The organism is Methylopila henanensis, assembly GCF_042681025.1.
In the GTDB taxonomy this organism is placed as follows: domain Bacteria; phylum Pseudomonadota; class Alphaproteobacteria; order Rhizobiales; family Methylopilaceae; genus Methylopila; species Methylopila henanensis.
Genome location: NZ_JBHUER010000001.1, coordinates 514,366 through 555,921 on the forward strand (window position 1 = coordinate 514,366; position 41,556 = coordinate 555,921).

Below are 41,556 nucleotides of genomic sequence, written 5' to 3' on the forward strand. Positions count from 1 at the left end.
TCACGTTCAGGACGCTTGCGCGTCGCTGGATCAGAAGTCGCGCTGAACGCGGAGACGGCCGACGAAGGCGTCGTCGTCGCGGAGGTTGTACACCGCCGACTTGTCTTCGACCTTCACGTAGTTCAGCTCGGCGCCGATGTCGAGCTTCTTGACCGGCGTCCAGATGATGTTGGTCGTGATGCCGTAGCCCGAGAAGTCGTTGTCCTGGCCGACAGTCTTCACGTCAGCCTTGACGTAGGTGCCCTGCAGGGCCGAACGCCACTTCGGGCTCCAATAGTGGAGGACGCCGAGGTTGAAGGCGTAGGCTTCGGTCTTGCGGATGTTGCCGCCCGGCCCGACTTCGAAGTCGACGAGGCGGTTGGCGTTCAGGATGTTCTGGGTGCCGGAGACGACGAAGGCGTAGTCGCCCGAGCCGTTGCCGAGGCCGAGGTAGGACAGCGCGCCCGAGGAGTAGGCGGCCGAGGCCCAGAGGAAGTCGCCCTTGCCGAGCGTCGGCAGGTCGATCTTGGCGCCGAGCTGGACGCCGTAGCCCCAGTCGGTGTCGCGGCCGATCTCTTCGGTCGTGATGTGGTGCGCGAAGCCCGAGAGCTGCGCCTCACCCCAGCCCTGCTTCACGCGCAGGTTGCCGACGACGTCCGGGTACTTCTGCTCGCGGTAGTCCGCGAAGTTGGCCGAGCCGAAGCCGCCGGTCGAGGTGGTGCGGCGAGCGGTGCCGTCTTCGATGCCGAGGCTGGCCGAGAAGCCGTTGCCGAAGTCGGCGGTGTAGGTCAGCACGGCGAGCGTGCGGTCCGAGATGAACGGGTTGGTGAAGGTCGGGTAGGGCTTGAAGTCCCAGAAGGAGTCCGTGAGACCCGCGGTCAGGCCCGCGAACTGCACGAAGGCCTTGTCGAACACCGAGTCGTCGCCGCCGACCGCGGTCTGCGCGGTGGAGCCGCTCTGGTTGCCCGAGTCACGCTGGAACTGAGCGCGGATGTAGGTGCGGACGGTGCCGTACTCGGTCTCGGTGCGGGCGTCGAACCACAGGCGGGCGCGAGCGCGGAAGCCGGTGTTGTTCGCCGGCTTGGACGAGCCGCCGCCGATGGTGCGAACCACTTCGCCGACCGAGTAGTCGCCGCGGACGAGGCCGCCGATGAGCAGGCAGGTGTCCGTGCCCGGAATGTAGAAGAAGCCAGCGCCGTAAGCGTCGCAGACCTTGACGTATTCGACAGGCTCGGCGCCCGGGAGATCGGCCGCCTGAGCGCCGGTCATCCCTACGAAGGCGGCGGCGGAGCCGAGAACCAGGCTCTTGACCAATTTCATCACGTTTCTCCAACCCCAATAACAGGCTCTCGAACGAGACGGCCGCAGAATGAGCCTGCGCCCACGGCGTCGATCGCCCCCCGAGAGTCGCCGTCAGGTCCGACGGCATGGCGCCGGGGCGCCCCCCCGACGTCGCAGTTCGACCATATTCGGGGCCGGGTGGCATGCAAGCGAGAACACGTATGTGACGGTTCTGTGCAGGACCTTTGGAGGGGGCTGTGGCGTGAAGAACACGAAATCGGACCGTTGAAGCCTTGGATTGGCTTGCGCTCGCGCCCGCTGGCCGCCGTCCGACTCCGCGTCAGCCCCGCTGAAGCCGGTGCGACTCGGCGTAGAGCCCGCCTTGCGCCAGCAGCGCGAGGTGCCCGCCCTGCTCCACGATTCGGCCGCGCTCGACCACGCAGATCAGGTCGGCCGCGACCACGGTGGCGAGCCGGTGCGCGATGATCAGCGTGGTTCGATTCTTTCGCATTGCGAGCACATTCGCCTGCACTCGCGCCTCAATCGCGCCATCAAGCGCCGAGGTCGCCTCGTCGAGCATCAGGATGGGGGCGTCGCGAAGCAGAGCGCGGGCGATCGCGACGCGCTGCCGCTGGCCGCCCGAAAGCCTGGAGCCGCGCGGGCCGACGCGGAAGTCGTAGCCGCCGTCGAGGGCTTCGATGAAGACGTCCGCCGCCGCGGCGCGCGCGGCCGCCGCCACCTCCTCGTCGGTCGCGTCGGGGCGGCCGTAGGCGATGTTGTCCCGGACGCTCGCGTCGAACAGCAGCACGTCCTGGCTCACGAGCGCGATCGAATCCCTCAGGCTCGCGAGGCTCACGCCCGCGATGTCCTGCCCTCCGATCGACACCGCGCCCGCCGACGGCTCATAGAGCCGCGCCACCAGATTGAGCACCGTCGTCTTGCCCGAACCGGACGCGCCGACGAAGGCGACGGATGCGCCGGCGGGAATCGTCACGTCGAAGCCATCGAGGACGGGGGCCGCGTCCGCGGCGTAGGCGAAGCGCACGCCGCGGAAGACGATATCGCCGCCGGGCTGGGCGAGCGGCGCCGCCTCGGGCGCGTCCACGATCCGCGGGCTGCGGTCCAGGATCTCGTAGACGCGCGCGATCGAGACGCCACAGATCTGGAGCTGGGCGTTGACCTGAAGCAGGCGCCGCAGCGGCTCGTACAGCAGCATCAGCGCGCTGACGAAGGCCATCAACTCGCCGGCGTCGCTCTGGCCCTCGATCACCTGCGCGCCGCCGACGAGCAGCACCGCGACGAGTGCGAGCGCCGTGACGAGATCGACCACCGGCGACAGCGCGGCGCGGGTGCGGGCGATCTTGAGGCCGACCTTGCGGCGGCCGATGATCGTCTCCCGGAGCCGCCGGCGCTCCACGTCCTCGAGGTTCTCGGCCTTGATGCCGCGAATGCCGTGCAGCCCTTCCTCGAACGCCTGCAGGATCTCGCCGCCAAGCGCCTGACCGCGCCGCATGAGAGCGCGCAGCTTGCGGTTCGCGATCACCACCGGCACCGCGATAAGCGGGGCGCCGGCGAGCGCGAGCGCGAACCACTGGGGACTCGCCCACAGCACGTAGCCGACCAGCCCGACGAAGGTGATGAGATCGCGGCCGAGCGTCACCACGATGTTGCTGGAGGCGTTGTTCAGCACGTTCACGTCGTCGGTCGCGCGCGTGATGATCTGGCCGACGCTGTTCTTCTGGAAGAAGACGAGATCGAGCCTCAGCAGGTGGCTCGCGATGCGGTTCTGCAGCTCCGTCGTCACCTTGTTGGAGACGCGGGACAGCATGAACTGCTGGAGATAGCCGGCCGCGGCCCGCACGCTGAAGATGCCGAGCACGACGAAGACGATCTCATGCAGCGCCTCGGCGTCGCGGCGCACGAGGATGTCGTTCACAAGCGACTTGAACAGCCACGGCAGCGCGACGACGGTGCCGGCGAAGGCCGCCATGGCGAGGACCGCGACGAGCAGGCTCGGCCAGTGCGGCAGGATGAACGCGACCGCGAAACGCTTCAGCCGCCGCAGCCGGAGCGACAACGGCTCGTCGAGCCGCATCTCCCGGCGGGGCAGATCGCTGATCCGATCGGGATCGATCGGCTCCGGCGTCGTGGGTTCGGGCGACATGAAGGTTCCGGATCGGGATGTCCGACCGCCTGTACCGACCTGAACCGCCCGGGGCAAGGCGGGGCGACGACGCAGGCGCCGCTACTCCGCAGGCGCGGCCAATGGCGCGACGCCGGGTTCGGCCGCCTTGCGCTGCCCGATCAGACTGTAGACGACGGGCACCACGAACAGCGTCAGAAGCGTGCCGAAGGTCATGCCGCCGACGATGACCCAACCGATCTGCTGGCGGCTTTCCGCGCCCGCCCCGGTCGCGAGCGCGAGCGGCACGGTGCCGAACACCATCGCGCCGGTCGTCATCAGGATGGGACGCAGCCTGAGCGCCGCCGCCTCGATCACGGCCGAGGCGCGGTCCCTGCCCTGCTCCTGAAGCTGGTTCGCGAATTCCACGATCAGGATGCCGTGTTTGGTGATCAGTCCGATCAGCGTGACGAGCCCGATCTGGGAGTAGACGTTCAGCGTGCCCCCGGTCAGCCACAGCGCGGCGAGCGCGCCGGTCATCGACAGCGGCACGGTCAGGAGAATGATCAGCGGGTCGACGAAGCTCTCGAACTGCGCCGCGAGCACCAAATAGATGAACAGGATCGCCAGTCCGAAGATCAGCCCGAGGCTCTGGTTGGACGCCAGATACTCCCGGCTCTGGCCGTTGACGTCGGTCTGGACCGTGTCCGGCAGCGTCTCCCGCGCGACGCGGTCGAGATAGGCCAGCGCCTCGCCCATGGCGTAGCCGTCGGCGAGGTTCATCTCGATGGTCGCCGAACGAAGCTGGTTGAAGCGTCGGAGCTCGCGCGGCGCGACCGAGTCCGTCACCGTGACGAGATTCGAGAGCTGCACCATTGGCCCGGGACCGCCGCCCCGGTTCGGCGCGCGGACGTAGATGGTGGAGAGCGTCTCGGGCGTCGCGCGGTCGGCGTCCGCGAGCTGCACAATGACGTCGTACTGCTCGCCGTCGCGTTCGAAACGTGTGACCTGACGGGAGCCAAGCAGTGTTTCGAGCGTGCGTCCGACGGTCGCGACGTCGAGGCCGAGGTCGGCGATCTTGGAGCGGTCGAGCTCGACCCTCAGCTCCGGCGCGTTGAGCTCGAGGTCGCTCTCGATGTTGAGCAGCCGCGGATTGTCCGCCGAGATCCGCGCCACGAACGCCTGCGCGATCTGGTCCAGCTCCTCGTAAGGTCCGGAGGTCTGGAGGACGAACTGCACCGGGCGCGAACCGCCGCGCTGGCCGAGCGCCGGCGGGTTGGTCGTGAACAGCGCGAGGCCGGCGACGTCCCGAAACTTCTTGGCGAGCTCCGCCATGATCTGCTGCTGCGAGCGGTCGCGCTCGCTCCAGTCCTTGAGGGGCGCGCGTCCGATGACGTTGGTGATCAGGGGGTGGCCGACGATGGTGAGGTAGCCGTCGACCTCCGGAACGCCGCGCAGGATGTCCTCGAGCTGCTGGGTGTAGCGCGTGCCGTAGGCGATGGTGGAGCCCTCGGGCGCCTGGCCGCGGATCTGCAGGATGCCGCGGTCCTCGACCGGCGACAGCTCCGACGTGAGGTGCGTGAACAGGAAGGCCGCCCCGCCGGCCACGACGAGCGCCGACATGACGACAGGCGCGCGGAAGCCCAGAGTGGCCGCGACGAGACACCTGTAGCCGCGCTCCATGGCCCGGAACCAGCGCTCCATGGCGAGGAAGACGCGGCCGGGGTTCGGCTGATGCTTCAGCATGCGCGAGCACATCATCGGCGTCAGCGTCAGCGCGACGAAGCCCGAGACGATGACGGCGCCGGCGAGCGTCAGCGCGAACTCCGTGAACAGCCGGCCCGTCCGGCCCGGCGAGAACGCGACCGGCGCGTAGACGGCGGCGAGCGTGACCGTCATTGCGATCACCGCGAAGCCGATCTCGCGGGAGCCTTTGATCGCCGCCTCGACGGGCTTCATCCCCTCCTCGACGTGCCGGTAGATATTCTCCAGCACGACGATGGCGTCGTCGACCACGAGGCCGATCGCCAACACGAGCGCAAGCAGCGTCAGCGTGTTCACGGTGAAGTCGAACGCCAGCATCATCGCGAAGGTGGCGATCAGCGACACCGGGATCGTCACGACGGGGATCAACGAGGCCCGGACGGTCCGCAGGAAGAAGAAGATCACCAGCACGACCAGCACGATCGCCTCGGCGACCGTGTGCCAAACCGCCTCGATCGAACGGTCGATGAAGACCGCCTGATCGTAGTTCAGCAGCACCGTCACGCCGTCCGGCAGCGTCGCCTGGATCTCGGGCAGCGCTGTCCTCACGCCCTGCGAGACTTCGAGCGGATTGGCGGTCGCCTGCTTGATGACGCCGATCGCCACCGCCGGCCCGGAGTCGTAGCGCGATGCCTTGCGGTAGTCGGCGGCGCCCAGCTCGACCTTCGCGACGTCGCGCATGCGCACCAGCGCGCCGTCCGCGACCTTGACGACGATGTCCTCGAACTGCTGCGGCGTCTCCAGCCCCGTGCGCGACAGCACGGAGAACTCGCGGTCGGCGCTCTCGATGCGGCCGGACGGAATCTCGACGTTCTGCTGTGACAGCGCGGTCTCCACATCCTGCACGGTCAGCCCGTAAGCCGCGAGCCGGATGCGGTCGACGTAGATCCGCATGGCGTAGCGCCGCTCGCCGAAGATCTGGATGTCGGCGACGCCGGGCAGAATCTTGAGGCGGTCGAGCACGTAGCGGCTGACATAGTCCGTCAGATCCAGCTGGCTCATTTTGTCGGAACGGAAGGCGAGGTACATCACCGGCTGGGCGTCGGCCTCGACCTTCGCGATCACCGGCTCGTCGATCTCGTCCGGCAGGCGCGACCTGACCCGCGCCACCCGGTCGCGCACGTCGCTCGCCGCCACGTCCGGATCGACGTTCAGGTTGAAGCGCACGGTGATCCGGCTCGACTCCTGCCGGCTCTGGCTTTCGATGACGTCGATGCCCTCGATGCCGGAGATCGAATCCTCCAGCACCTGCGTCACCTGGCTCTCGATGATGCGGGCCGCCGCGCCGGGATAGGTGGTGGTGACGGAGACCGTCGGCTCGTCGACGTTCGGGTATTCGCGAACCGCGAGCCGCTGGTAGGCGACGAGTCCGATCAGCACGATCGCGAGGCTCAGCACCGTCGCGAAGACCGGCCGGCGAACGCAAGTTTCAGCGATCTTCACCGCGTGTTACCCGCCACGATCAGGGCGCCGGCGCGGCTGACGCCTGCCGCGCGGCGTCCACCACCCGCACCGCGGCGCCGTCCTTCAGCCGCGTCTGGCCTGCGGTCACGACCATCTCGTCTCCGGTCAGGCCGGAGACGATCTCGACCTGCCCGGCGCGCCGCTCGCCGAGCTTCACCGGCGTGTCGATCGCGCGGCCCTCGCGAACCCGGAACACATGGTTCTCGGACCCGCGCGGCATCAGCGCGCTCTCGGGGATCACGACGACCTGCCGGGATTCGTCCGCCTGGACCTCGACGCGGGCGAACAGTCCCGGACGCAGCAGGCCGTCGGCGTTGTCGAGCCGCGCGCGCACTTTCAGGGCGCGGCCGTTGACGTCGACCAGCGGGTCGATCGCCTCGATCTTCCCGTGGAACGTCCGGTTCGGATAGGCGTCCACCATGACGCCCACGTCGAGGCCGGGCCGGACGTCGGCAAGCCGGGTCTCCGGCACGCGGAAGTCAACCTTCAGCGTATCGATGCTCTCGAGATTGACGATCGGCTGTCCCGCCTGGACATAGGCGCCGACGGAGGCGAGGCGGAACCCCACGACGCCCTCGAACGGCGCGCGAATCTCGGTCTTGCCGAGCCGCACCTTGGCGAGCTCCACCGCCGCCTGCGCCGTGGCGCGGTCCGCGATCGCCTGGTCCCGCGCCGAGTCGGTGGCGTATCCGGATTTCGAGAGCGACTGGGCGCGCTTGAAGTTGGCCTCCGCGAGCGCGAGCCGCGCCTCGAGGTCCTTGAGCTCCGCCATCAGCAGGGTGTCGTCGAACTTCAGCACCGGCGCATTGGCCTCGACCCGATCGCCTTCCCGGAACCGGATCGCGACCAGCCGGCCGGGCTGTTCGGAGGCGAGCTGGACCGATTCGTCCGACACCAGCGTGCCGACCGAGGCGAAACGCGCGGCCACGGTTTCCGGCCGGGCGGCGGCCGCCTCGACGACGATCGCGGCCGGCGCCTCGGTCGCCGGTTTCGCGGCGGCCGCGACGGGCCGCCCCGCCGCTTCGACGGCGCGGTCGAAGGCGCCCTGGGCGAAGCCCGGCAACATGTCGTTCATTCCGGCGTAAGCGCCGGTTCCGATTGCGGCCAGCGCCGCAAGGGCGATGAACGACGTGCGCATGCGATCTCCAAGGCGTCGAACCTACTGCAACTGGGGCGCCGGCGCCATCGCGGCGCGCCATCGGCTTCTCTTACGCTCAAGCCTCAGCCGCCTTGCGCCCGTTCACGGGATCGGGAACGAGCCCGCTGCAATCCGGCAAGGCGCGCATGCCGATCCGCGCCTTGACCCGCCACCCGCGGGCGGACCACCCTGACGCGCGCCGTTCGCGCCGCCGAAAAACACTGGACAGCCCATGCCCCCGAGCTCCGCCGCCGCGCTTCAGCCTGCGCCGACCAACAATCTCGACGCGTTCTGGATGCCGTTCACGGCGAACCGCCAGTTCAAGAACGCCCCGCGCCTGCTCGTCGGCGCCAAGGACATGCACTACACGACGGCGGACGGACGGCAGGTGCTGGACGGCACGGCTGGGCTCTGGTGCGTCAACGCCGGCCACGCCCGCCCGAAGATCGTAGAGGCGGTGCAGCGGCAGGTCGCCGAACTCGACTACGCGCCAGCCTTCCAGATGGGCCACCCCAAGGCCTTCGAGTTCGCCGCGCGGCTGACCGCGCTAGCGCCGAAGGGCCTCGACCACGTGTTCTTCACCAACTCGGGCTCCGAGGCGGTCGACACCGCGCTCAAGATCGCCCTCGCCTACCAGAAGGCGCGCGGAGAAGGCGGCCGCTTCCGGCTGATCGGGCGCGAGCGCGGCTATCACGGCGTGGGCTTCGGCGGCATCTCGGTCGGCGGCATCGTCACCAATCGCAAGACCTTCGGTCCCGGCCTGCCCGGAACCGACCACCTGCGCCACACCTACGACCGCGAGCGCAACGCCTGGTCGCGCGGGATCCCGGAGCACGGCGCCGAGCTCGCCGACGACCTCGAACGCCTCGTCGCGCTCCACGACGCCTCGACCATCGCCGCCGTCATCGTGGAGCCGGTCGCAGGATCGACCGGCGTGGTGCTGCCGCCGAAGGGCTATCTCGAGCGGCTTCGGGCGCTCTGCGACAAGCACGGCCTGCTGCTGATCTTCGACGAGGTCATCACCGGCTTCGGCCGTCTCGGCGCGCCGTTCGCGGCCGACTGGTTCGGCGTGACGCCGGACATCATGGTCACCGCCAAGGGCATCACCAACGGCGTGGTGCCGATGGGCGCGGCGTTCGTGTCCTCGAAGATCTACGACGTCTTCATGAACGGCCCCGAGCACATCATCGAGCTGTTCCACGGCTACACCTACTCGGCGCATCCGCTCGCCTGCGCCGCAGGCCTCGCGACCCTCGACACCTACGCGGAGGAAGGCCTGCTGACCCGCGCCAGCGAGGTCGGCGAGCGCTTCGCCGACGCCCTGCACGCGCTCAAGGGCCTGCCGCACGTCATCGACATCCGCAACATCGGCCTCGTGGGCGCGGTGGAGCTGGAGCCGATCGAGGGCCAGCCGACCAAGCGCGCCTTCTCCGCGTTCCTGAAAGCCTACGAGAAAGGGATCATGATCCGCACCACCGGCGACATCATCGCCATGTCGCCGCCGCTGATCATCTCGGAGGCGCAGATCGACGAGCTCGTCGGGACGCTCGCCGACGTGCTGCGCGAGATCGACTGACATGGCCATGCCCCCGGCGCGTCCTGCGGAAGCCAAGCCTTCGCCGAACGAAGGCCCGATCCGCAGGGACGAGGACCGCCCCCTGAGCCGCGCCGCCTTCTTCGGCTGGGGCCTCGGCTTCATCGCGCTGATCGCCCTGTCCGTGGTCGGTCTCGGCCACAGCCCCCAGATCCGCGGCGCCGCCAATCCGCAGTATTGGGCGGTGGTGGCGCTCATCGGCGCGGCGGTCGCGGCCGCCGTGATCATGCTCGCGAGGTCCGCGGCCGCGACCCGCGTCGGCGACGCGCTGCGCCGGGTCGGCGTGGTTCTCGGCGCGATCGGGCTCGTCCTGTTCCTGTGGGAAGCGCTCGCCGTCGGCCGGGGCCTCTCGCCCTCGCCGGTCGGCGTCGCCGCGACCCTGCTCGGCTACTGATACGAAGGCTCTTCTCATGGCAGCGCCCGCGACCCACAACCTCGCCGTCGACGGTCGGCGGCTCTGGGAGACGATCCACGAGACCGCAGCCTTCGGCGGCACGCCTAAGGGCGGCGTGCGCCGGCTGACGCTGACGGACGAGGACCGGCAGGTGCGCGACTGGTTCCGCGCGGCCTGCGAGGCGCTCGGCTGCACTGTGACGATCGACGACATGGGCAACATGTTCGCCCGCCGGTCCGGCCGTCGCGACGACGTCGCGCCGATCGCCTTCGGCTCGCATCTCGACACCCAGCCGACCGGCGGCAAGTTCGACGGCGTCCTCGGCGTCCTGGCCGGACTGGAGGTTCTGCGCACCCTGCACGACGCCGGCTACGAGACCAGCGCGCCGCTGGAGCTCGTGAACTGGACCAACGAGGAAGGCTCACGATTCGCGCCCGCCATGCTCGCCTCCGGCGTTTTCGCCGGCGCGATCGCGAAGGAGACGGCGCTCGCCCAGACGGACCGCGAGGGCGCGACCTTCGGGGCCGAGCTCGACCGCATCGGCTATCGCGGCGAGGAGCCGTGCGGAGCGCGGAAATTCTCTTCCTTCTTCGAACTGCATATCGAGCAGGGCCCTATCCTCCAGGACGAGGACAAGATGATCGGCGTCGTCGAGGCGGTTCAGGGCATCCGCTGGTACGAGCTGACGCTTGTCGGCCAGGACGCCCATTCCGGCGCGACGCCGATGCGGCTTCGCCGGGACGCGCTGGTGGGGGCGGCGCGCGTCGTCGCCGCCGTCGACCGCATCGGCCGTGCGCGGCCGGACTGCGTCGGCACGGTCGGCCTGATGGAGGTGCGGCCCAACTCCCGCAACGTGTCGCCGGGCGAGGTCTTCCTCACCGTCGACTTCCGGTCGCCAGACGACGCAAACGTGGCCGCGATGGAAAGCGATCTCATGGCGGCGGTCGCCGAGATCGTCTCGGACCTCGGCCTCGAAGGCGCGCCGGTCCGCATCTGGGACCAGCCGGCGACGATCTTCGACGCGGAATGCGTGGCCGCGGTTGAGGCGGCCGCAGAAGCCTTTGGTCAGGGCTCCCGACGGATGGTCTCCGGCGCCGGACATGACGCCGCCTATGTCGCCCGCGTTGCGCCGACCGCCATGATCTTCGTGCCCTGCAAGGACGGGATCAGCCACAACGAGGCCGAAAGCTCCACGCTGGAGCAATGCGCCGCCGGCGCGCAGGTGCTGCTCGACGCCGTCCTTCGCTACGACCGGCGGTTCGGCTGAAACGGCGCGCGTCCGGAGGAAGCCACCCTACGAACGGCCGCCGCGCTTTCCGTTGTCGCGCTCTCCGCCGTCTGCTACGCGTCAGGTGTTCGCTTCGGCTCCTTCGGGACCAGAGGGAATCCGGTGGGGAGCGTTATGGGCTCCGAATCCGGAGCTGCCCCCGCAACTGTGAGCGGTGAGCGGCGCGCCAGTTCCGCCACTGGACGTCTCGTCCGGGAAGGCCGGCGCGTCGCTGCGACCCGCAAGCCAGGAGACCTGCCGCGGCGCCCACGCCAACGCCCTCGGTGGGAGGGCACGAAAAGGCTTGAACCCATGTCGCACGCCGATCTCCGTTCGTCCGCCGCCCCCGCCGCGCGCGTCTCATCGCGCGCGTTCCCGATCGTCGCCGCCTTCCTGTTCGGCGTGATCATCATCGGCGGAACGGGCTTCGCCCAGATGGCCGTGGCGCACAACGCGGCCCACGACCACCGGCACTCGATCGGTTTCCCCTGCCACTAAGGCCGGAGCCGACATCGTGAACCTTTTCCGCACCATCGTTCTGGTGGCGGCGCTGGTTGGGCTCGGCTCCGGCCTGGTGCTGACCCTTGTGCAGCATTTCAGCGTCCAGCCGCTCATCGTTCAGGCCGAAGCGTTCGAGTCCCGGCGCGAGGAGGCCTCGGCCCCCAAGCCGCACGACCACGAAGCCTCCGGCGAGCACGACCATCTGGCCGCCGCTAAAGCCGACCTCGCCGCGCAGGAAGCGCATGAGGCCCACGCCCACGATCCCGACGCCTGGGAGCCCGCCGACGGCGCCGAGCGCTTCGGCTGGACCGTCGCAGCCAACGTGCTGAGCGCGGTCGGCTTCGCGCTGCTGCTCGTCTCCGCGAGCGAGCTCAAGGGCGGCCTGACCTCGTGGCGCGAAGGCCTGTTCTGGGGCCTCGCCGGCTTCGCCGCCTTCACGCTGGCCCCCTCAATCGGCCTGCCGCCGGAGGCGCCTGGCGTCGCCGGCGCGACGCTGGAGGCCCGGCAGCTGTGGTGGATCGGCACGGTGGCCGCCACCGCGCTCGGTCTGGCGCTGCTCGCCTTCGGCCGTTCGCCCGTGTTGGCCATCCTGGCCGTCGTCCTGATCGCCGCGCCCCACGTCATCGGCGCGCCCCAGGCCGACGAGGCGCCGGCGATCCCGCGTAAGCTGGAGCACGACTTCGTGGTGGCGGTGATCGTGACCGGCTTCGTGTTCTGGGCCGCGCTCGGGACGCTGGCGGGCGCGCTGCGTCCGCGCTTCGGCGGAGCGTGACCGTCCGGCTGTCGCTCGTCCTCGGCGGCGCGCGCTCGGGCAAGAGCCGCTTCGCCGAGGGCCTCGCCGCCGTTCACGGTCTCGATCTCGTCTATGTGGCGACGGCCGAGGCTTACGACGACGAGATGCGCGACCGCATCGCCCGGCACCGGGCCGACCGCGCCGACCGCGACTGGCGCACCGTGGACGCGCCGCTCGCTCTCGCCGAGGCTGTCGCGGCCGAAGCCGGCCCGGACCGCGTCGTGCTGGTGGACTGCCTCACGCTCTGGCTCAGCAACATGATGCTGGCCGATCTTGATGTGGAGCATGAGGCCGGCCGGCTGCTTTCGGCGCTCGCCGCGGCGCGCGGCCCCGTCGTTCTGGTGTCCAACGAAGTGGGCTACGGCGTCGTGCCCGAAAACGCGCTGGCCCGCGCGTTCCGCGATCATCAGGGCCGGCTGAACCAGCGCGTGGCGGCGATCGCCGATCGCGTGACGCTGGTGGCGGCTGGCCTGCCTCTCGATCTCAAGCTCCCGAAGGAGCCCCTATGACCGCCCCGCAGAAGATACCCGCCACCGTCGTCACCGGTTTTCTCGGCGCCGGCAAGACCACGCTGATCCGCCACCTGCTGCAGAACGCCGGCGGCCGGAAGATCGCCCTGATCGTCAATGAGTTCGGCGACGTCGGCATCGACGGCGAGGTACTGAAGGCCTGCGGAAGCGACGCCTGCCGGGAGGAGGACATCGTCGAGCTCGCCAACGGCTGCATCTGCTGCACGGTGGCCGACGACTTCGTCCCCACCATGGAAAAAATCCTCGCAAGGCCCGAAGCGCCCGACCACATCGTGATCGAGACCTCCGGCCTCGCGTTGCCCCAGCCGCTGGTGCGCGCCTTCCGCTGGCCGGAGATCGCGACCCGGGTCACCGTCGACGGCGTCGTCACCGTGGTCGACGGCCCCGCCGTGCGCGACGGGCGCTTCGCCCATGACGAGGAGGCGGTGGCCGCCCAGCGCGCCGCCGATCCCAATCTCGATCACGAGGACCCCATCGAAGAGCTTTTCGAGGATCAGGTGCGCGCCGCCGATCTGATCGTGCTGCACAAGGCCGATCTGCTCGCCGGCGACGACGCGGACGCCGTGAAGGCGCAGGTTCTGGAGCATGCGAGCGCAGGCGTGCGGGTGGTCTCCGCTGCGAACGGCGAGATTTCCGCCGACGTGCTGCTGGGCATCGCCTCCGGCGTCGAGGACAAGATCGACGGCCGCCCGACCACCCACGAGATGGAGGGCGAGGTCCAGCACGACCACGACGACTTCGTGAGCTTCATCGCCGAGACGCCGGAAGCCGCCGACGTCGCCGAAATGGAGGCGCGTGTGCGCAAAGTGCTCGACGCCCACGACGTGTTGCGGATCAAGGGATTCGTGCCGGTGGCGGCCAAGGCCGCGCGCCTCGTGGTGCAGGCGGTCGGAACCCGCGTCGACAGCTATTTCGACCGCCCGTGGAAGGACGGCGAAGCTCGCCGCGGCCGGCTAGTGGTGATCGCCGAGAAGGGCGTCGACCAAGCAGCGATCGAGGCCGCGCTGGCGGGATGACGCCCGCTTCGGCGAAGGTGACCGAATGCATCTCCTGAAGGCCCAGGGACAGCCGATCGGCGACGGAACGGAGGCGGTCGATCTCGACCTGTCGCCGGCCGACGTGGTGATCGTGTCCGCCGCCGACACGGAGATCGCAGGCCTCGCCCGCGCCCATGCGGCGCTGGGCGGAACTGGGCCGACGCTCCGTCTGGCGAGCCTTCTGAAGCTGCGCCACAACATGTCGGTCGACCTGTTTCTGGAGAAGACGATCGCCCGCTCGAAGCTCGTGGTGCTGCGGCTGCTGGGCGGCGCGGCCTACTGGCCCTATGGCGTCGACGAAACCGTGCGGGTGGCGAAGCGTCATGGCGTGAAGCTCGCGGTCATGCCCGGCTGCCACAACGCCGATCCGGAGCTGATCGCGCGCTCCACCGTGCCGCCCGCCGAGGCGGAGACGCTGTGGCGCCTGCTGTCGGAAGGCGGTCCGGACAATCTGGCCGCCGCGCTCCAGACCTGCGCCCGCTGGCTCGACGGAGCGCCTGCGGACGCCGCGCCGATCCCAACGCCCCCGGCCGGGCTCTACTATCCCGGCCTCGCCGCGCCCGATCTTGACGCCGTCCGCGCCTGCTGGCCGGAGAGCGCCGATGCGGCGCCGATCGTGTTCTATCGCGCGCAGTATCAGGCCGGAGACGTGGCGGCCATCGACGCGCTGGTTGAAGCGCTCGCCGCGCGCGGACTCGGCCCGCTGCCGATCTTCGTATCATCGTTGAAAGAAGCCGCGGCCGCCGCCTTCGTGCGCGAGACTTTCGCCGCGGCGCGGCCCGTGGTGGTGCTGAACGCCACCGCCTTCGCAGTGTCGAAGCCGGGCGCGGCCTGGGCGGGCTCGCCGCTCGATTCCGCCGACACAGCCGTGCTGCAGGTCGCGCTCGCCGGCATGGACCGGCCGACGTGGGAGGCCTCGCCTCGGGGGCTGGGCGCGCGCGACCTCGCCATGACGGTCGCGTTGCCGGAGATCGACGGCCGCATCTTCACCCGCGCCATCGGCTTCAAGACCGCCGGCCGGTTCGATCCCGCCACCGAGACCGAGATCGTGGCCTTCGAGGCGGCGGAGGACCGCGTCGCCTTCGTGGCCGATCTCGCCGCCAACTGGGCCGCCTTGCGGGCGACGCCGCGGGAGAAGCGCAAGGTGGCGCTGATTCTCGCCAATTACCCGACCGGAACCGCCCGCCTCGCCAACGGCGTCGGCCTGGACACGCCCGAAAGCGCCGCCGTCCTGCTCGGCGCGTTGCGGGACGCGGGTTACGCGGCCGACGGCGCGCCGGACAGCGGCGCGGCGGTGGTGGCCGAGATGACCGCGGCGCTACAGGCCTCGATCGCGCCGGACGCCGCGTCGACCTCTCCCGGCCGGGGAGAGGTGCGCGACGGAGACGTCGAGCTTCTCCCCCTCGCCGCCTACTCCCGCTTTCTCGCCGCCCTGCCCGCCGCCGCGCGTGAGAAGATCATCGCGCGCTGGGGCGCGCCCGAGGCCGATCCGAGCTTCGACGCGCAGGCGGGCGGCTTCCGGCTGGCGATGCGGGCTTACGGAAACATCATGCTCGGCGTGCAGCCGTCGCGAGGCTTCGATCTCGACCCCAAGGCCGCGCATCACGATCCCGACCTGCCGCCGCCCCACGGGCATCTGGCGTTCTACGTCTGGCTCAGGGAGACCTTCGGCGTTCAGGCGGTCGTGCATGTGGGCAAGCACGGCAACCTGGAATGGCTGCCGGGCAAGGCGCTGGCGCTGTCGGCGGCCTGCGGGCCGGAGGTGGCGCTCGGCCCCCTGCCCCATGTCTACCCCTTCATCGTCAACGATCCCGGCGAGGGCGCCGCCGCCAAGCGCCGAGCCTCGGCCGTCATCGTCGACCACCTGACACCGCCGCTCGCCCGCGCGGAAGGGACCGCGGGTTTGCGCGAGGTGGAGACGCTGGTGGACGAGTACGCCGAGGCGCAGGGGCTGGACCCGCGCCGGGCGGCGACGCTGGGGAAGGAGATCCTCGCCCGCGCCGCGAGCCTCGGGCTCGACCGCGACTGCGGCTTCTCCATCGCCGACGATCCCGACGACGCCCTGACCAAGCTCGACGCCTTCCTGTGCGAGGTGAAGGAGCTGCAAGTCCGCAACGGGCTGCACGTGTTCGGCCGCTCGCCTGTGGGCGCGAAGCGATCGGAGCTGCTGGCGGCTCTGGTGCGGGCGCCTCGCGGCCCACGACCCGAAGACGCCTCGCTGACGCGGGCGCTGGCCGTCGATCTTGGGCTCGACGGATTCGACCCGCTCAGCGCCGACCTCGCCGCGCGCTGGGACGGCCCGCGCCCCGCCGCGTTGGTCGAGGTCTCGACCGACCCGTGGCGCACCGCCGGCGACACGCTGGAGCGGCTGGAGCTTCTGGCGCTAAGGCTGGTAGAGGCGAGCGCGGGGATCCCTCCTCACGCCGAAGGCGTGAGGAGGGTGGCGCCGCAGCAGGCGGCGTCGGGCGGGGCCGCGGGCGTAGAGCGCCGTCCCGACGCCCTCCCCACCCGGCCCGGCTTCGCCGGGCCACCCTCCCCTGTCCCAGGGGAGGGATCGCGCGCCGTCCTCCAGGAACTCGCGACCGTCGTCGCGCCCCGCGTCGACGTCTCAGGCGCGGCCGAGATCGACGGACTGCTGCGCGCGCTGGACGGCCGCTTCGTGGCGCCCGGCCCCTCCGGCGCGCCGACCCGCGCCCGGCTCGACGCGCTGCCCACGGGCCGCAACTTCTTCGCGCTCGATCCGCGCTCGGCCCCCACGGAGGCCGCGTGGCGGCTGGGCCGCGCTGCGGCCGACACCTTGTGCCGCCGGCACTATCAGGACCACGGCGAATGGCCGAAGCGGCTGGCGCTCTCCGCCTGGGGCACCGCCAACATGCGCACCGGCGGCGACGACATCGCTCAGGCGCTCGCGCTGCTCGGCGTCGCGCCGCAGTGGGAGGCGGGCTCATCGCGGGTCGTGGGGCTGGTCCCTTTGACGCTTGCCGAACTGAAGCGCCCGCGGGTGGACGTGCTGTTCCGCATCTCCGGCTTCTTCCGCGACGCCTTCCCGTTCCAGATCGACCTGATCGACGAGGCGGTGCGCCTCGTGGGCGCCTTGCCCGAGGACGAAGAGTCGAACCCCGTCGCGGCGCGGCTGAAGGCGGAGACGGACGCCGGTCGCGCCGGCCACAGCGTGTTCGGCGCACGGCCCGGCGCCTATGGTACCGGGCTTGCGCCGTTGCTGGATCAGGGCGCGTGGGAGACCCGCGAAGATCTCGGCCGCGCCTATCTCGCCGCAAGCGGCTTCGCCTATGCGCAAGGCGTGGAGGGCGCGCCGGACCGCGCCGCGCTGGAGGCCATGGCCCGCGACGTGGACGGCGTGGTGCAGAGCCAGGACGCGCGCGAATTCGACCTGCTCGATTCGGACGACGTGCACGAGTTCGCCGGCGGCCTTTCGGCCGCGATCGAAGCGCTCAGGGGTTCGGCCCCCGCGCTTTATCACCTCGACAGCTCGCGCATGGCGACGCCGGTCGTCCGCACCCTGAAGGACGAGATCGCGCTGGTGATGCGCGCCCGCGCGACGAACCCCAAATGGATCGCCGCCATGCGCGAGCACGGCCACAAGGGCGCGGCCGAGATGCTGGCGACGGTGACCAATCTTTCGGGCTTCGCCGCCACCACCGATACGGTCGGCAGCCACCAATTCGACGCGCTCTACGACGCTTATGTCGCCGACGAGGCCACCAGAGGCTTCATCGCGGAGGCGAACCCGGCCGCGCTCGCCGCCATGGCGCGCGCCTTCCTCGACGCCGAGCGCCGGGGCTTCTGGCGCCCCACGCGCAACAGCGCTCACAACCACCTTCTGAGCCTGACGACGGAGCCGATCCCATGACCGAAGACGCCGCCCGCCATGCGGAGAAGATGAAGAAGCGCAAGGAGCATCAGGACAAGATCGTCTCCGAGCGTCAGGTGGAGAAGGGCCTGTTGATCGTCCACACCGGCAAGGGCAAGGGCAAATCCACCGCCGCCTTCGGCATGGCCATGCGCGCCATCGCCCACGGGCAGAAGGTGGGCGTGGTGCAGTTCATCAAGGGCCCGTGGGAAAGCGGCGAGCGCGACCTGCTGCGCAAGTTCCCCGATCAGGTGGAGGTCCACGCCATGGGCGAGGGCTTCACCTGGGAGACGCAGGATCGGGAGCGCGACATCCGCGCCGCCCGCGAGGCCTGGGACATGTCGAAGCGCTTCATCGCCGATCCCGAGGTCAAGCTAGTGATCCTCGACGAGCTCAACATCGTGCTGCGCTACGACTATCTCGACCTCGCCGAGGTGCTGTCGGCCATCGCCGCCCGGCCGGAGGGGACCCACGTCGTCGTCACCGGCCGCAACGCCAAGGACGAGCTGATCGAACAGGCTGACCTCGTCACCGAAATGACCCAGGTGAAGCACCCGTTCCGCGACGGCGTGAAGGCGCAGGCGGGCATCGAGTTCTGAGCCGCGGACGATACCCATGCCGCCCGTTCCCGCGCTCATGTTCCAAGGCACCGGCTCCAACGTCGGCAAGTCGCTGATCGTGGCGGGGCTTTGCCGGCTGTTCGCGCGGCGGGGGCTGAAGGTCGCGCCTTTCAAGCCGCAGAACATGTCGAACAACGCCGCCGTCACCGCCGACGGCGGCGAGATCGGCCGGGCGCAGGCGTTACAGGCCCGCGCCTGCGGGCTGGAACCCTCCGTCCACATGAACCCAGTGCTGCTGAAGCCGGAGAGCGAAACCGGCTCGCAAGTGGTGGTGCAGGGCAAGCGGCTCGGCTCCTATCGCGGCCAAGCCTACTGGAAGCTGAAGCCCGAGCTGATGCCGGCGGTGCTGGACAGTTTCGCGCGCGTGTCGGCGGGGGCCGACCTGGTGCTGGTGGAAGGCGCCGGCAGCGCGGCGGAGGCGAACCTGCGCGCCGGCGACATCGCCAATATGGGTTTTGCGAACGCCGCGCGGGTTCCCGTGGCGCTGATCGGCGACATCGACCGCGGCGGCGTGATCGCGACCTTGGTGGGGACGAAAACGCTGTTGTCGGACGATGACAACCGCCTGATCAAGGCCTTTGTGATCAATCGCTTCCGTGGCGATCCTCGCCTGTTCGATGAAGGCCTGCGCATCATCTCCGACCGCACAGGCTGGCCTTCGCTTGGCGTCGCGCCATGGTTCGCGGACGCGGCCAAGCTGCCGGCGGAGGATTCCGAAGACCTCGCCTCCCGCGCCGGCCAACGCGACGGCGTGGTGCGGATCGCCGTTCCCGTGCTGCCGCGCATCGCCAATTTCGACGATCTCGATCCGCTCCGGCTCGAGCCTTCGGTCTCGCTCACGCTGCTTCAGCATGGCGCGCCGCTGCCGCCGGAGACCGATCTGGTGCTGATCCCCGGCTCCAAGGCCACCATTGCGGACCTCGCCGCCTTGCGCGACTTCGGGTGGGACGCGGACATCCGCGCCCATGCGCGTCGCGGCGGGCGGGTGCTGGGCCTGTGCGGCGGATACCAGATGCTCGGCCGCGTCATCTCGGATCCGGACGGCGTTGAAGGCCCGCCCGCGCAGGCTGAGGGCCTTGGCCTGCTCGACGTGGAGACCGTGCTGGGCGCGCAGAAGCGCCTCGCCCGGGTGTCGGGAGCGCACCGCGCAAGCGGCGAGCCGGTGGAGGCCTACGAGATCCACATGGGCCGCACGGACGGGCCGGACACGGCCCGCGCGCCGTTCGTGGTGGAGGGTCGGCCGGAAGGCGCCGCGTCGCCGGACGGCCGCGTCGTCGGCGCCTATCTCCACGGAGTGTTCGCGGCGGATGGCTTCCGCCGCGCATTCCTTGGCGGTTTCGGCGCGGCCGACGCCGGCTTCCGCTACGAGGCGACGGTGGACGCCACGCTCGACGCCCTCGCCGACCATCTAGCGGCGCATCTCGACGTGGAGCGCATGCTGGCGATCGCCCGCGCGGGCGTCTGACGCGCCGGCCTTCAGGAGGCGAACAGCATCCATACAGCGGCGACTGCGACCGCGCCCAGCAGGCAGGCGGCGCGGAACAGACTGAGCGCGCGGGAGATGTCCTCCATCCGCGCCGCCCCCCCGCCCGCGTTCATGTAGGGGTCGTCCACCGTCACGCCCGAATAGACCCGGGGCCCGGCGAGCGCGAGGCCGAGCGCCCCGCCCATGGCGGCTTCCGGCCAGCCGGCGTTGGGCGAGGCGTGACGCGGCGCGTCCCGCAGCATGGCCCGCCAGGCGTCCAGCCACGGACGCCCCGTGAGCAGGGAGGCCGCGACGATCAGCGCGCCCGAAAGCCGCGCGGGCGCGAGATTCACCCAGTCGTCGAACCGGGCGGAGGCCCAGCCGAAGGCCCGGTGCCGCTCGGACTTGTGCCCGATCATGCTGTCGGCGGTGTTGATGGCCTTGTAGGCGATCAGGCCGGGCAGACCGAGCGCCACGCCCCAGACCACGGGGGCCACCACGCCGTCGGCGAAGTTTTCGGCGCAGGATTCGATCGCCGCGCGGGCGACGCCGGCTTCGTCGAGCCGCTTGGGGTCGCGCCCCACGATCAGGGACACCGCCGCCCGCGCCGCGTCCAGCCCCCCTGCGCGCCACGCCGTCAGAACGGCGGCCACATGCTGGTGCAGGCTCTTCTGGGCGAGAAACACGCTGGCGATCGCGCCCTCGATCAGCATGCCGTAAGGCAACCCGCGCAGCGTCCAGACGAAGGCCAGTCCCACGGCGAAGGCGGCGACGACGAGGACCGCCAGCGTCCAGACGCCGCGTCGTCGACGCACCCTTTCGTCAAGCTCAAGACGGTTGAAGCGCGCGTCTGCCCAGCCGATGGCCCGGCCGATGAGCGCGACGGGGTGTGCGAAGCGCCGCCATACGGCGTCGGGATCGCCGATGACAGCGTCGATCGCGAGCGCGATCAGGATCACGCCGGCGTTGTGCGCCAGATCCAAGGCTCAGACCGCCTCGCGCAGGGCCGCCGTCAGCCGAGCGAACGCCTCCTCGCCGCCGGGAAGACCGACGCGGATCTGGTCGGCGTGCTCCTCGAAGGCGCGCGTCCACACGCCCTGCCGGGCGAGCGCTGCGTGGATCTCGGATGCGCGGTCATGGCGCGCGGTGCGGAACAGGTCGGTGCCGCCGATGATCGCGAAACCCGCATCGGTCAGCGCCTCGTCCAGCTTGAGCGCCTCGACCGAGAGCCTCAGCCGCATGCTCGATATCCACGCCATATCGGCGAGCGCCGCGCGCCCGGCCTCGATCGCAGGCCCGGACACCGGCCACGGCCCGAGCTCGGCGGCGATCTCGCTGATCATCTCCTCGTCTCCCGCCGCGAATCCGAGCCGTATGCCGGGCAGACCGAAAAACTTGCCGAAGGAGCGCAGCACGACGACGCCGCTTCCGTTCAGGCGCCCGCCATAGGCGATGTCCGGCGCCACGTCGGCGAAGGCCTCGTCGATGACCAGCAAGCCTTCTCGCGGCGCGAGTTCCGAGGCCAGCCGCGCCAGCCCCTTCGGCGACGACAGCCGGCCGGTGGGGTTGTTGGGATTGACCACCACCACGACGTCCGCCTCGCCAACGTCGCGCGCCGCCCGCACCTCGCGCACCTCGTGTCCGGCGCGGGCCCAGACGTAGGCGTGCTCGGCGTAGGTAGGCCCGATCACCGCGACCTTCTTGCGGTACCGCAGATAGGGCAGCAGCTGGATCATCGACTGGGAGCCCGGTCCAGCCACGACCGGCACGTCCTGCGCCCAGCCATAGGCCTGGCGCGCCGTGACGAGCAGCTCCTCGACGTCCGCCTTCTGGGGCAGCCGGGTCAGGCTCGTTTCCGAAAACGCGGCAAGCGGATAGGGGTAAGGATTGACGCCTGTCGAAAGGTCGAGCCAACCCTTCGCCGGGCGGCCATATTCCGCCTCGGCGTTCGCCAGGTCCCCACCATGCCGCATGCGCCGTTTCTCCGTTTCTCTGCCCAGACGTTGGGCAATTTTGCATACGCGTCAACGCGACCGATAGGCCTGCTGCGGCGCACATTTTATCAAGAACAGTGATGAACAACCCTGCCGTCACCATCACGATCTGTCGCACGTGTCGTCCGGCCGGCGACGAGCAGCCCGATCCGCCGGGCGCCGCGCTCAGCCGGGCGACAGTCGCGAAGGTCGCCGAATCGAACGTGGCCAGATCGGTTCAAGTCTATGAGATCGCCTGTCTTTCCGCCTGCACGCGCGCTTGCTCGGCGACCGTTTCGGGCCGCGGAAAGTTCAGCTATGTCATCGGCGGCCTGACCCCGGACGACGCGAGCGATCTCGTCGCCTTCGCCGAAGCCCACGCCGCAAGCGCGGACGGGATCCCGCCCTGGCGTGCGCGCCCAGAGCGCATCCGTAAGAATACCATCGCCCGGCTGCCGCCCCACGGAACGCCTCATCCGCTGGTCGAGCAGCCCTCCGCCGCGACAACTCCCGAAGAGGCGAGCTAAGCGTCAGCCGCCGTCGATGACGTGCAGGAACGAGCCGAAGACGTCTCCACGGCGAAGGCCGCAGGCGGCGCCGTCCTTCAGCCTGAACAGGGGATCGCCGCGCTCCGTTACGACCGACGCGTAGTGGAACTCATGCGCGCGATAGACTGCGCCGGCCGCGCCGAGGGGGGAGGACGCCTCCAGCCTCGCAAGACGGTAGCCGAGATGGAGCCGTCGGGCCGCGAACGAGGTTTCGAGCGGCAGGAGGCCTAGCATGGCGTGGCGGCGTCCATCCGCGTCCACGAGGCCATCGCCGAGCGTCATGTAGCCCCCGCACTCGCCATAGATCGCGGCGCCCCGGTCGGCGGCGTCCCGCATGCCGTCGCGGAACGCCTCCGACGCCGCCAGCCGGCCCGCGTGCAACTCGGGATAGCCCCCGGGCAGATAGACCGCGTCGGCGAGCGGATCGGGCGCCTGATCGGCGAGCGGAGAGAACGGGACGATCTCCGCTCCGCCCGCGCGCCAGGCGTCGAGGAGATGCGGATAGGCGAAGCGGAAGGCGACGTCGTCGGCGAGCGCGATGCGGACGCCGAGCGGCGGGACCGGCGACGGCCCCGCGTGCGAGCCGGCGCGCTCAGGCGGACGCGCCAGCGCCTGCAGCGCGTCCAGGTCCACATGGCGCGCGATCAGGGCCCCGGCGCGGGCGAGCAGCCCCTCCAGGTCGTCGGCCTCCTCCGCCTGCACGAGCCCCAGATGGCGAGACGGCGTGGCGATGTCCGCGCGACGCGGAACGGCCCCGAGCACGGCGATCTCCGCCTCCGCGCACCCTTCCCGCACAAGGGCTTCGTGCCGGGCGCTCGCAATACGGTTGAGGATGACACCGGCCACCTCGACGCCGGTCCCCCTCCGCCGAAAACCGTTGGCGAGCGCGCCCACCGACTGGGCCGAGCCGGCCGCGTCCACCACGAGAACGACCGGCAGGCCGAGCGTCGCCGCGACCTCCGCCGTCCCCCCTCGTCCTTCGACTCCGGGCTCGGCGGCGCGGTCGAACAGGCCCATGACGCCCTCGACGACAAGAAGCTCCGCGCCTTCGCACGCGCCGGCGGCGAGCGCCAGGATGCGGTCCCGCCGCATCGCCCAGCCGTCGAGGTTCACGCAGGGCCGCCCCGCGGCCGCGGCGTGAAAGCGCGGATCGATGTAATCCGGCCCGATCTTGGCCGATCCGACGGCGAGCCCCCTGTCCCGGAACGCCCGCAGCAGCCCGAGCGTGACGAGCGTCTTGCCCGAGCCGCTCGCCGGCGCCGCGACGACGAAGCCCTTGGTCATCCGGCGGCCGCGCCCTGCCCGACCGAAGCCGCCAGCCCCAGAACCGGCGCGAGCGCCGCGACCCCGCCGATGACGATCAGCACCGGCGGCTCGAGATCCTCCACGTCGGCGCGATCGACGAGCCGTCCGAGCGTGGTCTGCACCACCTTCTGGCGCGGCGTCGTCGCCTGCGACACGACCGCCGCCGGCTCGTCGCGCGGACGGCCGGCGCCAAGCAGGCGGGCCGCGATCACGTCCATCAGGCGGAAGCCCATATAGACCACGAGCACCGGCGCGCCCGCGGACAGCGCGTCCCAATCGAGCCGCGCCGACAGCGACCCGGACGCGTCATGCGCGGTGAGGAACGTCACGGCCTGGTTGACGTCGCGATGAGTGACGGGGATGCCGGCCGCGGCGAGCCCGCCGACGCCTGCGGTCACGCCGGGCGCGACCCGGAACGGCACGCCGGCCGCGACAAGTCCCTGCGCTTCTTCGGCCCCGCGTCCGAAGACATAGGGATCGCCGCCCTTCAGGCGAAGCACCCGCTTGCCGGCGCGGGCGGCCTCGATCAGGCGCGCGGTGATCTCCGCCTGCTTCGGGCTGGGGCAGCCCGCACGCTTGCCGACGAAGACGCGTTCGGCGTCGGCGCGGGCGTAGGACAGCACGCCGTCGTTGACGAGAGCGTCGAAGAAGACGACATCGGCCTGCGCCAGCCCCCATGCCGCCTGCAGCGTCACGAGAGTCGGATCACCCGGCCCGGCGCCGGCGAGCCAGACCATCCCCGGCGCGAAGGGCGGCATTCCGGCGGCGAGAGCGGAACTGAACGCGATCGGCAGGGACGACGGCGGACGATGATCGAAAGGCGACGACATGCGCGGGACCATGGCGGTTCCCTTTGCGCCGCACAATCCTGTGAGCCGTCGTCGTTTCGGCTGACGCCCTTTGCAAGGCCGGAAGCGTGACCCGTCCGCCACGCGCGCTGGTGCTCGGAGGCTCGACGGAAGGCTTCGCCGTCGCCGAACGGCTCGTGGCCCTCGGCGCGGATGTGGTCACCTCCTTCGCTGGCCGCACAGAACGACGTCGCGCGCCGGCCGGACATGTCCGAGTCGGCGGGTTCGGCGGCCCGGATGGGCTGGCCGCCTATCTCGAGGCCGAGAAGATCGCCGTCGCGATCGACGCCACGCATCCGTTCGCCGCCCGCATGAAGGCGAACGCGGCGGAGGCCTGCCGGGCGGCCGGCGTGCCGTTGGCGCATGTGGAGCGCCCCGCGTGGGCTGCGGTCGCCGGCGACGACTGGCGCGAGGCCGCGGACGTGAGTGAGGCCGCGGCCATGATCCCGGCCACGCCAGGTCCCTGTCTGGTCACGGTCGGACGTCAGGAGCTCATGCCGTTCACCGCGCGGACGGACCTCGTCCTGCTTCTCCGGATGATCGATCCGCTTGCGGCGCCTTTTCCCCATCCTCGGGCTGAAATCCTGCTCGACCGTGGCCCCTTCAGCCTCGAATCCGAGCGCGCCCTGTTCGAGACGCGCATCGTCGGTTCGGTGGTCGCGAAGAACAGCGGCGGCGCGGCGGCGGAGGCGAAGCTGACCGTTGCCCGCGAACGCGGCCTGCCGGTTATCATGGTGCGCCGCCCGCCCCGCCCCGAAGGATTGACCTTCGCGACGCCGGAGGCCGCCGTCGGATGGGCTGCGGCAAGGATTGGGCTTTGATCGCAGGGTTACGACCCGATTCCGGTTGCGCCGCGACGGCGGAACGCGCGAAGCATTCGCCCGTCCCACAGCGACGATCGGAACCCATGGCGGCCCGCCCCTCCTCTCCCTGGCTCACCGTCGTCGGCGTCGGCGAGGACGGCGAACTTTCCGCCGCGGCCTTGGCTGCGCTCGTGGCCGCGGCCCATGTGGTCGGTGGAGAGCGGCACCTTTCGCTCTTGCCGGCGTCGGCCTCGCCGCGCGCGGAACGGCGCGCCTGGCCTTCGCCGATGCTGCCGTTTCTGGACGTGATCATGGGCTGGCGCGGCGAAGCGACCGTGGTGTTGGCGAGCGGCGATCCACTGCTCTACGGAGTCGCCTCCACCCTGCTCGGGCGCGTGGACCGCGAGGAGATGACGGTCCTGCCGGCCGTCTCCTCGTTCCAGCTCGCCTGCGCCGCGATGCTATGGCCGATCGCCGACGTCCGGCTGGTCACCGCCTGCGGTCGTCCGGTCGAGGCGCTCGCCGCGGAACTGTTCGACGGCGAGCGCGTGATCCTGTTCTCGGCGGACGGACGCACGCCCGCCGCCGCCGCCCACCTGCTGGTCGCGCACGGATATGGCGGCAGCCGCCTGACGGTGCTCGAGCGACTGGGCGGACCGCAGGCGCAGGCCCACATGACGACGGCGCAGGACATGGGCGAGCGCGTGTTCGATGATCTGAACACGGTGGCGATCGAGCTCGTCGCCGGCCCCGAGGCGCCGCTGCTGTCGCGCGCGCCGGGCCTTCCCGACGACGCGTTCGAGAACGACGGCCAGATCACCCGCCGCGAAATCCGCGCGCTCACCCTCGCCCGACTCGCGCCGACGCCCGGCGCGCTGCTCTGGGACGTCGGCGCCGGCTCGGGCTCGATCGGCATCGAATGGATGCGCGCCGCGCCCCGCGCCCGCGCGATCGCGCTGGAGCCGCGGGCCGATCGCGCTGACCGGGCGCGCGGCAACGCCGCGAGGCTCGGCGTTCCGACGCTCGACGTGCGCGAGGCGCGCGCTCCAGGGGGCCTCGCCGGCCTGCCCCGTCCGGACGCGATCTTCCTCGGCGGCGGCGCGACGGCGGAGCGGGTCGTCGAGATCTGCTGGGCGGCCCTGAAGCCCGGCGGCCGGCTGGTGGCGAACGCGGTGACGCTTGAAACGGAGGCGCGGCTCGTCGCGGCGCGGGCGTCCTTGGGGGGCGACCTCACCCGGCTTCAGATCGCGAACGCCGACGCGGTCGGCCGGATGACCGGCTGGCGTCCTGCGATGCCCGTCACCCAGTTCGCCGCGGTGAAGCCGCGATGACGGTCTATTTCATCGGCGCCGGGCCGGGCGATCCTGACCTCATCACCGTGCGCGGGCGCGACCTGATCGCCCGCTGCCCGGTCTGCCTCTACGCCGGCTCGCTGGTGCCGAAGGCGCTGGTCGCGCATGCGCCGGAAGGCGCACGTGTGGTCGACACCGCGCCGCTCGATCTGGACGCGATCGTCGCCGAATTCGAGGCCGCGCATGCGGGCGGTCTCGACGTCGCGCGCGTGCATTCCGGCGATCCGTCGATCTACGGGGCGACCGCGGAGCAGTTCGCGGCGCTCGCCGCGCGCGGCGTCCCCTACGAGATCGTGCCCGGCGTGCCGGCCTTCGCCGCAGCGGCAGCCCGGCTCGGCGTCGAACTCACAGCGCCCGAGGTGGCGCAGACCATCATCCTGTCACGGCTGTCGGGTCGAGCGTCCGCCATGCCGGAGCATGAGACGATCGAGGCCGTCGCGGCGTCGCGCGGCACGCTCGCGCTGCACCTCGCCGCGCGCCAGTTGCCGCGAATCGCGGCCGAGCTGACGCCGCTCTATGGCGCGGACTGCCCTGTGGCCTTGGTGGCGCGCGCGACATGGCCCGACGAGCTCATCGTCCGCGGCACGCTGGGCGACATCGTGGAGAAGGCCGCGCCGCACGGCGTGGAGCGGACGGCGCTGGTGCTGGTGGGCCGGGCGCTCGACGGCCCCGGCGATCGCGCCAGCGCGCTCTACGAGGCCGGGCGGCCGCGCCATCTCAAGCGGGAGACATAACCAGTCTCCCGGCCAGCCGTTTTGATCAGCCCAGCGCGAGCGTCTTCTCGAAAACCGTGAGGCCCGTCAGGCAGTCCTCCATCGCGCGGCGGGCGCGCGGACGCGGACAGTCGAGCGCTTTCGCGACCGTCTCGAGACGATGGTTCGGCACATCCTTCACCCGCGTCTGGGCGAAACGCATCGCGCAGACAGTCGTCGAGGGCGCGGCGAGGCCCGCACGCTCGGCCTCCGCCATCAGGAAGGCGTGGTCGAAAGGGATATTGTAGGCGACCAGCGGAGCGTCGCCCACGAAGGCGAAAAAGCGCTCCAGCGCGTCCTTCGGCTCCGGCGCGTCGGCGAAGGCGGCGTCGTCGAGGCCGGTCATGGCGCGCACGAAGGCGGGGATGGCGCGGTCGGGCTTCATCAGGCTCTGGAAGCTCGCGAGCTCGCCCGTCGCGCGGTCGAAACGGAGCGCGGCGATCTCGATGACGCGGTCGCGCTTCGGCGTCAGGCCGGTGGTCTCCAGATCGAAGAAGACATAAGGCGTTTCGCCGGCGGCGATGCGTTCGAGTGGCGTCGACATATCTTCCTGTCTGGATTCCGGCATTCACAAGACGTTAGCCCTAAGCGTCACCTCCTACGCAAACGGAAACAAGCGCGCCACCCTCCTTTTCCCCAAAAGGCGGCCGTGGCATAGCCTCGCCCATGTCGCACAACACCTTCGGCCATCTCTTCCGCGTCACCACCTTCGGCGAAAGCCACGGCCCCGCCATCGGCGCGGTGGTGGACGGCTGCCCGCCCCGCCTGACCTTCACGCGAGACGACGTTCAGGCGGCGCTCGACCGCCGGCGGCCCGGCCAGTCGCGCTTCACCACCCAGCGCCGCGAGCCGGACGAGGTCGAGATTCTTTCGGGCGTGCTGGAGGACGAAGGCGGGCGATTGACGACGACCGGCACGCCGATCGGCCTGCTGATCCGCAACGTCGACCAGCGCTCCAAGGACTATTCCAACATCGCCCGCAGCTACCGTCCGGGCCACGCCGATCTGACATACGATCTCAAATACGGCGTCCGCGACCACCGCGGCGGTGGCCGGTCCTCGGCGCGCGAGACGGCGATGCGGGTGGCCGCAGGAGCGATCGCGCAGCTTGTCATCCCTGAGGTGACGATCCGCGCGGCGCTGGTGGCCATGGGCGAGATCGAGATCGACCGCGCCCGCTGGGACTGGGAGGAGGTCGACCGCAACCCGTTCTTCTGCCCGGATCCCGTCGCGGCGAAGGAAATGGAAGCCTACCTCGACGGTCTCAGGAAAGCAGGCTCCTCGATCGGCGCCGTCATCGAGGTCGAGGCGCAGGGCGCGCCCGCCGGGCTCGGCGCGCCGATCTACGGCAAGCTCGACTCCGACATCGCCGCTGCGCTGATGAGCATCAACGCGGTCAAGGGCGTCGAGATCGGAGCCGGCTTCGCCGCCGCGCGCCTGACAGGAGAGGCCAACGCCGACGAGATGCGCGCAGGACCGGACGGGAAGCCGACGTTCCTGTCGAACAACGCCGGCGGAATTCTCGGCGGCATCTCGACGAGCCAGCCCATCGTCGCGCGTTTCGCGGTGAAGCCGACGTCGTCGATCCTGACGCCGCGCCGTTCGATCGACACGGAAGGCGCGGAGGTCGACGTCTCGACCAAGGGCCGGCACGACCCCTGCGTCGGCATCCGCGCCGTGCCGGTGGCCGAAGCCATGCTGGCCTGCGTGCTGGCCGACCACGTGCTCAGGCACCGTGGGCAGAACGGCTAAAAGTCGCTCCCGTTTTCACCGGTTCTTCGCGTTCTCGTTAAATCTAACGCGAACGGAATGTCGTATAGGGCCGCACAACGTCGCCGAGCGAATGCGACGACGTTCCAACTTGAGAACCGCCGGCGCGGAAGCAGTCCCCGCGCCGGCGGCTTTTTGAGGTCAGGCGCGGGGACGGCCTTCGAACAGGTTTCCCGCGACCTCGCGGACCGTCGGCGGCTTGCGGTCGACGAACGGCAGCGGCCGACAGACCGCCATAGCGGCGAGACCCACGCGCGCCGTCAGCAGCCCGTTCAGCACGCCTTCGCCGAGCCGCGTCGAAAGCTTCGCCGCGAGCCCGTGGCCCAGCACCTGCTCCAGCAGGCCGTCGCCAACCCCCATGCCGCCTGTGACCGCGAGATGCGCGCCGACGTGGCGCGCGAGCTTCAGAAAGCCGAGCGCACCGGGACGTCCGCCGTAGATCGCGCCGACCCGGCGGATCAGTCGCATGGCCTCCACTAGCACCACCGCCACATCCACCAGCGCGCGCGGCGAAATCGCGGTCACGACCGAGACGCGCTTGGCGGCTCCCGCGATGGCGCTCGTCGCCTGCGCGTCGAGCTCCGTCATGAGCTCGCGCTCGGCGATCTTCAAACGGTCGGAGCCGTCGATGATCTCGTCCCGGTGGGACGCGAGCGCGGCCCGCGCGCGCGCCGTCTCAGGGCGGGCGGCGTAGATCGCGACGACCTCGTCGACCACCTTGCGCGCCGCCTTGGCGTCGTCGCTGAGGTGCGCTGCCTCCGCTTCGGCGCGCAAATCCTCGATTCGCGCCAGCCGCATCAGCGCGGCCGCCTCGCGAAGGACGATCGCGAGGCCCGCGAAGGCGGCCACGCCGGCGAGCGCCAGCGCAAGCCATCCGAGCCAGTCCGAGCGGGCGAACAGGTCCTCGACGACGCGGGTCGCCCAAAGGCCGAGCGCAAGGCTCGCCAGCGCGCCGAGAGCGCTCCAGAACAGCCCCCCGAACGATACGCCGCGCCGGCTCTTTGCGGGCGGCACGGCCGCAGGCTCGCCGGCGTCCTCGAACGCGTCGGGTTGCGACGTCAGCACCACGCCGCCGCTCGTGGCGACGGTCTCGTCGGGGGCCGCCAGCACGACGCCGGGATCGTTCAGGCGGAAGGCGGCGGGCCGGCGCGAAGGTCCCTGATCGGTCATCGGTTTCTCCTCACACCAGCGCGTCGCCGATGAGGAACTCGAGCGTGCGGTCGAGACGGATGTGCGGCAGGTGCACGACGCCGCGTTCGGGGGAAAGCCGCGGCGGCCTGAACTTCACGAAGCGGATGTCGCCGGCGTCCTCGCTGACCGCCCGGCCGCGGTAGCCGCCGGCGCGCAAGGCGACCTCCGGGTCTTCGGGGAGATCGCCCGGAAACACCGCGATTTCCTCACGACCGTCGAACACCTGGCCGTTCGAAGCCTCGCCCGCCTCCGGCACCCCGACGATGACCGGCAACTCCTCACGGCCCTGCTTCGCGCTCGCCTCGCGGGTCGCGCGCACGGAGGCCAGCGCGACGACGTCGACGGCCGCGCCGCCAAACTCCGCCCGCTCCAGAGCGCGGCCGACGAGCCGCCGCAGGATCGCCTCCAGCCGGTCGTGGCTGGTGTGGTGCAGGTGGTCGGCCTTGGTCGCCGCGAACATCAGCCGGTCGATCTTGGGTCGGAACAGGCTAGTGAGCCAGGAGTTACGCCCGTGCCGAAAGGCCTCCAGCACGTCGGTCAGCGCGGTTTCCAGATCGGCCACGGCTTCGGGACCGGCGTTCAGCGCGGCGAGCGCGTCGACCAGCACGACCTGCCGATCGAGACGGGCGAAGTGGTCGCGGAAGAACGGCTTCACCACGTGGTTCCGGTAGGATTCGTAGCGCCGCTCCATCATCGCCCACAGCGAGCCCGACGGGGCCTCGCCGTCCGCCGGCAAGGCGAGCGGCGCGAACGTCAGGGCCGGACTGCCGTCGAGGTCGCCCGGCATCAGGAAGCGGCCGGGCGGAAGCGTCGAAAGCGCCACCCGTTCGGCGCGGCCCGCGAGAAGATAGTGGCGGAACAGCTCGGCCGAGCGCCTCGCGGCGGCCTCGTCCTCAGGCGCCGCGGGATCGAGCGTCGCGAGATGGGCGCGCCAGTCGGCGGCGAGCGGCGCGCGGGTCGCGCCTTCCGCCGAGGCGAGCGTGCGCTCCGACCATGTCCGGAAATCCTGCCCGAGAAGCGCGAGATCAAGCAGCCATTCGCCGGGATAATCGACGATGTCCAGCGTCAGGCGGCGTCCGGGCTTTTGCCGGCTGAGAAAGCCGGACCGGCTCTCGAAATCGACGACCACGCGAAGTTCGGAAATCCTCCGCGTCGACTGCGGCCAGTGACGATCGGCTCCGGTCAAGGCGGCGAGATGCGATTCGACCTCGAAACGTGGAACGGCGTCATCCGGCTGGGGAGCGAGATGCGCGCCGGCGATCCGCCCCTGCGCATAGGCCCTGAACGCCGGCAGGCGCCCGCCATGGGTGAGCGCCTGCACCAGCGCGGTGATGAACACCGTCTTGCCGGCGCGCGAAAGCCCCGTGACGCCGAGTCTGATCGTCGGGTCGAGCGTGCTCGCCGCCGCGTCGATCAGGCTGCGCGCCGCGATCCTCGCCTCGTGAGCCAGTTGGTCGAACATCAGTCGACGTCGAGGCCGAGAATCTTGGGCGTGACGAACCGGTCCAGGCGCGCCGAACCCGGCGCCACCGCGTCCCAGGAGTCGAACGGCACGTCGAGCACGGCGATCGCGGCGGTGGGGAACTTGACGGACAACGCCCGCCGCGCTTCCGGATCGCCCGAGCCGGCGAGCCGCTCCGTGAGGTCCGCCAGTCCGGGATTGTGCCCTACGAGCATGAGCGTCTGCACCTCCTGCGGCGTACGGCGAACCACCTCGAGCAGCGCCCGGTCGCCCGCCTCGTAAATCTCGTCCGTCAGTTCTGTCGCAGGCGCCGGCGTGAACGCCGCCTTGGCGAGGTTCCAGGTCCGAGCGGCCCGCAGCGCGGTGGAGCACACCACAAGGTCCGGCCGAAAGCCTCTTCCGGCCAGCCAGGCCCCCATAGGCCCAGCGGCCCTACGGCCTCGCGGGGCCAGTCCCCGATCATGATCGTCGACCGCCGAGGACCAGTCGGACTTCGCGTGGCGGAACAGAATGAGGCGGCGCATGGGTCTCCAGAACATTCGACCGCGGCGCGCCCGCGGCGACGGGGAGGTGGGGGACCGCCGGACGTTTGCCAAGGCTTTGGCGGCCAAGCAGCGGACGCGGCGTGCGCGCGCGTCCTGTTGTCCCCGGCTCCCGAAAGCCTGTGGACGCAACCACCGCGATTCACCGCCCGGTAACCCAACCGGCTCTTTCATAAACCCTACGGTGAATGGCGGATGAACGCCGCGTTCGGATCGAGTTCAAAGGGCCCCCGCCAGACTCCCGAACGTGGCTTAAAGGCCACTCGGAAGGGAAACCTTCAGAGCCATTCACCAGCGCTCCGCCGGCGCCCAAGTTTAGACACCGACGGAGCGTTATGAAGACGCATCTCGCAGCGTATCGGCGGGAGTGGAGTAGAAGTCATCATGTCGAGCATCATGGAACAGTACGAACAACGCGCGGGCGCTTCGCTCGCTCAGGCGATCGATGTCGCCCACCTCGCCCGCCAGACCCTCGGCGACCGGACCCTCGAGCGCGAAGTGCTCGAACTCTTCCGTCGCCAGGCGCGGATCCTGCTCTTCCGCTTCGAGGCGCTGACCAACCCGGCCGAGCGTTCGCAGATCGCGCACACGCTGAAGGGCTCCGCCCGCGGCATCGGCGCGAACCGCGTCGCCCTCGCGGCTGAGGAGCTTGAGCGCGCGGCGAACGCCGGCGAGCCGACCGGAAAGGCGCTGGCCGAGGTCGCCGAGTCGATCGCGGAAGCCACCTCCGCCATCGAGCTGCGCTTCGGCCTCGATCGCTGAAAACCGCCGTCCTCCCGCAAGGGGGACGAAGGTTTCGGGATCAGCCCTGACGGACGCCGCGGCGCCGCGCGCACTGGCGCCGCTTTGCGAAACGCTCTAAACAGCCCGCCTCACGGGAGCGGCCGCGCATCGGCGACCCCCGCTCCCCGACCTTGCGCGGCGGTTCATGGCGAAGATCACCTTCATCGAGCATTCCGGCGAAAGCCGCACGGTCGACGGCCGCGACGGGCAGTCCGTCATGGAGGCCGCGGTCGTGAACGACGTCCCCGGCATTGACGCGGACTGCGGCGGCGCCTGCGCCTGCGCGACCTGCCACGTCTATGTGGACGAGGCCTGGACCGAAAAGGTCGGCGGCCCTGCTCCGATGGAGGAGGACATGCTCGACTTCGCCTACGACGTCCGCCCCAACAGCCGCCTCTCCTGCCAGATCAAGATCACGGCCGAGCTCGACGGCCTCGTGGTGACGACGCCCGAACGTCAGGGCTGACGGCGCGACGCGCTCAGCGCGCCAGCGCCCTCATGGCGCCCTCGAGACCCTCCAGATTGAGCGGATACATCCGGCCGCCGACGAGTTCGCGCACCATGCCGATCGACGGCGTCCACTCCCATTGCGCCGACGGCAGCGGATTGATCCAGGCGATCTTCTGGAAACGGTCCGCGAGACGCTGAAGCCATACCCGCCCGGCCTCGCGGTTCATGTGCTCCACCGAGCCGCCGGGCGACAGGATCTCGTAAGGGCTCATCGACGCGTCGCCGACAATCACGATCCGACAGTCCGGCGGGAACCCGCGCAGCAGATCGAAGGTCGGCGTCGTCTCCGTCCGCCGGCGGCGGTTGTCCTTCCAGAGATGCTCGTAGACGCAGTTGTGGAAGTACAAGTGGTCGAGGCGCTTAAACTCGGCGCGGGCCGCCGAGAACAGCTCCTCGCAGATCCGGACGTGACCGTCCATCGAGCCGCCGACGTCGAGCAGCAGCACCACCTTCACCGCGTTGCGCCGCTCGGGACGGAGCTGCACGTCGAGCCAGCCCTGACGCGCCGTGGCGCCGACGGTGCCGTCGAGATCGAGCTCGTCCGCGGCGCCGGAGCGGGCGAAGCGGCGCAGGCGGCGCAGCGCGACCTTGATCGCGCGCGTGCCGAGCTCGGCCTGATCATCCAGATCGCGGAACTCGCGCTTGTCCCACACTTTGGCGGCGCGGAAGCTGCGGTTTCCGTCCTGGCCGATGCGCACGCCTTCGGGATTGTAGCCGTAGGCGCCGAAGGGCGAGGTACCGGCCGTGCCGATCCACTTGTTGCCGCCCTCGTGCCGGCCCTTCTGTTCGGCGAGACGTTCCCTTAGCGTTTCCAGGAGCTTATCCAGCCCGCCGAGCGCCTCGATCGCCGCCTTCTCCTCCTCGGAGAGGCCGCGCTCGACGCGTTTCCGCAGCCATTCCGGATCGATGGCGCCCTCCGCGAGCGCGGTCGCGAGGCTGTCGGCGCCGGCGAAAACCTCCGCGAAGGCGCGGTCGAAGCGGTCGAAATGGCGCTCGTCCTTGACGAGGCAGGCGCGGGCCAGGGCGTGCAGCGCCTCGACGTCGCGGCCGGCGAGATTCCGGTCCAGCGCCGCGAGAAACGCGAGGTGCTCCCGGAGCGAGACCGGCACGCCGGCGGAGCGGAGGGCGTCGAAAAACCGGAGAAACATGCCGCCTCAGCCCGCGCGGACGTTAACCAAGAATCGAGAGAGACGGTTAAGTATGGTGAACAAGGCGTTAACGACGTTTGCCAACGGTCGGATTCCACTGTTCTCTAGGCCATCGATCATCGGTAGCATTTGAATGGCCGAGGACTAACCCCCGTCCGGCGCGGCGCGCCGCCACGCTGGAGGGGGACCAAGGCAGCCGAATGGTCGGGCCCGCGTCGTGTTTGCGGGCCGAGCGCCGCAGAGGGCCGATCCGCGCGCGAATGGTGCGCGACCCGGCCCGAAGCGACCGATGTGTGCAGTGTACGGACGCGAGGCTCAGACGATGGCGAATGCGAACACGGCGAAGGATCCTGCGGAAGCGGCCCTGTCGGCGATCGAGGAAGCCCTGAACCTCGTCGCCCCGAGCGCGAAGGCGACCGTGGAGCCCTCCCCGCGGTCTGCGCCCGAACCCTCCGTCGCCGAGCGCATGAGCGCCGCGTCCCCGGACCCCTCCCCGCAGCCTTTCGCCGCGCCCTCCCCAGCTTCGGAGCGGCGGGCCGCCGCGGTCGACCGCGGACGCCGCGCCCCGGCGAACGACGACGCCCGCTCGTTCGCGCACATCGTCTACGCCCTGCAGCGCAAGCCCTCCGGCGCGCCCTTCGTGCTTGCGACGCTCGCCTCCGTCGCCTGGGCCGGGCTCGGCGCGCTCTACGCCTTCGGCGTCGTGGGCCTCGGCGGCCAGGCCGATCTCACGGACCCCGCCGTGCAGGCCCAGCTCGCCGCAGCCGCCGTCGGCACGCTCGCGCCGATCGTGTTCTTCTACATGATCGCGATGATGGCCTGGCGCTCGCAGGAGATGCGCCTCGTCGCCCGCTCGATGACGGAAGTCGCGCTCCGGCTCGCCGAGCCCGAGACCGCCTCCTCCGAAGCCGTCGCCTCGCTCGGGCAGGCGGTGCGCCGCGAGGTCGCGGCCATGGGCGACGGCGTCGAGCGCGCGGTCGCGCGCGCCGGCGACCTCGAGTCGCTCGTGCGCGGCGAGGTGTCCTCGCTCGAGCGCTCGTTCCACGACAACGAACTGCGCGTGCGCGCGCTCATCGCCGAGATGCAGAGCCAGCGCGAGGCCATCGACGGCAACGCCGAGCGGCTGCGCGCCACCGTCGGCGAGGCGCAGGAGGCGCTCGCCCGCGACCTCAGCGCGGCCGCCGCGCTGCTGACCGCCAACATCTCCGAATCCGGCGCCCGCATCTCCGAGCAGCTCGACGCCAAGAGCGCGGAGCTGACCAACGCCATCACTGGCGCGGGCGAGGCCATGCTCAGCGCCGTCGGCGGCCGCGGCGCCGACATGATCGAGCGCCTGACAAGCACCGGCGAGGCCGTCTCCACCTCGATCGAGGAGACCAGCGCGCGCGTGTCCGCCTCCTTCGCCGAGCGCGCGGAGACCGCGCAGGCGGCGCTGATGGACGCCAGCGAGACGCTGTTCCGCTCGGTCGAGGAGCGGGCGACGCTCGTCACCGACCGCTTCGCGGCCGCCGGGGCCGACATCGACGACCGTCTGGCCCGCACCAGCGAGCAGATCGCGGGGGCGCTGGACTCCCGCGGCGCTGACATCGCCGAGCGCCTTGACCGCGCCGGCGTCGCGCTGCTCGACAGCGTCGCCCGCCGCGCCGATGAGGTCACCGAAAAGCTCGACAGCACCGGCGAGGCCGTGACCGCGAGCTTCAGCGACCGAGTCGCCGAGCTTCTCGGCGCGCTCACCACCGCCGGCGGCGGCTTCCACGCCGCGCTCGACGACCGTTCGCGCGACATGCTCGACGGGCTCGGCGAGCGCTCCCGCGAACTGCTCGACGGTCTTGCGGAACGCTCCCGCGAGCTCGGCGACACGCTCTCGGCCACGGCCTCGTCCGTCACCGAGGAGTTCGGGTCGCGCGGCGATCGCGTCACCGAGGAGCTCGTGGCGATCGCGTCCCGCCTCTCCGACGATCTGACCTCGCGCGCGTCGCTCGCCTCCGACCGGCTGCAGAAGACCGGCGACGAGGTGTCGGCGGAGTTCGCCGAGCGGGCGGAGCGCGTGGCGCGCGCGATCGCCGAGCGGGCCGAGGACGTCACCGGCGCGCTCGCGCAGGCGGGAAGCGACATCGACGGCACGCTCGCGGTGCGCGCCGCGGAGATCACCGAGGCTCTCAGGAACGCCGGCGACGGCGTGGTGCTGGACCTCTCGCTGCGCGGTTCGGAGATCACCGGCAAGCTGGACGAGACCGGCGGACGCCTCGCCGAGACGATCGCGCTCAAGGGCGGCGAACTCGCCGAGCGGCTGCACGACGCGGCCTCCCGCATGCACGAGGCGATCGCGGTCCACGGCGTCGATCTCGAACGCCGCTTCACCGAAGACGGCGAGCGCATCGCCGGACTGCTGGAGACGCGCGGCGACGACGTCGCGACCCGCATCGTGCAGGCGAGCGATCGCGTCCACGAGGCGATCGTGGTGCGCAGCAACGAGATCGAGCGCGACTTCGAGGCCGCGGGCTCCCGCATCGTCGCGGCGATCGACGGCCGTTCGGCCGAGGTGCGCGAGAATCTCGAAACCACCGGCGTCACGATCGCCGACGTCCTGTCCGAGCGCGGCGCGATCCTGATCACCCAGCTCGGCGACACCGCCGAACGGATCCACGACGTGGTCGTGAACCGCGGCGACGATCTCGAGACCCGCCTGACCGGCGTCGGCTCCCGCATGGGCGAGACCATCGACGCCCGCGCCGCGGAAGCCGCGGCCGCCTTCGAGGCCGCCACCGGCCGCATCTCGACCGGCGTCGACGAGCGCCTGCGCGCCTTTGAGGAGCGTCTCGCCACCACCGGCGCCTCGGTCGCCGACGTCATCGCCGAACATGGCGGCCAGCTCGCCGGGACGCTGACCGAGACCACCGAACGCTTCCACGACATCGTCGTGGTCCGCGGCTCCGATCTGGAGCAGCGCCTGGCGGCGGCGGGCGACGCGCTCAGCGGGAAGATCGATTCCCGCGCCGTTGCGGCGGAAGCCGCGTTCGAGGCCGCCACCGACCGCATCGGCCAGGGCGTCGACGAGCGCCTGCGCGCCTTCGAGGAACGTCTGGCCACGACCGGCGCCTCGGTCGCCGACGTCATCGCCGACCATGGCGGACGCCTCGCCGGAACGCTGTCCGAGACCACCGAGCGCTTCCACGACATCGTCGTGGTCCAGGGCGCGGACCTCGAGGACCGGCTCGTCTCCGCCGGCGACGCCCTCAGCGGCAAGATCGACGCCCGCGCCATCGCGGCCGAAGCGGCCTTCGAGGCCGCGACGGCCCGCATCGGCTCCGGCGTGGAGGAGCGCCTGCGCGCCTTCGAGGAGCGGCTCGCGGGCACCGGCGCGTCCGTCGCCGACGTCATCGCGGAGCGCGGCGGCGCGCTCGCCATCACGCTGGGCGACACCGCCGAGCGCATCCACGACGCCGTCATCACCCGCGGCGGCGACCTGGAGCGCCGCCTCGCCTCGGCCGAGACGCGCCTCGTCGACGCCATGGGCGCGCGCACCCTCGCGGCCGAAGCCGCGTTCGAAGCCGCGAGCGCCCGCCTGGGCGCCGGCTTCGACGACCGCATCGCGGCCTTTGAGAGCCGCTTCGACAGCGCCGGCGCCACGCTCGGGGAGCGGCTCGCGAACGAGGTCGAGAAGGCCGACCGCCTGCTCGACCAGGCCGTCCGCGCCGTCGCCGTCCGGCTCGAGGACGGAGCGGCGTCGGTCCGCGCCACCTTCGAGACCTCGGTGGAAGGCTTCGGCGGCCTGCTCGACAACCGCGCCTCCGAGATCGACGAACGGCTCGCGCGGATCGCGAGCGAACTCGGCGACTCGATCTCCAGCCGCGGCGCGACGCTGGGCGAGACGCTCGCCGTCGCGGCCCGCGCGCTTGCGGAGGACATCACCGCCCGCGGCTCGGCGGTCAACGACAGCTTCGCGGCCCAGCTCGCCGCGCTCGACGCCACCCTCGGCGAACGCGGCCCGGCGCTCGCCGCCCGGCTGTCGGAAGTCGGCGGCGGCTTCGCCGACCAGATCGCGGCGCGCGTCGCCGAGGTCGAGGGCGTGCTGCGCGACGAAGGCGCCAAGCTCGCCGACCGGATCGGCGCGCAGGCGCTTGCGCTCGACGCCACGCTCGGCGAACGCCTCGGCGCCTTCGACGGCAAGCTGTCCGAGCTCGACGGCGCGATCGCCGACCGGCTCTCGGCCTTCGACGAGCGGGTCACCGCGCTCGACGGAGCCTCGCGCAGCCAGACCGGCGCGATCGACCGACGGATCGAGCGGCTCGGCGAGACGCTGGGCGAGCGCATCGGCCAGTTCGACGACAAGATCTCGACCTTCGACACCCTGTTCGGCGAGCGCATCGGCGCGCTCGACGGCCAGATCGTGCGCTTCGACGCGAGCCTCGGCGAACGGGTCGGGGCGATCGACGGGCAGATCGTCCGCTTCGACGCCAACGTCTCGGACCGCATCAACTCGATCGACGGCAAGGTGGCGGCGATCGACGACGCCATCACGGCCCAGATCGACCGCATCGACGGCAAGGTCGCCTCGCTCGACCAGGTCGTCGGCGAACGGCTGAGCGCGTTCGACACCCGCGCGACCTCGCTCGACGCGGCGCTCGGCGACCACGTGCAGGCGCTCGCAACCCGCATCTCCCAGCTCGACGCCGCGCTCGACGAGCGCGTCGGCGCCTTCGACGAGAAGGCCAAGCTGATCAGCGGCGCGCTGGCGGCGAGCCTCGAGACCTTCGAGAACCGCGCGGGCGTGCTGAACCGCGCCGTGGCCGCCCGTCTCGCGGGCTTCGACGCCAAGGCCGGCGAGCTGGAGAACGCGATCGGCGGCCGCATCGACGCCTTCGCGGAGCGGACGAACGAGCTCGACGGCGTGCTCGCCGCCCGCCTCGGCGGCTTCGACGAGCAGTTCGCCAGCCGCATGGGCGATCTCGCGCTTTCGCTCGAAAGCCGCATCGGCCGGATCGACGACGGCCTCGACGCGCGGACCCGCGCGCTCAACGAGACGCTCGCCGCCCGCACGCTGGACCTCGCCCGCACGCTCGGCGAAGGCTCGACCGGCGTCGCGGCCACGCTCGCCCAGCGTGCGGCCGAGTTCGCGGCCGACCTGTCGGAGCGCACCGACGGCCTGGTCACCGCCTTCGACGAGAAGGCGGCGGCGATCTCCTCCTCGCTCGGCGCCAAGGCGCTGGAGGTGGCGGGCGCGCTCGAAAGCCGCATCGCGCGGTTCGAGACCACCGTCACCGGCCGCATCGACAGCGTCGGCGAGACCCTCGACGCCCGCGGCGAGAACCTCGCCGAGCGCATCTCGGGCCGCGTGGAGAGCGTCAACGCGGCGCTCGCCGAGACCTCCGGCCGCGTCGAGAGCGATCTCGCGCGCCTGACCGCGGAGGTCGCGGAGCGGCTCGCCGCGCGCATCGCCGAAGTCGGCGCGGCGCTCGACTCGAACGGCGCCGGGCTCGTGGAGCGCATCGGCGCCCGCGGCGAGGCCGTCACGCGCGAGCTTGCCGGCGTCGGCGAGACGCTCTCGGCCCAGCTCGACGAACGGCTCGCCAATCTGGTCGAGACCGTCGGCGCCCGCGGCGACGCCATGCGCGACACGCTGGAGACGCTGAACGGCGACCTCGCCCGCACCTTCGAGACCCGCGGCGCCGAGACCGTCGCCGGCCTCAACGGCGTGGCCGACCGCCTGCGCCTCGCCTCCCATCGTCTCGGCGAATCCATGGGCGCCGAGACCGCCAAGACCGTCGAGCAGCTCGACGCCTCGGCGAAGCGCCTGCAGGACGCCGTCACCGAGGCGACCTCCGCCCTCGCCGCCACCGTGGCGCGCGAGAGCAAGCGCGCCGTCGGCGACCTGACCGAGACGCAAGCCGCGCTGACCGGGGCGCTGGCGGAGGCGCTGACCCGCCTCGGCGACTCGAACGCCGCTCTCCAGGCCCTGCTCGAAGGCGCCGGCTCGAAGCTCGGCGCAGTCGAGACCGAGCTCTCCGGCCGCGTCTCCGCCTTCGAGGAGATCATGGCGGACATCGCGGAGACCACCACCCGCACCGGCGAGAAGGTCGGCTCCCAGGTGGTGTCGCTGCGCGACGTGTCGGCCGGCGTGCTCCAGCGCGTGACCGAGGTGTCGAAGCAGCTCGAGCATCAGGCGCAGGCGATCTCGGGCGTCACCTCGACGCTGGACGGCGCCCAAAGCCGGCTCGCCGGCGCGCTCGAGGAGCGCCGCGCGGCGCTCGAGGGCCTCGCGGCCGGCCTCGGCGCCAAGGCCGAGGAGCTGACCCGCTCGCTCAACGGCTATGTGGTCGCGATCGACGAGCAGCTCACCCGTTCGGAAGCGCGCGCGAAGAGCGTCGCCGAAGGGCTCGCCGCGCAGGTCGGCGCGACCTCGCAGTCGATCGCGAGCGAGTTCGACAAGGTGCGCAAGCTCGGCGACGCCGAGCGCGAGAAGGCCGCCGCGGCGCTGAAGGCGTCGAACGAGGAGGCCGCCCGCGAGATGGCGCGCATGCTCGCCGAGGCCAGCAAGCGCTTCGCCGACGTCACCGCCGAGATGCGCGGCATGACCTCGACGATCCAGACCGAGCTCGACCAGACGCGCGAGCAGCTGCGCCGGGGCGTGCTGGAGATGCCGAAGGAGGCCGAGGAAGGCGCGGCCGAGCTGCGCCGCGTGGTGGCGGAGCAGATCAAGGCGCTGAACGCGCTCGGCGAGATCGCGGCCCGCCAGGGCGCGGCGTTCG

31 protein-coding genes and 1 riboswitch are annotated in these 41,556 nt (G+C 71.1%); of the genes, 18 read left to right on the forward strand and 13 right to left on the reverse strand.

Annotated elements, in window-relative coordinates:
* Positions 1-30: 30 nt before the first annotated feature.
* The 4 genes from ACFSCV_RS02515 to ACFSCV_RS02530 form a co-directional block, all read right to left on the reverse strand.
* Positions 31-1,299 (reverse strand): porin, encoded by a 1,269-nt coding sequence (locus ACFSCV_RS02515; RefSeq protein WP_378796662.1) that lies wholly within the window; start codon positions 1,297-1,299, stop codon positions 31-33.
* Positions 1,300-1,600: 301 nt separating this feature from the next.
* Positions 1,601-3,424, reverse strand: a complete 1,824-nt coding sequence (locus tag ACFSCV_RS02520) for an ABC transporter ATP-binding protein (protein WP_378796664.1) — start codon at positions 3,422-3,424, stop codon at positions 1,601-1,603.
* Positions 3,425-3,505: 81 nt separating this feature from the next.
* Positions 3,506-6,589, reverse strand: a complete 3,084-nt coding sequence (locus ACFSCV_RS02525; protein WP_378796666.1) for an efflux RND transporter permease subunit — start codon at positions 6,587-6,589, stop codon at positions 3,506-3,508.
* 19 nt (positions 6,590-6,608) lie between these two features.
* Positions 6,609-7,748 carry an efflux RND transporter periplasmic adaptor subunit gene (locus ACFSCV_RS02530; protein ID WP_378796668.1) on the reverse strand — a complete coding sequence of 380 codons (1,140 nt, stop codon included), beginning with the start codon at positions 7,746-7,748 and terminating at the stop codon, positions 6,609-6,611.
* Between the two features lie 232 nt (positions 7,749-7,980).
* Between ACFSCV_RS02530 and aptA the strand changes: the two genes are divergently transcribed.
* The 10 genes from aptA (at position 7,981) to ACFSCV_RS02580 (ending at position 19,820) form a co-directional block, all read left to right on the forward strand.
* Positions 7,981-9,324, forward strand: coding sequence for an omega-aminotransferase AptA (aptA, locus tag ACFSCV_RS02535; protein WP_378796670.1), 1,344 nt, complete (start codon positions 7,981-7,983; stop codon positions 9,322-9,324).
* 1 nt (position 9,325) lies between these two features.
* Positions 9,326-9,736 (forward strand): hypothetical protein, encoded by a 411-nt coding sequence (locus ACFSCV_RS02540; protein WP_378796672.1) that lies wholly within the window; start codon positions 9,326-9,328, stop codon positions 9,734-9,736.
* Between the two features lie 16 nt (positions 9,737-9,752).
* A complete protein-coding gene (locus tag ACFSCV_RS02545) occupies positions 9,753-11,003 on the forward strand; it encodes a Zn-dependent hydrolase (RefSeq protein ID WP_378796674.1) in 1,251 nt (416 codons plus the stop codon).
* Positions 11,004-11,081: 78 nt separating this feature from the next.
* Positions 11,082-11,280: riboswitch (cobalamin riboswitch) on the forward strand.
* A gap of 35 nt (positions 11,281-11,315) precedes the next feature.
* Positions 11,316-11,501, forward strand: a complete 186-nt coding sequence (locus ACFSCV_RS02550) for a CbtB domain-containing protein (protein WP_378796676.1) — start codon at positions 11,316-11,318, stop codon at positions 11,499-11,501.
* A 16-nt stretch (positions 11,502-11,517) separates the two neighbouring features.
* Complete coding sequence (locus tag ACFSCV_RS02555; protein ID WP_378796678.1) at positions 11,518-12,276, forward strand: CbtA family protein; 759 nt, start codon at positions 11,518-11,520, stop codon at positions 12,274-12,276.
* The gene (gene cobU, locus ACFSCV_RS02560; protein WP_378796680.1) at positions 12,273-12,806 is read left to right on the forward strand and encodes a bifunctional adenosylcobinamide kinase/adenosylcobinamide-phosphate guanylyltransferase; all 534 of its coding nucleotides are present in this window, start codon (positions 12,273-12,275) and stop codon (positions 12,804-12,806) included. The genes ACFSCV_RS02555 and cobU overlap by 4 nt, the downstream gene beginning before the upstream one ends.
* Entirely contained in the window at positions 12,803-13,843 is a 1,041-nt protein-coding gene (gene cobW / locus ACFSCV_RS02565; RefSeq protein ID WP_378796682.1) for a cobalamin biosynthesis protein CobW, read from the forward strand. Before cobU ends, cobW begins: the two co-directional genes overlap by 4 nt.
* A 25-nt stretch (positions 13,844-13,868) precedes the next feature.
* Positions 13,869-17,735 (forward strand): cobaltochelatase subunit CobN, encoded by a 3,867-nt coding sequence (gene cobN / locus ACFSCV_RS02570; RefSeq protein WP_378796684.1) that lies wholly within the window; start codon positions 13,869-13,871, stop codon positions 17,733-17,735.
* Positions 17,732-18,334 carry a cob(I)yrinic acid a,c-diamide adenosyltransferase gene (gene cobO, locus ACFSCV_RS02575; protein ID WP_378796686.1) on the forward strand — a complete coding sequence of 201 codons (603 nt, stop codon included), beginning with the start codon at positions 17,732-17,734 and terminating at the stop codon, positions 18,332-18,334. Before cobN ends, cobO begins: the two co-directional genes overlap by 4 nt.
* Before the next feature lie 16 nt (positions 18,335-18,350).
* Positions 18,351-19,820 (forward strand): cobyric acid synthase, encoded by a 1,470-nt coding sequence (locus ACFSCV_RS02580; protein WP_378796688.1) that lies wholly within the window; start codon positions 18,351-18,353, stop codon positions 19,818-19,820.
* An 11-nt stretch (positions 19,821-19,831) separates the two neighbouring features.
* On the opposite strand, the gene cbiB is transcribed toward ACFSCV_RS02580, so the two are convergent.
* Together cbiB and cobD are read right to left on the reverse strand one after the other, a co-directional pair.
* Positions 19,832-20,803, reverse strand: a complete 972-nt coding sequence (gene cbiB / locus ACFSCV_RS02585) for an adenosylcobinamide-phosphate synthase CbiB (RefSeq protein WP_378796690.1) — start codon at positions 20,801-20,803, stop codon at positions 19,832-19,834.
* A gap of 3 nt (positions 20,804-20,806) precedes the next feature.
* On the reverse strand, positions 20,807-21,793 hold the full coding sequence (cobD, locus tag ACFSCV_RS02590) for a threonine-phosphate decarboxylase CobD (protein ID WP_378796692.1): 987 nt from the start codon (positions 21,791-21,793) through the stop codon (positions 20,807-20,809).
* Positions 21,794-21,894: 101 nt separating this feature from the next.
* On the opposite strand from cobD, the gene ACFSCV_RS02595 reads away from it, so the two are divergent.
* Positions 21,895-22,320, forward strand: a complete 426-nt coding sequence (locus ACFSCV_RS02595; RefSeq protein WP_378796694.1) for a DUF1636 family protein — start codon at positions 21,895-21,897, stop codon at positions 22,318-22,320.
* Positions 22,321-22,323: 3 nt separating this feature from the next.
* On the opposite strand, the gene ACFSCV_RS02600 is transcribed toward ACFSCV_RS02595, so the two are convergent.
* Together ACFSCV_RS02600 and cobA are read right to left on the reverse strand one after the other, a co-directional pair.
* Entirely contained in the window at positions 22,324-23,625 is a 1,302-nt protein-coding gene (locus ACFSCV_RS02600) for a cobyrinate a,c-diamide synthase (RefSeq protein ID WP_378796696.1), read from the reverse strand.
* Positions 23,622-24,404, reverse strand: a complete 783-nt coding sequence (gene cobA / locus ACFSCV_RS02605) for a uroporphyrinogen-III C-methyltransferase (RefSeq protein ID WP_378796698.1) — start codon at positions 24,402-24,404, stop codon at positions 23,622-23,624. Before cobA ends, ACFSCV_RS02600 begins: the two co-directional genes overlap by 4 nt.
* Positions 24,405-24,562: 158 nt before the next feature.
* On the opposite strand from cobA, the gene ACFSCV_RS02610 reads away from it, so the two are divergent.
* The 3 genes from ACFSCV_RS02610 to cobM all read left to right on the forward strand — a co-directional run bounded on the left by ACFSCV_RS02610 (position 24,563) and on the right by cobM (position 27,383).
* Positions 24,563-25,315 (forward strand): cobalt-precorrin-6A reductase, encoded by a 753-nt coding sequence (locus ACFSCV_RS02610; RefSeq protein WP_378796699.1) that lies wholly within the window; start codon positions 24,563-24,565, stop codon positions 25,313-25,315.
* Between the two features lie 86 nt (positions 25,316-25,401).
* Positions 25,402-26,628, forward strand: coding sequence for a precorrin-6y C5,15-methyltransferase (decarboxylating) subunit CbiE (gene cbiE, locus ACFSCV_RS02615; RefSeq protein ID WP_378796701.1), 1,227 nt, complete (start codon positions 25,402-25,404; stop codon positions 26,626-26,628).
* Complete coding sequence (gene cobM / locus ACFSCV_RS02620; RefSeq protein ID WP_378796703.1) at positions 26,625-27,383, forward strand: precorrin-4 C(11)-methyltransferase; 759 nt, start codon at positions 26,625-26,627, stop codon at positions 27,381-27,383. Before cbiE ends, cobM begins: the two co-directional genes overlap by 4 nt.
* Before the next feature lie 25 nt (positions 27,384-27,408).
* Here cobM and ACFSCV_RS02625 read toward each other — a convergent pair whose 3' ends face one another.
* Entirely contained in the window at positions 27,409-27,945 is a 537-nt protein-coding gene (locus ACFSCV_RS02625; protein WP_378796705.1) for a 3'-5' exonuclease, read from the reverse strand.
* Positions 27,946-28,067: 122 nt separating this feature from the next.
* Between ACFSCV_RS02625 and aroC the strand changes: the two genes are divergently transcribed.
* A complete protein-coding gene (gene aroC / locus ACFSCV_RS02630) occupies positions 28,068-29,153 on the forward strand; it encodes a chorismate synthase (RefSeq protein ID WP_378796707.1) in 1,086 nt (361 codons plus the stop codon).
* A 159-nt stretch (positions 29,154-29,312) separates the two neighbouring features.
* Here aroC and ACFSCV_RS02635 read toward each other — a convergent pair whose 3' ends face one another.
* From ACFSCV_RS02635 to ACFSCV_RS02645, 3 genes are read right to left on the reverse strand one after another with little or no spacing between them, the layout of a single operon-like run.
* Positions 29,313-30,341, reverse strand: a complete 1,029-nt coding sequence (locus ACFSCV_RS02635; protein ID WP_378796709.1) for a YcjF family protein — start codon at positions 30,339-30,341, stop codon at positions 29,313-29,315.
* Positions 30,342-30,351: 10 nt separating this feature from the next.
* The gene (locus tag ACFSCV_RS02640; protein ID WP_378796711.1) at positions 30,352-31,824 is read right to left on the reverse strand and encodes a YcjX family GTP-binding protein; all 1,473 of its coding nucleotides are present in this window, start codon (positions 31,822-31,824) and stop codon (positions 30,352-30,354) included.
* Positions 31,824-32,540 carry a SixA phosphatase family protein gene (locus ACFSCV_RS02645; protein ID WP_378796713.1) on the reverse strand — a complete coding sequence of 239 codons (717 nt, stop codon included), beginning with the start codon at positions 32,538-32,540 and terminating at the stop codon, positions 31,824-31,826. The genes ACFSCV_RS02640 and ACFSCV_RS02645 overlap by 1 nt, the downstream gene beginning before the upstream one ends.
* A 210-nt stretch (positions 32,541-32,750) precedes the next feature.
* Here ACFSCV_RS02645 and ACFSCV_RS02650 point away from each other — a divergent pair, with 210 nt between their 5' ends.
* Together ACFSCV_RS02650 and ACFSCV_RS02655 are read left to right on the forward strand one after the other, a co-directional pair.
* Positions 32,751-33,128 (forward strand): Hpt domain-containing protein, encoded by a 378-nt coding sequence (locus ACFSCV_RS02650; RefSeq protein WP_378796715.1) that lies wholly within the window; start codon positions 32,751-32,753, stop codon positions 33,126-33,128.
* Positions 33,129-33,294: 166 nt separating this feature from the next.
* On the forward strand, positions 33,295-33,615 hold the full coding sequence (locus ACFSCV_RS02655) for a 2Fe-2S iron-sulfur cluster-binding protein (protein ID WP_378796717.1): 321 nt from the start codon (positions 33,295-33,297) through the stop codon (positions 33,613-33,615).
* Between the two features lie 13 nt (positions 33,616-33,628).
* Here the strand turns inward: ACFSCV_RS02655 and ACFSCV_RS02660 are convergent, their stop codons facing one another.
* A complete protein-coding gene (locus tag ACFSCV_RS02660) occupies positions 33,629-34,807 on the reverse strand; it encodes a vWA domain-containing protein (RefSeq protein WP_378796719.1) in 1,179 nt (392 codons plus the stop codon).
* Between the two features lie 322 nt (positions 34,808-35,129).
* Between ACFSCV_RS02660 and ACFSCV_RS02665 the strand changes: the two genes are divergently transcribed.
* On the forward strand, positions 35,130-41,556 hold a 6,427-nt coding region (locus tag ACFSCV_RS02665), incomplete at its 3' end, for an apolipoprotein A-IV repeat region-like domain-containing protein (RefSeq protein WP_378796721.1).

Coding starts and splice junctions, on each gene's coding strand:
- ACFSCV_RS02530 (WP_378796668.1), bottom strand. CDS start 7,748: ATGCGCACGTCGTTCATCGCCCTTGCGGCGCTGGCCGCAATCGGAACC.
- cobD (WP_378796692.1), bottom strand. CDS start 21,793: ATGCGGCATGGTGGGGACCTGGCGAACGCCGAGGCGGAATATGGCCGC.
- ACFSCV_RS02515 (WP_378796662.1), bottom strand. CDS start 1,299: ATGAAATTGGTCAAGAGCCTGGTTCTCGGCTCCGCCGCCGCCTTCGTA.
- ACFSCV_RS02545 (WP_378796674.1), top strand. CDS start 9,753: ATGGCAGCGCCCGCGACCCACAACCTCGCCGTCGACGGTCGGCGGCTC.
- cobN (WP_378796684.1), top strand. CDS start 13,869: ATGCATCTCCTGAAGGCCCAGGGACAGCCGATCGGCGACGGAACGGAG.
- cobA (WP_378796698.1), bottom strand. CDS start 24,404: ATGCCGCCCTTCGCGCCGGGGATGGTCTGGCTCGCCGGCGCCGGGCCG.
- cbiE (WP_378796701.1), top strand. CDS start 25,402: ATGGCGGCCCGCCCCTCCTCTCCCTGGCTCACCGTCGTCGGCGTCGGC.
- cobW (WP_378796682.1), top strand. CDS start 12,803: ATGACCGCCCCGCAGAAGATACCCGCCACCGTCGTCACCGGTTTTCTC.
- ACFSCV_RS02645 (WP_378796713.1), bottom strand. CDS start 32,540: ATGAAAGAGCCGGTTGGGTTACCGGGCGGTGAATCGCGGTGGTTGCGT.
- ACFSCV_RS02520 (WP_378796664.1), bottom strand. CDS start 3,424: ATGTCGCCCGAACCCACGACGCCGGAGCCGATCGATCCCGATCGGATC.
- ACFSCV_RS02660 (WP_378796719.1), bottom strand. CDS start 34,807: ATGTTTCTCCGGTTTTTCGACGCCCTCCGCTCCGCCGGCGTGCCGGTC.
- ACFSCV_RS02635 (WP_378796709.1), bottom strand. CDS start 30,341: ATGACCGATCAGGGACCTTCGCGCCGGCCCGCCGCCTTCCGCCTGAAC.
- ACFSCV_RS02650 (WP_378796715.1), top strand. CDS start 32,751: ATGTCGAGCATCATGGAACAGTACGAACAACGCGCGGGCGCTTCGCTC.
- ACFSCV_RS02595 (WP_378796694.1), top strand. CDS start 21,895: ATGAACAACCCTGCCGTCACCATCACGATCTGTCGCACGTGTCGTCCG.
- aroC (WP_378796707.1), top strand. CDS start 28,068: ATGTCGCACAACACCTTCGGCCATCTCTTCCGCGTCACCACCTTCGGC.
- cobO (WP_378796686.1), top strand. CDS start 17,732: ATGACCGAAGACGCCGCCCGCCATGCGGAGAAGATGAAGAAGCGCAAG.
- ACFSCV_RS02580 (WP_378796688.1), top strand. CDS start 18,351: ATGCCGCCCGTTCCCGCGCTCATGTTCCAAGGCACCGGCTCCAACGTC.
- cobM (WP_378796703.1), top strand. CDS start 26,625: ATGACGGTCTATTTCATCGGCGCCGGGCCGGGCGATCCTGACCTCATC.
- ACFSCV_RS02600 (WP_378796696.1), bottom strand. CDS start 23,625: ATGACCAAGGGCTTCGTCGTCGCGGCGCCGGCGAGCGGCTCGGGCAAG.
- ACFSCV_RS02550 (WP_378796676.1), top strand. CDS start 11,316: ATGTCGCACGCCGATCTCCGTTCGTCCGCCGCCCCCGCCGCGCGCGTC.
- ACFSCV_RS02655 (WP_378796717.1), top strand. CDS start 33,295: ATGGCGAAGATCACCTTCATCGAGCATTCCGGCGAAAGCCGCACGGTC.
- ACFSCV_RS02640 (WP_378796711.1), bottom strand. CDS start 31,824: ATGTTCGACCAACTGGCTCACGAGGCGAGGATCGCGGCGCGCAGCCTG.
- ACFSCV_RS02540 (WP_378796672.1), top strand. CDS start 9,326: ATGGCCATGCCCCCGGCGCGTCCTGCGGAAGCCAAGCCTTCGCCGAAC.
- ACFSCV_RS02625 (WP_378796705.1), bottom strand. CDS start 27,945: ATGTCGACGCCACTCGAACGCATCGCCGCCGGCGAAACGCCTTATGTC.
- aptA (WP_378796670.1), top strand. CDS start 7,981: ATGCCCCCGAGCTCCGCCGCCGCGCTTCAGCCTGCGCCGACCAACAAT.